The organism is Cellulomonas sp. Root485 (genome assembly GCF_001426705.1).
Lineage (GTDB): Bacteria > Actinomycetota > Actinomycetes > Actinomycetales > Cellulomonadaceae > Cellulomonas.
Genome location: NZ_LMFC01000003.1, coordinates 226,836 through 282,502 on the forward strand (window position 1 = coordinate 226,836; position 55,667 = coordinate 282,502).

Annotated in this window: 56 protein-coding genes, 1 tRNA gene and 1 other RNA gene (2 of these 58 cut by a window edge); 22 read left to right on the plus strand and 36 right to left on the minus strand. The window is 71.7% G+C overall.

From position 1 onward, the window contains the following. The 4 genes from ASD16_RS14770 to ASD16_RS14785 form a co-directional block, all read right to left on the minus strand. Positions 1–242, minus strand: partial view of an ABC transporter ATP-binding protein gene (locus tag ASD16_RS14770; protein WP_055918967.1) — the 5' portion only. 658 nt of this gene lie to the left of the window's left edge; only the first 242 of its 900 coding nucleotides appear in the window; its start codon is at positions 240–242; the stop codon falls past the left edge of the window. Positions 243–314: 72 nt separating this feature from the next. After that, positions 315–1,055: a hypothetical protein gene (locus tag ASD16_RS14775; RefSeq protein ID WP_055918969.1), complete on the minus strand. Its 741-nt coding sequence runs from the start codon at positions 1,053–1,055 to the stop codon at positions 315–317. Further along, on the minus strand, positions 1,052–1,963 hold the full coding sequence (locus tag ASD16_RS14780; RefSeq protein WP_055918972.1) for an ATP-binding cassette domain-containing protein: 912 nt from the start codon (positions 1,961–1,963) through the stop codon (positions 1,052–1,054). Before ASD16_RS14780 ends, ASD16_RS14775 begins: the two co-directional genes overlap by 4 nt. Continuing rightward, the gene (locus ASD16_RS14785; protein ID WP_055918976.1) at positions 1,960–2,322 is read right to left on the minus strand and encodes a GntR family transcriptional regulator; all 363 of its coding nucleotides are present in this window, start codon (positions 2,320–2,322) and stop codon (positions 1,960–1,962) included. The genes ASD16_RS14780 and ASD16_RS14785 overlap by 4 nt, the downstream gene beginning before the upstream one ends. A 129-nt stretch (positions 2,323–2,451) precedes the next feature. On the opposite strand from ASD16_RS14785, the gene ASD16_RS14790 reads away from it, so the two are divergent. Then, complete coding sequence (locus ASD16_RS14790; RefSeq protein WP_055918978.1) at positions 2,452–3,945, plus strand: heme peroxidase family protein; 1,494 nt, start codon at positions 2,452–2,454, stop codon at positions 3,943–3,945. 79 nt (positions 3,946–4,024) lie between these two features. Here ASD16_RS14790 and ASD16_RS14795 read toward each other — a convergent pair whose 3' ends face one another. Together ASD16_RS14795 and ASD16_RS14800 are read right to left on the minus strand one after the other, a co-directional pair. Then, positions 4,025–5,074: an aspartate-semialdehyde dehydrogenase gene (locus ASD16_RS14795; RefSeq protein ID WP_055918981.1), complete on the minus strand. Its 1,050-nt coding sequence runs from the start codon at positions 5,072–5,074 to the stop codon at positions 4,025–4,027. A 4-nt stretch (positions 5,075–5,078) separates the two neighbouring features. Continuing rightward, a complete protein-coding gene (locus ASD16_RS14800) occupies positions 5,079–6,353 on the minus strand; it encodes an aspartate kinase (RefSeq protein WP_055918982.1) in 1,275 nt (424 codons plus the stop codon). A 204-nt stretch (positions 6,354–6,557) separates the two neighbouring features. On the opposite strand from ASD16_RS14800, the gene ASD16_RS14805 reads away from it, so the two are divergent. Continuing rightward, positions 6,558–7,751, plus strand: a complete 1,194-nt coding sequence (locus ASD16_RS14805) for a cellulose-binding domain-containing protein (protein WP_055918985.1) — start codon at positions 6,558–6,560, stop codon at positions 7,749–7,751. Between the two features lie 73 nt (positions 7,752–7,824). Here the strand turns inward: ASD16_RS14805 and ASD16_RS14810 are convergent, their stop codons facing one another. From ASD16_RS14810 to ASD16_RS14840, 7 genes are all read right to left on the minus strand, one after another. Further along, complete coding sequence (locus ASD16_RS14810) at positions 7,825–8,388, minus strand: DUF5063 domain-containing protein (protein ID WP_055918988.1); 564 nt, start codon at positions 8,386–8,388, stop codon at positions 7,825–7,827. Between the two features lie 10 nt (positions 8,389–8,398). After that, positions 8,399–8,998: a recombination mediator RecR gene (gene recR / locus ASD16_RS14815; RefSeq protein WP_055918991.1), complete on the minus strand. Its 600-nt coding sequence runs from the start codon at positions 8,996–8,998 to the stop codon at positions 8,399–8,401. Between the two features lie 64 nt (positions 8,999–9,062). Next, positions 9,063–11,480 carry a DNA polymerase III subunit gamma and tau gene (locus ASD16_RS14820; protein WP_055918995.1) on the minus strand — a complete coding sequence of 806 codons (2,418 nt, stop codon included), beginning with the start codon at positions 11,478–11,480 and terminating at the stop codon, positions 9,063–9,065. Positions 11,481–11,520: 40 nt separating this feature from the next. Beyond that, complete coding sequence (locus ASD16_RS14825) at positions 11,521–12,873, minus strand: FAD-binding oxidoreductase (protein ID WP_055920544.1); 1,353 nt, start codon at positions 12,871–12,873, stop codon at positions 11,521–11,523. A gap of 115 nt (positions 12,874–12,988) precedes the next feature. After that, positions 12,989–14,347: an FtsX-like permease family protein gene (locus ASD16_RS14830; RefSeq protein WP_055918997.1), complete on the minus strand. Its 1,359-nt coding sequence runs from the start codon at positions 14,345–14,347 to the stop codon at positions 12,989–12,991. Next, positions 14,344–15,030 carry an ABC transporter ATP-binding protein gene (locus ASD16_RS14835; RefSeq protein ID WP_055919000.1) on the minus strand — a complete coding sequence of 229 codons (687 nt, stop codon included), beginning with the start codon at positions 15,028–15,030 and terminating at the stop codon, positions 14,344–14,346. Before ASD16_RS14835 ends, ASD16_RS14830 begins: the two co-directional genes overlap by 4 nt. 115 nt (positions 15,031–15,145) lie before the next feature. Then, positions 15,146–15,751: a LysE family transporter gene (locus tag ASD16_RS14840; RefSeq protein WP_055919003.1), complete on the minus strand. Its 606-nt coding sequence runs from the start codon at positions 15,749–15,751 to the stop codon at positions 15,146–15,148. Positions 15,752–15,820: 69 nt separating this feature from the next. On the opposite strand from ASD16_RS14840, the gene ASD16_RS14845 reads away from it, so the two are divergent. Then, positions 15,821–16,246, plus strand: a complete 426-nt coding sequence (locus tag ASD16_RS14845; protein ID WP_055919006.1) for an Lrp/AsnC family transcriptional regulator — start codon at positions 15,821–15,823, stop codon at positions 16,244–16,246. Here ASD16_RS14845 and ffs read toward each other — a convergent pair. Continuing rightward, an RNA gene (ffs, locus tag ASD16_RS21495) (signal recognition particle sRNA small type) lies at positions 16,245–16,341 on the minus strand. The genes ASD16_RS14845 and ffs overlap by 2 nt on opposite strands. A gap of 88 nt (positions 16,342–16,429) precedes the next feature. Here ffs and sthA point away from each other — a divergent pair. Both sthA and tsaA read left to right on the plus strand, forming a co-directional pair. Beyond that, a complete protein-coding gene (gene sthA, locus ASD16_RS14850) occupies positions 16,430–17,869 on the plus strand; it encodes a Si-specific NAD(P)(+) transhydrogenase (RefSeq protein WP_055919009.1) in 1,440 nt (479 codons plus the stop codon). A 76-nt stretch (positions 17,870–17,945) separates the two neighbouring features. Next, positions 17,946–18,341 (plus strand): tRNA (N6-threonylcarbamoyladenosine(37)-N6)-methyltransferase TrmO, encoded by a 396-nt coding sequence (tsaA, locus tag ASD16_RS14855; protein ID WP_055919012.1) that lies wholly within the window; start codon positions 17,946–17,948, stop codon positions 18,339–18,341. Between the two features lies 1 nt (position 18,342). Here tsaA and ASD16_RS14860 read toward each other — a convergent pair whose 3' ends face one another. Beyond that, the gene (locus ASD16_RS14860) at positions 18,343–18,897 is read right to left on the minus strand and encodes a DUF5134 domain-containing protein (RefSeq protein ID WP_055919015.1); all 555 of its coding nucleotides are present in this window, start codon (positions 18,895–18,897) and stop codon (positions 18,343–18,345) included. Between the two features lie 151 nt (positions 18,898–19,048). Between ASD16_RS14860 and ASD16_RS14865 the strand changes: the two genes are divergently transcribed. Together ASD16_RS14865 and ASD16_RS14870 are read left to right on the plus strand one after the other, a co-directional pair. Then, positions 19,049–19,133 (plus strand) — tRNA-Ser (locus ASD16_RS14865). Between the two features lie 170 nt (positions 19,134–19,303). After that, positions 19,304–19,723, plus strand: coding sequence for a hypothetical protein (locus ASD16_RS14870; RefSeq protein ID WP_235523329.1), 420 nt, complete (start codon positions 19,304–19,306; stop codon positions 19,721–19,723). 3 nt (positions 19,724–19,726) lie between these two features. Here ASD16_RS14870 and ASD16_RS14875 read toward each other — a convergent pair whose 3' ends face one another. Continuing rightward, positions 19,727–20,944: a TIGR03862 family flavoprotein gene (locus ASD16_RS14875; RefSeq protein WP_055919020.1), complete on the minus strand. Its 1,218-nt coding sequence runs from the start codon at positions 20,942–20,944 to the stop codon at positions 19,727–19,729. 95 nt (positions 20,945–21,039) lie between these two features. On the opposite strand from ASD16_RS14875, the gene ASD16_RS14880 reads away from it, so the two are divergent. Next, positions 21,040–21,672, plus strand: coding sequence for a hypothetical protein (locus tag ASD16_RS14880; protein ID WP_055919023.1), 633 nt, complete (start codon positions 21,040–21,042; stop codon positions 21,670–21,672). Here ASD16_RS14880 and ASD16_RS14885 read toward each other — a convergent pair. The 5 genes from ASD16_RS14885 to ASD16_RS14905 form a co-directional block, all read right to left on the minus strand. Beyond that, positions 21,653–21,967, minus strand: coding sequence for a DUF2314 domain-containing protein (locus tag ASD16_RS14885; protein ID WP_055919027.1), 315 nt, complete (start codon positions 21,965–21,967; stop codon positions 21,653–21,655). The two genes, ASD16_RS14880 and ASD16_RS14885, sit on opposite strands and share 20 nt — an antisense overlap. Next, positions 21,964–22,404, minus strand: coding sequence for a hypothetical protein (locus ASD16_RS14890; RefSeq protein WP_055919031.1), 441 nt, complete (start codon positions 22,402–22,404; stop codon positions 21,964–21,966). Before ASD16_RS14890 ends, ASD16_RS14885 begins: the two co-directional genes overlap by 4 nt. Before the next feature lie 250 nt (positions 22,405–22,654). Next, entirely contained in the window at positions 22,655–23,062 is a 408-nt protein-coding gene (locus tag ASD16_RS14895) for a hypothetical protein (protein ID WP_055919034.1), read from the minus strand. 13 nt (positions 23,063–23,075) lie between these two features. Next, positions 23,076–24,614 (minus strand): ATP-dependent DNA ligase, encoded by a 1,539-nt coding sequence (locus ASD16_RS14900; protein WP_055919038.1) that lies wholly within the window; start codon positions 24,612–24,614, stop codon positions 23,076–23,078. 43 nt (positions 24,615–24,657) lie between these two features. Further along, a complete protein-coding gene (locus ASD16_RS14905) occupies positions 24,658–25,053 on the minus strand; it encodes a YchJ family protein (RefSeq protein ID WP_055919041.1) in 396 nt (131 codons plus the stop codon). Positions 25,054–25,316: 263 nt separating this feature from the next. Here ASD16_RS14905 and ASD16_RS14910 point away from each other — a divergent pair, with 263 nt between their 5' ends. Then, a complete protein-coding gene (locus ASD16_RS14910; RefSeq protein WP_028049733.1) occupies positions 25,317–25,520 on the plus strand; it encodes a cold-shock protein in 204 nt (67 codons plus the stop codon). A 146-nt stretch (positions 25,521–25,666) separates the two neighbouring features. Further along, on the plus strand, positions 25,667–26,746 hold the full coding sequence (locus ASD16_RS14915; RefSeq protein ID WP_082570949.1) for an acyl-CoA desaturase: 1,080 nt from the start codon (positions 25,667–25,669) through the stop codon (positions 26,744–26,746). A 316-nt stretch (positions 26,747–27,062) separates the two neighbouring features. Here ASD16_RS14915 and ASD16_RS14920 read toward each other — a convergent pair whose 3' ends face one another. Beyond that, a complete protein-coding gene (locus ASD16_RS14920) occupies positions 27,063–29,654 on the minus strand; it encodes a rhamnogalacturonan lyase (protein ID WP_055919046.1) in 2,592 nt (863 codons plus the stop codon). Between the two features lie 291 nt (positions 29,655–29,945). Here ASD16_RS14920 and ASD16_RS14925 point away from each other — a divergent pair, with 291 nt between their 5' ends. The 4 genes from ASD16_RS14925 to ASD16_RS14940 all read left to right on the plus strand — a co-directional run bounded on the left by ASD16_RS14925 (position 29,946) and on the right by ASD16_RS14940 (position 32,539). Further along, positions 29,946–30,242, plus strand: a complete 297-nt coding sequence (locus ASD16_RS14925) for a type II toxin-antitoxin system VapB family antitoxin (RefSeq protein WP_055919049.1) — start codon at positions 29,946–29,948, stop codon at positions 30,240–30,242. Next, positions 30,239–30,868, plus strand: a complete 630-nt coding sequence (locus ASD16_RS14930) for a LytR C-terminal domain-containing protein (protein ID WP_055919052.1) — start codon at positions 30,239–30,241, stop codon at positions 30,866–30,868. Before ASD16_RS14925 ends, ASD16_RS14930 begins: the two co-directional genes overlap by 4 nt. Positions 30,869–30,952: 84 nt before the next feature. Continuing rightward, a complete protein-coding gene (locus tag ASD16_RS14935; RefSeq protein ID WP_157453960.1) occupies positions 30,953–31,135 on the plus strand; it encodes a hypothetical protein in 183 nt (60 codons plus the stop codon). Positions 31,136–31,288: 153 nt separating this feature from the next. Beyond that, positions 31,289–32,539: a glycosyltransferase 87 family protein gene (locus ASD16_RS14940; RefSeq protein WP_082570899.1), complete on the plus strand. Its 1,251-nt coding sequence runs from the start codon at positions 31,289–31,291 to the stop codon at positions 32,537–32,539. Here the strand turns inward: ASD16_RS14940 and ASD16_RS14945 are convergent. Genes ASD16_RS14945 through ASD16_RS14960 form a run of 4 tightly spaced genes read right to left on the minus strand, consistent with a single transcriptional unit; the run spans position 32,482 to position 36,132 of the window. Beyond that, positions 32,482–33,702, minus strand: coding sequence for a lysophospholipid acyltransferase family protein (locus tag ASD16_RS14945; protein WP_055919060.1), 1,221 nt, complete (start codon positions 33,700–33,702; stop codon positions 32,482–32,484). The genes ASD16_RS14940 and ASD16_RS14945 overlap by 58 nt on opposite strands. After that, on the minus strand, positions 33,699–34,577 hold the full coding sequence (locus ASD16_RS14950; RefSeq protein WP_055919062.1) for a phosphatidate cytidylyltransferase: 879 nt from the start codon (positions 34,575–34,577) through the stop codon (positions 33,699–33,701). Before ASD16_RS14950 ends, ASD16_RS14945 begins: the two co-directional genes overlap by 4 nt. Then, entirely contained in the window at positions 34,574–35,158 is a 585-nt protein-coding gene (locus tag ASD16_RS14955; protein ID WP_055919066.1) for a CDP-alcohol phosphatidyltransferase family protein, read from the minus strand. Before ASD16_RS14955 ends, ASD16_RS14950 begins: the two co-directional genes overlap by 4 nt. Positions 35,159–35,208: 50 nt before the next feature. Then, entirely contained in the window at positions 35,209–36,132 is a 924-nt protein-coding gene (locus tag ASD16_RS14960; protein WP_055920548.1) for an LLM class F420-dependent oxidoreductase, read from the minus strand. 56 nt (positions 36,133–36,188) lie between these two features. On the opposite strand from ASD16_RS14960, the gene ASD16_RS14965 reads away from it, so the two are divergent. Both ASD16_RS14965 and ASD16_RS14970 read left to right on the plus strand, forming a co-directional pair. After that, positions 36,189–36,833 (plus strand): DUF1684 domain-containing protein, encoded by a 645-nt coding sequence (locus tag ASD16_RS14965; protein ID WP_235523332.1) that lies wholly within the window; start codon positions 36,189–36,191, stop codon positions 36,831–36,833. Then, positions 36,830–37,648, plus strand: a complete 819-nt coding sequence (locus ASD16_RS14970; protein WP_055919069.1) for a hypothetical protein — start codon at positions 36,830–36,832, stop codon at positions 37,646–37,648. The genes ASD16_RS14965 and ASD16_RS14970 overlap by 4 nt, the downstream gene beginning before the upstream one ends. A gap of 170 nt (positions 37,649–37,818) precedes the next feature. Here ASD16_RS14970 and ASD16_RS14975 read toward each other — a convergent pair whose 3' ends face one another. From ASD16_RS14975 to ASD16_RS14995, 5 genes are all read right to left on the minus strand, one after another. Further along, positions 37,819–38,736: an Fpg/Nei family DNA glycosylase gene (locus ASD16_RS14975; RefSeq protein WP_055919071.1), complete on the minus strand. Its 918-nt coding sequence runs from the start codon at positions 38,734–38,736 to the stop codon at positions 37,819–37,821. Between the two features lie 10 nt (positions 38,737–38,746). Continuing rightward, the gene (locus ASD16_RS14980) at positions 38,747–40,639 is read right to left on the minus strand and encodes an AAA family ATPase (RefSeq protein ID WP_082570900.1); all 1,893 of its coding nucleotides are present in this window, start codon (positions 40,637–40,639) and stop codon (positions 38,747–38,749) included. A gap of 125 nt (positions 40,640–40,764) precedes the next feature. After that, the gene (locus ASD16_RS14985; RefSeq protein WP_235523333.1) at positions 40,765–41,559 is read right to left on the minus strand and encodes a tyrosine-protein phosphatase; all 795 of its coding nucleotides are present in this window, start codon (positions 41,557–41,559) and stop codon (positions 40,765–40,767) included. Positions 41,560–41,564: 5 nt separating this feature from the next. Continuing rightward, the gene (locus ASD16_RS14990; RefSeq protein WP_055919074.1) at positions 41,565–42,791 is read right to left on the minus strand and encodes an RNA polymerase sigma factor; all 1,227 of its coding nucleotides are present in this window, start codon (positions 42,789–42,791) and stop codon (positions 41,565–41,567) included. Then, complete coding sequence (locus tag ASD16_RS14995; RefSeq protein ID WP_200942989.1) at positions 42,781–43,167, minus strand: YciI family protein; 387 nt, start codon at positions 43,165–43,167, stop codon at positions 42,781–42,783. The genes ASD16_RS14990 and ASD16_RS14995 overlap by 11 nt, the downstream gene beginning before the upstream one ends. 139 nt (positions 43,168–43,306) lie before the next feature. On the opposite strand from ASD16_RS14995, the gene ASD16_RS15000 reads away from it, so the two are divergent. From ASD16_RS15000 to ASD16_RS15010, 3 genes are read left to right on the plus strand one after another with little or no spacing between them, the layout of a single operon-like run. Then, the gene (locus tag ASD16_RS15000) at positions 43,307–44,191 is read left to right on the plus strand and encodes a hypothetical protein (protein WP_055920560.1); all 885 of its coding nucleotides are present in this window, start codon (positions 43,307–43,309) and stop codon (positions 44,189–44,191) included. Between the two features lie 45 nt (positions 44,192–44,236). Next, positions 44,237–44,938 carry a phosphatase PAP2 family protein gene (locus tag ASD16_RS15005; protein WP_055919077.1) on the plus strand — a complete coding sequence of 234 codons (702 nt, stop codon included), beginning with the start codon at positions 44,237–44,239 and terminating at the stop codon, positions 44,936–44,938. Next, positions 44,913–45,644, plus strand: coding sequence for a phosphatase PAP2 family protein (locus ASD16_RS15010; RefSeq protein WP_055919081.1), 732 nt, complete (start codon positions 44,913–44,915; stop codon positions 45,642–45,644). Before ASD16_RS15005 ends, ASD16_RS15010 begins: the two co-directional genes overlap by 26 nt. On the opposite strand, the gene ASD16_RS15015 is transcribed toward ASD16_RS15010, so the two are convergent. After that, positions 45,612–46,244 carry a hypothetical protein gene (locus ASD16_RS15015; protein WP_055919083.1) on the minus strand — a complete coding sequence of 211 codons (633 nt, stop codon included), beginning with the start codon at positions 46,242–46,244 and terminating at the stop codon, positions 45,612–45,614. The genes ASD16_RS15010 and ASD16_RS15015 overlap by 33 nt on opposite strands. 83 nt (positions 46,245–46,327) lie before the next feature. On the opposite strand from ASD16_RS15015, the gene ASD16_RS15020 reads away from it, so the two are divergent. Further along, the gene (locus ASD16_RS15020; protein WP_055919086.1) at positions 46,328–46,900 is read left to right on the plus strand and encodes a hypothetical protein; all 573 of its coding nucleotides are present in this window, start codon (positions 46,328–46,330) and stop codon (positions 46,898–46,900) included. Positions 46,901–46,902: 2 nt separating this feature from the next. Here ASD16_RS15020 and ASD16_RS15025 read toward each other — a convergent pair whose 3' ends face one another. Continuing rightward, positions 46,903–47,856 carry an alpha/beta fold hydrolase gene (locus ASD16_RS15025; RefSeq protein ID WP_055919089.1) on the minus strand — a complete coding sequence of 318 codons (954 nt, stop codon included), beginning with the start codon at positions 47,854–47,856 and terminating at the stop codon, positions 46,903–46,905. 63 nt (positions 47,857–47,919) lie between these two features. Here ASD16_RS15025 and ASD16_RS15030 point away from each other — a divergent pair, with 63 nt between their 5' ends. After that, a complete protein-coding gene (locus ASD16_RS15030) occupies positions 47,920–48,867 on the plus strand; it encodes a YafY family protein (RefSeq protein WP_055919092.1) in 948 nt (315 codons plus the stop codon). Between the two features lie 6 nt (positions 48,868–48,873). On the opposite strand, the gene ASD16_RS15035 is transcribed toward ASD16_RS15030, so the two are convergent. Then, positions 48,874–49,461, minus strand: coding sequence for a hypothetical protein (locus tag ASD16_RS15035; RefSeq protein WP_055920563.1), 588 nt, complete (start codon positions 49,459–49,461; stop codon positions 48,874–48,876). An 862-nt stretch (positions 49,462–50,323) separates the two neighbouring features. Between ASD16_RS15035 and ASD16_RS15040 the strand changes: the two genes are divergently transcribed. After that, a complete protein-coding gene (locus ASD16_RS15040; protein ID WP_055919095.1) occupies positions 50,324–51,490 on the plus strand; it encodes a PIN domain-containing protein in 1,167 nt (388 codons plus the stop codon). A gap of 136 nt (positions 51,491–51,626) precedes the next feature. Here the strand turns inward: ASD16_RS15040 and ASD16_RS15045 are convergent, their stop codons facing one another. Both ASD16_RS15045 and ASD16_RS15050 read right to left on the minus strand, forming a co-directional pair. Continuing rightward, complete coding sequence (locus ASD16_RS15045; protein WP_082570901.1) at positions 51,627–52,766, minus strand: PD-(D/E)XK nuclease family protein; 1,140 nt, start codon at positions 52,764–52,766, stop codon at positions 51,627–51,629. Beyond that, a protein-coding gene (locus tag ASD16_RS15050; RefSeq protein WP_055920566.1) for a DEAD/DEAH box helicase crosses the window boundary here: on the minus strand, positions 52,763–55,667 show its 3' portion. Its footprint extends 2,378 nt past the window's final position; the window shows 2,905 of its 5,283 coding nt (coding positions 2,379–5,283); its start codon lies beyond the right edge, outside the window — the gene reads right to left on this strand; the stop codon is at positions 52,763–52,765. The genes ASD16_RS15045 and ASD16_RS15050 overlap by 4 nt, the downstream gene beginning before the upstream one ends.

Here is a 55,667-nt window from a genome sequence, read left to right on the forward strand (position 1 = left end):
TGGAGGCCGACCACCTCCCGGAGGCGGCTGCGGTCCCGGACCGGGTCGAGCCCGAGGACGCGGACGGTCCCGGAGTCGGCCTGCCGGAGACCGCCGACGATCTCCACGGTGGTGGTCTTGCCGGCCCCGTTGCGGCCCAGCACGCCGAAGATCTCGCCGCGGTGGACCTCGAGGCTGACGTCGTCGACCGCGACGGTGTCGCCGTAGCGCTTGTGCAGGTGCTCGACCTGGATGACGGGCATGGTCGCTCCTTCTCACGAGGGTGTGCGGTGCCGCGGGAGCGGCGAATGCCGGTCCCGGAGCGATGGACGGGGTCAGGACGTGCGGTTGGGCACGGACGCGCCGCGCGTGAGGCGGTCGAACGCGAAGGCCATGGCTCCCGCGATCAGCAGAGTCGCCGCGGAGGCGACGAGGAACGGCTGGTCGCCGCCGAACAGCGCGGAGGTGGAGAAGGGGCCGGCGTCCTGCGCGAACAGGGCGAAGACCAGCAGGACGGGACCGGCCGTGAGCGGCAGGGCGAGCGTCCCGAACCAGCCGCCGGCGCGCTGGTAGGTCATCCCCACCAGCAGGCCGGACACGTAGGCGACGACGAAGATCAGCGTGGTGCTGACGATCACCGGTCCGATCCCCCACGAGGTGTAGGTGATGTCGTCCAGGATCCGCCACTGCCACCCGAACGCCGAGAAGACCGCTCGTTCGAGCAGGAGGAGCCCGGCGAACGCACCCCCGTACACGAGGGCAGTCCCGGTTGCGCCGATCAGCGACCCGAACGAGAGGGAGCGACGGGTCAGGCCGGCCGCGACGTGCACCGGCAGGTACGCCGCCGTGATCGCGATGAGCACGGAGAACGGGAACCAGATCGCACCCTGCCGGGCGAACGCGACCACGCTCGTGTTGACCTCGCCCACCACGTTGATCACCACGAGAGCGGCGGTGATGACGATGGTCGCCATCAACCAGAACCATCCCGCCATGTACAGGTTCATCCAGAACACCCAGGTCGCGGTGGCGCGGACCGAGCTGCGCGTGGGGACGCGTGCCGTGTCGATGCTCATCGGGACTCCTCCGTGCTCGGCCGCGTGGGCGCGGCCCCCTTCGGGCGGTCGGTCAGGTGGACGAAGAGGTCCTGGAGGGCCACCGGTCCCAGCTCGAGACCTGCCTGCGCGGCGCGGGCTGTGTCGTCCGGCCGGGTCCCGATGAGGGTCGCCTGGGCGGTGCGGCCGAGCTGCTGGCGCGCGACGACATCCCGGTCGGCGACGAACGCACTGACCGCCTCCGCCGCCCCCGTGACCGTGACGCCGCCGCTGCGCAGCGTGTCCGCGTCGGCGGCCGTCAGCACGCTGCCGCGGTCGAGCACGACGACGTCCTCGAGCAGCCGCTCGACCTCACCGATCAGGTGGCTGGACAGGACGATCGTGCGCGGGTGCTCCAGCCAGTCGGCGAGCAGGACGTCGTAGAACGCGTACCGCGAGGGCGCGTCCATGCCGAGGTGCACCTCGTCGAGCAGGGTCAGCGGGGTGCGGCTCGCGAGCCCGACGACGACCCCGAACGCGGACCGCTTGCCACGGGACAGCTTGTTCGGCTTGGTGAGCGGGTCGAGCTCGAAGCGGTCCATCAGCGAGTCCGCCAGCTCACGGGAGAACAGCGGTCGGCGGTCGCCGAGGAACTCGAGGGTCGCCTGGAGCTTCTGGTCGACCGGGACGTCGCCGCTCTCACGCACCAGGCATGTGCCGGCCAGCACCCGCGGGTTCTCCCACGGGTCCTCCCCGTCGACGAGCACCGTGCCGGACGTCTTGCGACGGAAGGCAGCCAGCACGGACAGCGCGGTGGTCTTGCCGGAGCCGTTGCGGCCCAGCAGCCCGGTGATCACGCCCGGTCGGATGGTGAACGACACCGCGTCGAGCGCGACCGTCGTGTCGTAGCGGGCCGTGAGGTCCCGGACCTCGACGCCGAAGCCGCTCATCGCGGTCCCTCCTTCTCGCGGAGCAGGTCGACGATCTCGTCGACGCCGATGCCCAGCACGCGTGCCTGCTCGAGCATCGGCTCGACGACGTCGGCGAAGAACGACTCCCGGCGCTGGGCGAGCAGCCGCTCACGTGCGCCCTCGGCGACGAACATGCCGATGCCGCGGCGCTTGTAGAGGACGCCCTCGTCGACCAGCTCGGTGAACGCCTTGGCGGCGGTCGCGGGGTTGATCCGGAACGTCGTCGCGTACTGCGTCGTCGACATGACCTGCTCCTCCGCTCGTAGGGCTCCAGACAGCACGTCGATGCGGATCTGGTCGGCGATCTGCACGTACAGGGGGTCGCGCCCGTCGAACATCGCGCGCCTCCGTTCTGTGGTTCGTTACTTGACCAACTAACCATAGGACCCGCCCGCTGCACAAGGGGTATCTGCCACGCCGCGGGGCGCTCATCCCGGATGACCGCCAATGACGTCGCAGGGGGAGCCATGCCGCACGGAGACGCCGACCAGGGCATCCGCACACCGAAGTCCACGTTCTACGACCAGGGCCGGTTCGGCAGGCTCTTCCCGGCACTGCCGGGGTTCGCCGCCGACACGCCCACAGTCCGCGCCGCGCTCGTCCAGCTGGGCAGACCCGGGGGTCCGATGGACACCAACGAGAGCCCGACAGCCGATCCGTTCGCGCTGATCGTCGACCCGACCCTCAGCGTCGACAACCCCGACAACCCACGCCTCACCGCCGGCATGACGTTCCTCGGGCAGTTCCTCGACCACGACATGACGTTCGACCCGACCTCGAGCCTCGCCCGCACCCAGGACCCCGAGTCGCTCCGGAACTTCCGCATCCCTGCCCTGGACCTGGACAGCGTCTACGGCGGCGGACCGGGCGTCTCACCGCACCTGTACGACCAGAGCGTCGACCACGGCCGCACCACGATGCTGGTCGAGCCCAACGCCGGGTCCGAGGCGGTCTGCATCGACGGAGTCGTGCGGTACGACGTCCCGCGCAACGCCCAGGGCACCGCGCTCATCGGCGACCCGCGCAACGACGAGAACCTCATCGTCGACCAGCTGCACCTGGCGTTCCTGCGCTTCCACAACCGGGTCGTCGCCGACGTCCGGGACGACCTCGGCCCGCTCGCCACACCTGGCGAGCTGTTCGCGGAGGCCCAGCGGATCGCCCGGTGGCACTACCAGTGGATGATCCTGCACGAGTTCCTGCCGCTGACCTGCGGTGACGCCCTCGTCGCGGACATCCTGACGAACGGCCGGAAGTTCTACCGGTGGCGGAACTCCCCGTACATCCCCGTCGAGTTCTCCGTCGCCGCCTACCGGTTCGGGCACTCCCAGGTGCGGCCCAGCTACCGCGCGAACTTCGGCACGTCCGCCACCGACCGCACGCTCCAGTTCTTCGCGGTCATCTTCGACCACACCGCCACCGGCACCGACCCCGCCGACCTGCGCGGCGGCTGCCGGGCACCACGACGGTTCATCGACTGGCAGACGTTCTTCGACTTCGGCGGCGGCCAGGTGCGCCGGAACAAGCGCATCGACACCAAGCTGTCGTCGGCGCTGTTCCACCTGCTGGGCCAGCCGTCAGACGAGCCGGACTCGCTCGCCATCCGCAACCTGGTCCGCGGCCTGACGATGGAGGTGCCCTCCGGGCAGCGCGTCGCCGCCGCCATGCAGGAGACCCCGCTGCACGAGTCCGAGCTGGCCGACCTCGAGCCCTTCGGGCTGCACAAGCGGACGCCCCTGTGGTTCTACGTGCTGCGGGAGGCCGACGTCCGCGCCGGCGGCGAGCACCTGGGGCCGGTGGGCGGGCGCATCGTCGCCGAGGTGTTCCACGGGCTCATCGACGGCGACCCGTCGTCGTACCTGTCCCAGGACCCCGACTGGACCCCGACCTACGGCACCGACGACGAGTTCGGGATCACGGACCTGCTCACGGCCGCCGGCGTGGTCGGCGCCCTGGCCTGACCCGCGCAACGGGTCGGGACACAGCAACGTCCGCACTCGGGAAGGCTGGGGGGCCCTCGAGTGCGGACGTTGCGGTGTGTCAGACGGCGGTGAGGCGCTGGGCTGCGACCAGCTCGGCGATCTGGACCGCGTTCAGTGCGGCGCCCTTGCGGAGGTTGTCGTTGCTGATGAACAGCGCCAGACCACGGCCGCCCTCGACGCCCTCGTCCTGGCGCAGGCGGCCGACGAACGACGGGTCCTGACCGGCGGCCTCCAGCGGCGTCGGCACGTCGGTCAGCTGCACACCCGGGGCGTCGGCCAGCAGCTCGGCGGCGCGCTCCGGGCTCAGCGGACGGGCGAACTCGGCGTTGATCGACAGCGAGTGGCCCGTGAACACCGGGACGCGCACGCAGGTGCCCGACACCAGCAGCCCGGGGATGTCGAGGATCTTGCGCGACTCGTGCCGGAGCTTCTGCTCCTCGTCGGTCTCGTTCAGCCCGTCGTCCACGATCGACCCGGCGAGCGGGATGACGTCGAACGCGATCGGCCGGACGTACTTCACGGGAGCTGGCAGGGTCACGGCGGACCCGTCGTGCACCAGCGCGAGCGTGTCCTGCTCGACGGCTGCGCGGATCTGGCTGTCGAGCTCGTCGGCCCCGGCGAGGCCCGACCCGGAGACCGCCTGGTACGTGGACACGACGAGACGCCGGAGTCCGGCCTCGTCGTGCAGGACCTTGAGCACCGGCATCGCGGCCATGGTGGTGCAGTTCGGGTTGGCGATGATGCCCTTGACGGCAACCGCGATCGCACCCGGGTTCACCTCGGAGACGATGAGCGGGACCTCGGGGTCGCGACGCCACGCCGAGGAGTTGTCGATGACCAGCGCACCGGCCGCGGCGAACCGGGGGGCGTGCACCTTCGACGCCGCACCACCGGCGGAGAACAGGGCCACGTCGATGCCCGACAGGTCCTCGGTCTCGACGTCCTCGACCACGACGTCCGTGCCCTTCCACGGCAGCGTGGTCCCGGCCGAGCGCGACGATGCGAAGTAGCGGATCGAGGCGACGGGGAAGTCGCGCTCCTCCAGCAGCCGGCGCATGACGCTGCCGACCTGGCCGGTGGCACCGACCACCGCGATGTTCAGTCCCATGTCCCTACCGTCCCGTCCCGCCGTACACGACGGCCTCGTCTTCCGTGGAGTCCAGGTCGAACGCCGTGTGCACAGCGCGGACCGCCTCGTCGAGCGAGTCGGCGCGCGTGACCACGGAGATCCGGATCTCCGACGTCGAGATCATCTCGATGTTGACCCCCGCGTCCGACAGCGCGGCGAACAGCCGCGCCGAGACCCCGGGGTGCGACCGCATGCCCGCGCCGATGAGCGAGAGCTTGCCGATCGTGTCGTCGTACTGCAGCGACGCGAAACCGATGTCCGGCTGGTGCTCGCTGAGGGCGGCCGTGGCGGCGGCGCCGTCCGTGGCGGGCAGCGTGAAGGAGATGTCCGTCAGGCCCGTCGCGGCGACCGAGACGTTCTGCACGATCATGTCGATGTTCACGCCGGCGCTGGCGACGACCTCGAAGATCCGCGCGGCCTTGCCGGGCACGTCGGGCACGCCCACGACCGTGATCTTGGCCTCGCTGCGGTCGTGCGCGACGCCGGCGATGATCGGCTGTTCCACAATCTCTCCTTCGGCGGCGGGCTGGTCGGTGACGAACGTGCCCGTATGAGTGGTGAACGACGAGCGCACGTGGATCGGTACCCCGTACCGGCGCGCGTACTCGACGCAGCGCAGGACCAGCACCTTGGCGCCGCTGGCCGCGAGCTCGAGCATCTCGTCGTAGCTGACCCGGTCCAGCTTGCGCGCGGTCGGCACGATCCGCGGGTCCGCGGTGAACACGCCGTCCACGTCGGTGTAGATCTCGCAGACGTCCGCCTTGAGGGACGCGGCGAGCGCGACGGCCGTGGTGTCCGACCCGCCGCGACCGAGGGTGGTCACGTCGTTGGTGGACGGGTTGACGCCCTGGAACCCGGCGACGATGGCGACGGAGCCCCGCGCGACGGTGTCCCGGATCCGGCTGGGCGTGACGTCGATGATCCGCGCCTTGCCGTACGCCTCGTCGGTGATGACCCCGGCCTGCTGCCCGGTGAACGACTTCGCGTCGACGCCCAGGTTGTGGATGGCCATGGCGAGCAGCGACATCGAGATGCGCTCGCCCGCGGTCAGCAGGATGTCCATCTCACGCTGCGGCGGCAGCGGCGTGACCTGCTGGGCCAGGTCGATGAGCTCGTCCGTGGTGTCGCCCATCGCGCTGACCACCACGACGACGTCGTGACCGGCGCGCTTCGCCTCGGCCACGCGCTTGGCGACGCGCTTGATGCTGCTGGCGTCGGCGACGGAGGAACCGCCGTACTTCTGCACGATCAGGGCCACGGGGAGAGCTCTTTCGCGGGCTCGGACAGGTCCGGGCGAGTGTACGGCCGTGCCCACCAGGTGGGCACCGAGTTTCAGATGCCGGATCGTCCCCGCTCATGGTGAAGCGTTTGGGGCCCTCCCGCCGCGGCCCGCGGCACAGCACGCTGCCAGTGCGACGCCTGACCGCAGGGGGCACCGGGCGCGCGACCGAGAGGAACCGTCATGCGCGTCCGCGCTGCACTCACCGCCGTCGTCGTCGCCGTGCTGGCCGGCGTCGGCACCCTCGTCGGGCTCACCGCCCAGGCCGCCACCGGCTGTCAGGTCAGCTGGACGGCGAACTCCTGGCCCGGTGGTTTCACGGCCGACGTGCGCATCAGCCCCGGCGAGGCCGCACACGGCTGGACGCTCACCTGGGCGTTCCCCTCCGGGCAGCGCGTGACGCAGGGGTGGAACGCCAACGTGGTCCAGACCGGGTCCAGCGTGACCGCCTCGAACGCGGCGTGGAACGGCGAGATCCCCGCGGCCGGGAGCACGTCGTTCGGCTTCCAGGGCACGTTCAGCGGCACGAACGCGGCTCCGACGACGTTCGTGCTCAACGGCGTCACGTGCAACGGCGGGAACCCGACGGCCACACCGACGCCGACCCCGACCCCCACCCTGACGCCCACGCCGACACCCACCCCCACACCGACGCCCACGCCCACGCCCACGCCCACCGTCCCGCCCAACCCGGACTGCAGCACGGCACTCTTCTGCGACGGCCTCGAGTCCCAGACCGGGACGACGGTCAGCAGCCCCTGGAGCGTGAAGCACCCCGACTGCTCGGGTACCGGGACCGCCTCGATCGACAGCACGGTCGCGCACACCGGCACCCGCTCGCTCAAGATCACCGGCGCCGCCGGCTACTGCAACCACGTGTTCGCCCAGGCAGCGGCCGACCTGACCCGGCTCTCGCAGACGTACTACGTGCGGTTCTACGTCCGGCACACCACCGAGCTGCCGACCTCGCACGTCACGTTCCTCGCGATGAACGACGCGAACGACGGCAACCGTGACCTGCGGATGGGCGGCCAGAACGGGCGGCTGCAGTGGAACCGCTCGTCGGACGACGCGACCCTCCCTGAGCAGAGCCCCGCGGGCGTGGCGCTGAGCGCGTCGCTGCCGGCGTCGTACTGGGCCTGCGTGGAGATCGAGGTGGACGGCACGGGTCGCATGCTCACGCGGGTCGACGGCTACGCCATCCGGGGCCTGATCGTCGACGGCACGCCGACGCACGACATCGACGGTCAGTGGTTGGCCAAGGCGTGGTCGCCGCGCCTGACGGACCTGCGGCTCGGCTGGGAGAGCTACGGCGAGGGCAGCGACACCCTGTGGTTCGACGACATCGTCGTCGCGAACAACCGGGTCGGCTGCTGACCCTCCTCAGCAGCTGCGCACAGCACGCGGACGGATGCCCCCGTCCGCGTGCTGTGCGGAACACGGGGGAGCGTCAGGGCTGCAGGGCGTCGTACTCGGCCTCGGCGGCGACATCGTCCTCCACGTCCAGCCGCAGGTGCGCCAGCATCGTCTGCAAGGTGCGCAGGACGGACGACGCGCGCTCGCCCCAGTCCGACAGGTACGAGAACTGCCACCACCACAGGGCCTCGAGCACGCCACCGGTCTCGTAGTGCCGCAGCCCCTGGGCCAGCGCCCCGGCGATCGCGACGAGGTCCCCCGACACGCTCGCCGGCTGGACGTCGACGCCCAGGAGCGGGTCGACCACCTCGGCGTACTCGTCGATGCCCTCGAACACGTTCGCGAGGTTGGCCCGCAGCGGCTCCACGTCCGGGTCGGGGCCGACGTCCGGCTCGAACCGCTCGGAGGGCACCACGTCGGTGGTCGCCCCCAGCCGGGCGCCGGCGGCGAGCATGTCGCTCACCGCGAGCAGCAGCAAGGGCAGGGACGCGTCCGGGTTGGCCCCCGACGCGACCTCGGTGATCGTCGTCAGGTAGCTGCGGGCCTCGGTCGCCACGGACTCGGCGATGTCGCGGAGGTCGGCGTCGGCTGTGCTCATCGTGCTCCTCCTACGCGCTGATCCGTCGGCGGCCCTCGAACGCCCGGCCGAGGGTGACCTCGTCGGCGTACTCCAGGTCCCCACCCACCGGCAGGCCCGATGCCAGCCGGCTGACCGTCAGCCCCATCGGGACCAGGAGCCGCGCCAGGTAGGTGGCCGTCGCCTCGCCCTCGACGTTCGGGTCCGTGGCCAGGATGACCTCGGTGACCGTGCCGTCCGCGAGGCGCGTCATGAGACCCGCGATGCGCAGGTCGTCCGGACCGACGCCTGCGATCGGGTTGATGGCCCCGCCGAGCACGTGGTACTTGCCGCGGAACTCCCGGGTGCGCTCGATGGCGACGACGTCCTTGGACTCCTCGACCACGCAGATCGACGTCGGCGAGCGGCGCGGGTCCCGGCAGATGCGGCACTGCGCCTCCTGCGCGACGTTCCCGCAGATCTCGCAGAACCGGACCCGCAGCTTCACCTCGGTGAGCGCGTCCGACAACCGTCGGACCTCCGCCGGGTCCGCCGACAGGATGTGGAACGCGATGCGCTGGGCGCTCTTGGGACCGACCCCGGGCAGTCGCCCGAGCTCGTCGATCAGGTCCTGGACCGCGCCTTCGTACACACCGTCAGCCTACGGGGTGGTTGCCGTCCCGCCGTCGGACGCCACCCTCTGACCGACCACGCGATCAGGACGTGCCGTCGTCCAGCTGCTCGTCGATGACCGTCCCGCCGAGCATCTGCGCGACCAGGGGCGCGCCGATGAGGCTCGACGTCGTGATGTCCGGGTCGTCGGGCGACGGCTCGTCCGGCACGCCCGGGATCACGCGTGCCGCCGACTCCCGCGCAGCCGCCATGCCGCGCTCGCGGGCCGTGCCGGGCGCCGGCGGTGCGACGTCGTGCGGCGGGGCGTCCGGGACGCCCGGCTCACCGGGCTCGTCGTCGGGCGGCTCAGGCATCGGGGGTTCGTCGTCCCACGACGCCGCCGCCTCCGCAGGGGTCACCGCCCGGGGGTTGCTGCGCTCGTCGGCGGCAGGCCGAGGGGCAGCCGCGGCGGGAGCAGGGGCCGACGTCGCCTGCTCGGCGAGGATGCCCTCGACCCGTACGTCGAACCCGAGCGTCTCCCGCACGGCCCGGGCGACCACGTCCGCGTGGGCGCCGTTGCGGAACGTGGTCGCGAGCGCGGGGTTGTCGAAGGCCACCTTCAGCGTCGAGGCGTCGAGCTCCGCGACCTGGGCGTTGCGCGGGTCGATGAGCGCCCACGTGACGCGGCGCAGACCCTTGACGGTCTCGAGGACCTCCGGCCAGCGACGTCGCAGCACCTCGGTGTCGGGCCCCCCGGTCGAGCGCGCAGGGGGCGGCGTCGCGGCCGCCGGCGCGGCGGGCGGGGTGGCAGCCGGCTGGACGACGGGCGCCGACGCAGCGGGGGCTGCGTCCGCGGCTCCTGCGGGGTGCGCGGCGGGGGCTGCGTCCGCGGCTCCTGCGGGGTGCGCGGCGGGGGCGACGGCATCGGAGTCGGCGTCGGTCGTCGGCGCAGCGACATCCCACGGCGGGCTGTCGTCGCCGAGGTCCGTCGGGCCGGCCGTCGGCGGCACGTCGGCGGACGCGTCGTGCCCACCCGGCCCGGTCGTCGGTGCAGCCACCGGCACCGGACGCTGCGCAGGCGCGGCCTCACGCGCAGCAACAGCCGCAGGCGCGGCCTCACGCGCAACAGCCGCAGGCGCGGCCTCACGCGCAGCCGGCGCAGGCGCGGCCTCACGCGCAGCCGGCGCAGGCGCGGCCTCACGCGCAGCAGGCGCAGGCGCGGCCTCACGCGCAGCCGGCGCAGGCGCGGCCTCACGCGCGGCGGCCGCTGGCTCCGGTCGCGAAGGAGCAGCGACCTGCGGCGCAGCCGGCGGGCCGGCGACCGGCACCCGGACCGCCGCGGCGCCGTCGGCGGGCAGCCCACGCTCGAGCCGGTCGAGACGGGCGCCGAACCCGGAGCGGGTGTCCTCGACGGCGGGCAGCAGGAGCCGCGCCATCAGGAGCTCGAGGTGCAGCCGCGGCGACGTCGCGCCCGTCATCTCGGTGAGCGCAGCGTTGCACAGGTCCGCCGACCGCGACAGCTCGGAGGCACCCAGGTGCCGGGCCTGCAGCCGCATGCGGTCGAGCTGGTCGGTGGGGACGTCGCGCAGGGCGGCATCGGCGGCGTCGCCGGAGGCCGCGATGACGATGAGGTCGCGCAGCCGCTCGAGCAGGTCCTCGACGAAGCGCCGCGGCTCGTGGCCGGTCGAGATCACGCGCTCGACCACGCGGAACGCCGAGGCGCCGTCGCGGGCGGCGATCGCCTCGGTCAGGTCGTCCAGCAAGGAGGCCTGGGTGTACCCGAGCAGGGCGGCGGCACCCTCGTACCCGAGCTCTCCCCCGCCCGAGCCCGCGATCAGCTGGTCGAGCACGGAGAGCGTGTCCCGCACGGAGCCGCCGCCGGCGCGCACGACGAGCGGCAGCACGCCGGACGCGACCGGCACGCCCTCGCTGTCACAGAGCTGCTGCAGGTACGGCACCAGCACGTCCGGCGGGACCAGCCGGAACGGGTAGTGGTGGGTGCGCGAGCGGATGGTGCCGATGACCTTGTCGGGCTCCGTCGTCGCGAAGATGAACTTGATGTGCGGCGGCGGCTCCTCGACGATCTTGAGCAGCGCGTTGAAGCCCTGGTTCGAGACCATGTGCGCCTCGTCGAGGATGAACACCTTGTAGCGGTCCCGCGCGGGCGCGAACGTGGCGCGTTCCCGCAGCTCGCGGGCGTCGTCGACACCGCCGTGGCTCGCCGCGTCGATCTCCACGACGTCCAGGCTGCCCGGTCCCCCTCGCGCCAGCTCCACGCACGACGGGCACACGTCGCACGGGGTGTCGGTGGGGTTCTCCTCGGTGTTCTGCGCGCAGTTGAGGATGCGGGCGAGGATGCGCGCCGACGTCGTCTTGCCGCAGCCGCGCGGGCCGGAGAACAGGTAGGCGTGGTTCACCTGACCGCTGCGCAGCGCCTGCCGCAGCGGAGCCGTGACGTGGTCCTGGCCGATCACCTCGGAGAAGTTCTCGGGCCGGTAGCGGCGGTACAGGGCTGTCGTCACGCCACGGACTCTAGACGCCCGCGCCGACAGCCGTCGCCGCTCAGGTCGGCAGAGAAGCGATCGCGGTGAGCACGCCGTCGGGGTCGTAGCGACGCTTCGCGGCGAGCAGCCGGTCGGCGTTCGCGCCGAAGGCGAGCCGAGCGCGCTCGGCGTCGTCCGGACCGAGGATGTTCGGGTAGCCACCGGGCAGCGCCCCGGGCGCCAGGGCGTCCGTGACCCGCTCGACCCAGGCGCGGTGCGGCGTGGGATCACCGCCGGGCCACGCCGCGATGACCTCCGCCAGCAGGTGCTCGGAGCGCAGTGCGAAGGCGGTCGCGTCCGGGGCCACGCGGGTGGCGGCGCCGTGGAAGTGGTGCAGGGCAAGCAGGGACGACGCCGACGACCAGGTCGAGGCCGCCTCGGCGAGCACCTGGATCGCGTGGTCGGAGAGCGTCGGGAGCCAGCGGGTGCCCAGCGTGTAGTGCTGACCGGGTCGGGCGCCCTGCTCGAACATCCGGATCAGGTCTCCGTAGGGCAGCGGGCCGATGCCCCCGGCGACCACTGTGCCGAGCCGCAAGAACGGTGCGAGCACGGTGTCGCCCGCGACGGGGTCGCCGCTCCACGTCGGCGCGAGGAACACCGCCGCCTCCCCCGTCGGCCCGGCGACGAAGCCGGCCATCACCGTGAGCTCGTCGGGCGCCATGGCGATCAGGTCGCGGTAGCCGCGCAGAACCTGGACAGCCTGCTGCTGGGGGAACAGGACCATGCCGCCGAGCACCGGACCCAGCGGGTGCAGCCGGTAACGCGCTGCGGTGACGATCCCGAAGTTCGCGCCGCCGCCGCGCAGCGCCCAGAACAGCTCGGGGTCCCCGTCCGGCCCTGCGACCACCCGGGTCCCGTCGGGGAGCAGGACGTCGGCCGAGATCAGGTTGTCGAGCGCGAGCCCGAACCGGCCCGCGAGCCCGCCGTACCCACCGGCGAGCGTCATCCCCGCCATGCCGACCGTCCGCACGACGGCGGTGGCGGTGCCCAGACCGTGCGCGGCAGCCGGGTCCACGACGTCCGCGACGAGCGCGCCGCCCTGTGCCACGGCCACGCCGGCACGCGGGTCGACCTGGACGTCGCGGAGCGCGGACAGGTCGAGCACCACAGCGCCGTCGCCCAGCGCGCGGCCGGCCCAGTCGTGCCCACCGCCGCGCACCGAGAGCGGGGCGTCGCACTCGCGCGCGACCAGCAGCGCGGTCCGCACGTCCTCCGCATCGGCGCACCGGACCACGACCGCCGGTCGGCGGTCGACCGCGCCGTTCCACACGCGCCGGGCGTCGTCGTACCCGTCGTCGTCCGGCTGCCACACCCGACCCCGGACGGCCGCGCGCACGCGGGCACCCACCTCGGAGCTCGTCGTCTGCGTCATGTCGAGAGGCCCCCTGCCGTGCGACCAGACCGCGACCTCGTCCAGTGCAGCGGGGTCCACGCACGTCGTCAAGGAACCGAGGAGCACTCCGCCCGGACGGGCAACAGACGCGTGCTCAGTCCGCGCGGACCACCGTGTCCGCCAGCACCGACCGCAGCAGCGGCCGTGAGGTCTCGGTGGCGGCGAACACCAGCGCGCAGCCGCCCGCCAGGAACCCGACGAGCATCAGGGGACCCTGCGGGGAGAGCATGGACTGCACGCCGAGCAGTGGGTAGAACATGACGAGGGCCGTGACCGCCGACCCGACCGCCACGAAGAGCAGCGGGACGAGCACGGTGCGGCGGCGGACGGAGTCGTGCAGCTCGGCGGGCGTGCCGGCCAGGCTCTGGAGCGCGATCTCGCGGCGCCGGTCGAGCACGGAGGCGGCCTGCGCGATGCCCGCGGAGACGGCCGCCAGCAGGAACGCGACCACCAGCGTGACCATCGCACCGGTCACCAGGTCGTCCATGAGGATCGCGCCCTGCGGGTCCTGCGAGGTGTCGACCGCGACGATCGTCGGCAGGATCGAGAGCGCCCCGGCCACGAACCCGGCGAGCCCGAGCCCGCCCACCACGCGCCACGCTGCCTTGGGGTCGTCGAGGAGCCGGCGCGCGGCGAGCAGTCGCGCGGGCGTCGACGCACGCCGCAGCTGCGCCTTGCCGACGAGTCCGAGCACCCACGGGCCTACGGCGTTCAGGGTCATGAAGCCGACCGCCATCGCCCCGAGGAGCGCAGCACCGGCCGCGGCCCCGAGCTGACCGGCGGCGGAGCTGACGACCATGAAGGTGCCGATCCCGACGACGGCGACGACCACGCGCAGCCAGGTCATCTTCTTGGGCGTCTCCCGACGGGCCACCCCCAGCGGCGACACGGTTACGCGCCGCAGCGAGACCGCACCGGACAGGGCGGCCAGGGCCGGCACCCCGACGAGCGCGATCGCCAGGCCCTCCCACCCGACCCACAGCTCCCCGACGGTGAACGTGGTGCCCTGGAACGGCAGGAGGGCGCACAGGGGCAGCAGCACCACGTAGAGCAGGACGCCGAGGAACGCCCCGACGAGACCCTGCCAGGCGGTCTCGGTGACGGTGAGGCCGACCACCTCGCGCGGGGTGGCGCCGAGCAGTCGCAGCGTGGCGAGGCGGGCGTCCCGACGCGCGACTCCCAGGCGAGCAGCGGCACCGGCGAGGGTGATCAGCGGGACGACGAGCAGGACCACGGCGATCCACGCCAGGATCACGTAGACGCTCGCGTCGTCGCCCTGCCCCTCCGGGACCGGTACCTCCGCACGGGCGGTGAACCCCAGCAGACCGCCGACGACGCTGAGCGTGAGGCCCGTCGTCACGGCGAACGCCGTGATCGCCAGGCTCGTCGTGATGCGCGCGTCCCGGCCCCCCGCGCGCTGGAGCCGAGGGGCGAGTGCGAGGACCGTGTTCATCGGGCGGTCTCCGGGTGACGGACCAGTCCGTCACGGACCTCGATGCGGCGGTCGCACCAGCCGGCCACCTGCGCGTCGTGGGTCACGACGACGAGCGACGCCCCCGCGGCCTTCGTCGTCTCCGTGAGGATCTGCATCACGTCGTGGCCGGTGCTCTGGTCGAGGGCACCCGTCGGCTCGTCGGCGAACACGACCGCGGGACCGGTGATGAGCGCCCGCGCGACCGCGACCCGCTGCGCCTGCCCGCCCGACAGCTCACCGGGCCGTCGCCCCTCCATGCCAGCGAGACCCAGCGATGCCAGCCACCGGCCCGCCAGCTCGGTCGCATCACGACGCGGGGTGCCCAGGAGCATCGCCGGCAGGGCCACGTTCTCGATCGCGGGCAGCTCGGAGAGCAGCTGGCCGAACTGGAACACGAAGCCGTAGTGCTTGCGGCGCAGGAGCGAGCGCTCGCGGTCGGACAGCCCGCCGACCTCTCGGCCGTCGAGCGCGACCGTGCCGGAGTCGGGCAGCAGGATCCCGGCGAGGCAGTGCAGCAGCGTGGACTTGCCGGAGCCGGACGGACCCATGACGGCGAGCGACTCCCCGCCGGCGAGGTCGACGTCCACCCCGGCGAGCGCGGTCGTCGAGCCGAAGCGCTTGACCAGGCCGCGGGCGGACAGGCGTGGGGTGGCGGTGTTCATGCTGCCCAGGCTCCCCGGCGAGGGCGGGTCTCCGCGTCGGACCCCGGGATCCTTCACCCTGGCCGGGCGTGCACCCGCAGGGGGACCGGCGTCGGACCGTCGGATGACGGCATCGTCAGACGACGAGCGCGACGCCGGCGAGCACGACGACGGCCGAGCCCGCGACCGACACCCACGTTCGGGCGGCCGGTGGGAGCCGCAGCCCGAGCAGCCCGCTGCCGACGGCGAGCAGGAGCTGCCAGGCGAGCGAGGCGAGGCCGACGCCCACGACGAAGGCCGCGACGGACCCAGCGCCGTCGACCTGCACCGCGAGCCCGACCGCGATCGCGGTGAACGTGACCGCGGTGAGCGGGTTGACGGCCGTCAGCGCGACGAACCGCCCGTAGGTGCGCGTCGCCGACGTCGTCCGGTCCTGCCCGGGTTCGGGTGCTGCCCTGCGGGCGGCGGCGGCGAGCCCCACGATGCCGATCACGACGAGGACCGCGGCGCTCACCCCACGGACCAGGGCGGCGTGCTCGCCGACGACCCGGCTCACCGGGGTCCCGACGGCCACCGCCACCACCGCGTACAGGACGTCGACCGTCGCGATCCCGCACGCGGCCGCGACGGCTACACGGACGCCGTCGACCAGCCCGCTGCGCAGGAGCAGGACGCCGACGGGGCCGACGGGCATCGCGACCGACAGCCCGGCCAGCACACCGAGGGCGAACGCTGGGGACACGCTCTCCAGGGTGGCCGAATGGGCTCACCCCTGCTGCGGAAATCGCGGCCGCTCTGCGATCATCGCCGTATGGACAGCATCGACGACGCGATCCTCCGCGAGCTCACCGCAGATGCGCGGCTCTCCTACAGCGACCTCGGCGCGCGCGTCGGCCTCAGCCCGAACGCCGCGGCGAACCGCGTCCGCCGCCTGGTCGAGGACGGCACCATCCGCGGGTTCACCATCGTCACGGCGTCGTCGCCGCCCGCACGCCCCGGCACCGGGCTGGAGGTGTTCGTCGAGGTGCGCCTGGCCGACGGGACCACGAACGAGTCGTTCACCGCGGCGCTCCGGGGCTTCCCGCAGGTCCTCGACGCCGTCCACGTCACCGGCTCGTACGACTACCTGCTGCACGCGGTCGTCGCGGACCCGGCGGCCCTCGACCTGTTCGTCCGGCGGCTCAAGCGCGAGGCGGGGGCCGGGCAGACGTTCACCCGCCTGGCGCTGCGGGCATAGAAAGGACCCCCCGCACACCCGCCAGAGCTCACCTGCCCTTGCTGCCTTCCGGCCCTGGGGGAGTTCAGCGAGATGACGCCGCACGAGGGGTCGGGGAAAAGCCTAACCCAGCGCGGGCCCTCGTTCACACGCCGGTCACCCGCTCGACTCTCGCGACGCGACGTTCGCGGGCAGACTTCGAGGATGGCCAGCGACGGCACCCTCGAGACCCCCGAGCGCTACGACTACGACCTCGTCGTCGTCGGTACCGGTCCGGGCGGGCAGAAGGCTGCGATCGCCGCCGCGAAGCTGGGGCACAAGGTCGCCATCATCGAGCGCCGGCACATGATGGGCGGCGTCTCGACGAACACCGGGACCATCCCGAGCAAGACCCTGCGCGAGGCGGTCATGTACCTGACGGGCATGGCGCAGCGGGAGGTGTACGGAGCGAGCTACCGCGTGAAGTCCGACATCACGATGGAGGACCTCTTCGCGCGGACCCAGCACGTCATCGGCCGCGAGCACGAGGTCATCCGCGCCCAGCTGCTGCGCAACCACATCGACATCCTCAGCGGCACCGGCTCGTTCCTCGACGCGCACACGCTCGGCATCCTCGACGACGACGGCATCCGACGCACCCAGGTCACCGCCCGGTTCGTCATCATCGCCACCGGCTCCAAGCCGCACCGTCCGACGACCGTCCAGTTCGACGGGAGCACGGTCCTCGACTCCGACGGCGTGCTCGCGCTGGAGAAGGTGCCGAACTCGATGGTGGTCGTCGGCGCCGGGATCATCGGCATCGAGTACGCGTCGATGTTCGCCGCGCTCGGCACCCGCGTCACCGTCATCGACAAGCGCCCCGCGATGCTCGAGATGTGCGACCCCGAGGTCGCCGAGTCGCTGAAGTTCCACCTGCGCGACCTGTCGGTGTCGTTCCGGTTCGGCGAGGAGGTCTCCGGCGTCGACAGCAACACGCACGGCACGGTCACCCGGCTGGCGTCCGGCAAGCGGATCGCCGCCGACGCCGTCATGTACTCGGCGGGCCGGCAGGGGCAGACGGACGCGCTCAACCTCGCGGCGGCGGGACTGTCCGCCGACTCCCGCGGGCGCATCTCCGTCGACGAGCAGTACCGCACCGAGGTCCCCAACATCTTCGCCGTCGGCGATGTCATCGGGTTCCCCGCGCTCGCGGCGACGAGCATGGACCAGGGGCGCCTCGCGGCGTACCACGCGTTCGACGAGCCGGCCCGCGAGCTCCAGTCCGTCCAGCCCATCGGCATCTACACGATCCCGGAGATCTCCTACTGCGGCCGCACCGAGGCGGAGCTCACCACCGAGGCGGTCCCCTACGAGGTCGGCGTCGCGCGGTACCGCGAGCTCGCCCGCGGCCAGATCGTCGGCGACTCCTACGGGATGCTCAAGCTCCTCGTCCACACCGAGACGCGCGAGCTGCTGGGCGTCCACATCTTCGGGACGTCCGCCACCGACCTGGTGCACATCGGCCAGGCGATCATGGCGTGCGGCGGCACCGTCGACTACCTCGTCGACACCGTCCTGAACTACCCGACGCTGTCCGAGGCCTACAAGGTCGCCGCCCTGGACGCCACGAACAAGATCCGCCAAGTCGCCCGGTTCAGCCTCTGACTCAGCCAGCAGACTTTGTCGCGCTAGGCAGGACGAAGTCTTCCGGCTGTTCTCGGGGGCCTTCTACCATCGACAGATGGAACCCGTGGGTTGGGTGCGCAGCCCGGTCGTCGACCCGTCCGACGCCGCTCGACAAGGCGACGAGGGTGCGCCCGACGTCGTCGTCGAGCTCGACCCCTCCGTCGCCGCCGCAGCCGCCGACCTGCGCCCCGGCGACGACCTCCTGCTGCTCACCTGGTTCCACCTCGCCGACCGCACGACGCTCGCCGTCCACCCGCGCGGCGACACCACCCGGCCCGTGACGGGCGTGTTCTCGACGCGCTCGCCCGACCGACCCAACCCGATCGGACTGCACCGGGTCCGGCTCCTGCGCGTCGACGGTCTCCACCTGTACGTGTCCGGCTGCGAGGCGGTCGACGGGACCCCCGTCGTGGACATCAAGCCGGTGCTGGGCGCTGCCGACGAGCGTTGAGTCACATCGCGACCATCGCGGCCATCGTGCCGACCGCCGCGACCGACCCGCCGACCGCGGCGGGGGTGCGGTGTCCGTGGCGCGAGCCCGCCGACGCCGCGCGCGCGTGCAGCGCCACAGCAGCCGTCAACCACCCGACGAGCACCGTCAGCACGAGCGTGCGCACGTCGCCGGCGGACTCGCCATGGTGTCCGCCCGGGAGCGCGACGCTCCGACCGTGCACCGCTGGCATGACCAGGACGAGCACCACCATGAGGCCCAGCTCGACGACCTCCCGTGCCGACTCGAACGCGGACGGTCCCGGAACGTCCTCGGCCGCGCGCTCCTGCAGCGCGGCCACCGTGGTCCACAGCAGGACGCACCCGAGGACGACCGCCCACGCCGCGGGGCCGAGCGGGTCCCGGGAGGGCACGACCATGGCCACCATGGCGAACCCCATAGCGCTGTGTCCCGCCCACCGCCGGGCGGTGCGGCGGGAGCAGCCGACGACTCCCAGGGCGAACGTGATCCCCGTGGAGACGAGGAGCGCGACGGTGACGACTGAGGCGGTGGGCATGATCCGGGCTCCTTCGGAGGATCGCGTCGATGCCCTCATGACGCGCGCGACGACGGATCTCGACACCCTGGCGCCGACCAGCTCGACGGACCGCCGCTCGTCGGCGGCCGGTTCGGTCCCACGTCCTGGGTCGGGTATCCTCTGTCGGCCGGGAGGATTCGCCTAGTGGCCTATGGCGCACGCTTGGAAAGCGTGTTGGGTGAAAGCCCTCGGGGGTTCGAATCCCCCATCCTCCGCGCACCGAAGGGCCCGTCATCCGCACTGTGCGCGTGACGGGCCCTTCGTCACGCGCAGGCCCGCCCTGTGACGGTCTCGGAGAAGCGTGCAGGTGCGTTGCTGCGAAGCCAGGCCGGGAGCCGGCTCAGGCGCGCGACGTAGGCTCGGAGTCGTGGCCACCTTCTCCTCCGTGTCGAGACAGAACGTCCTGCAGGCGATCGCCGAGTACGACTCCCGCGGGGACACCGGCTTCCTCGACGTCTACGGCTTCGAGCCGTTCCCGGGTTACGCGCTCGTCCACGAGGGCCGTTCGTACGACCTGCGGGCGGTCGTCGGCGTCGCGCACCGGTTCGCGACCGGCCGCCTCGCCACCTCCGAGGAGTTCGGCAGCAGCAGGGACGGCGCCGTCGCGATCCTGCGCAAGCGGGGTTTCGACGTGACCGAGCCGGCGGTCGCGGTTCGTCCGGCGCCGGCGCGTGCCGCCCGAGCGCCGCGGGCTGCGCGGACGCCGGTGGTGCGGGCGACCGCCGTGCGCGAGGCCCCACCGGCGATGTGCCCCACGTGCTTCATGACGCTCCCGGCGACGGGCATCTGCGACGAGTGCGGCTGAGCCTCAGCGCTCCAGCCACGCCAGTGCACCGTGGGCCGCGACGACCCCGGTGCTGAACGACGCCTGCAGCAGGTAGCCCCCGGTGGGCGCCTCCCAGTCGAGCATCTCGCCGGCCACGAAGGTGCCGGGCAGCCGACGGACCATCAGCGCGTCGTCGACCTCCGACCACGCGATGCCGCCCGCGGTGGAGATCGCCTTCTCGATCGGCATCGTCGCGACCACCACGACCGGCACCTCCTTCACCAGTGCGGCCATCTCCCGCGGGTCGGTCGGCAGGGCACTGGCGCCGGACTCGCGCAGCAGCGCGATGCCGACCGGGTCCAGACCCAGGGTCCGGCGGAGCCAGTTCGACGTGGAGTCCTTCGGCCGGCGACGCTGCAGCCGCTCGGCGAGCTGGTCGACCGTGAGCGCGGGCCGCAGGTCGACCTGGAGGACGCACCGGCCGTCGGCGTCGAGGGCGTCACGCGCCGCGGCGCCGATCGCGTAGACCGGTCCGCCCTCGATCCCCGCCCGCGTGACCATCGCGTCGCCCTGAACGCCCGGACGCCCTCGCACCGTCAGCTCGACATGTTTGAGCGGCGTCCCCTCGAACCGGTCGGCGAACGTGTCCGACCAGCCGACGCGCAGCCCGACGTTCGCCGGTCGCAGCGGTGCCACGGTCACACCACGGTCGGCGAACGGGCCGACCCACCCGCCGTCGGAGCCGAGCCTCGGCCACGACGCACCGCCGAGCGCGAAGACCGTCACGTCGGACAGCACCTCGGTCTCCTGCCCGTCGACGCCGGTGAGGCTCAGCCCGTCGTCGGTCCAGCCCGTCCAGCGCGTCCGCCGCTCGATCCGCACCCCCAGGTCCGCCAACCGCGCCAACCACGCCCGGACCAGCGGCGTCGCCCGGAACGACCGCGGGAACACCCGCCCGCTCGACCCGACGAACGTCTGCTCCCCCAGGCCCGCGCACCAGTCGCGCAGGTCCGCCGGGCCGAACACGTCGAGCATCGGCGCGAGCCGCTCGGCGGAGTCGCCGTACCGGGCCAGGAAACCGTCACGATCCTCGGTGTGCGTGAGGTTCAGCCCGCCGTGACCGGCCAGCAGGAACTTGCGCGCGGGCGACGGCATCCGGTCGTACGCGGTCACGGTCACGCCCGCCCGAGCCAGCACCTCGGCGGCGATCAGCCCGGCAGGTCCGCCGCCGACGACGCTCGCAGTCCTGGGTGTCGACACGGGGCGAACGTAACGGACGGCGCACGGCCACGCGCGAATCGACTTCCGGGCCACGATCGCGAGACCTAGCGTGGGGCCACCGGAAGGAGACACCGATGTCGCTGCCCGACCCGCCCTCCCCTGCCGTTCGCGCGCAGATCCTGGCGACGGAGCACTGGAGCCTGCTGGGCACGCGCAGCACCATGTGGTCCGAGGTCATGAGCAGGATCACGATCCACCTGACCGTCGTGTCGGCGTCGCTCGTGGTCCTGGCGCTCGTCGCGCAGGCCTCCGGGTTCGGCACGCCGTTCACGGTGCTGTCGATCGGGCTGGCGTCGGCGGCGCTGATCCTCGGCACGCTCACGGGCGTGCGCGTGATGAACGCCAGTCACGACGACAGCGCCCTCATCCTCGGCATGAACCGCATCCGCGCGGCCTACGTCGCCATCGACCCCGGCGTCGCCGACTACCTGATGACCTCCTGGGAGGGCGGCCGGGCAGGTCTGATGGGCACCTACACGATGGGTCTGCAGCGCTCGACGCTCAGCCATGTCCTGGGCAGCACGTCGATGTTCGTCAACGTCGTGAACGCCCTGGTCGCCGGCACCCTCGGCGCCCTGATCTCCGAGGCGGCCGGTGCGAGCAACGCCGTCGTCGCTGTCGTCGGGGTGCTCTGCGGCCTGGCGTACCTCGGCGCGTGGCTCGAGTACGGCCGTCGCACCTTCGGGGTCAGGTCGACCGCCGGCTGATCGCGACGACGTGCCGACGCTCGAACTGCACCGCGTCCCCCGAGTGCAGCCCGCGCAGCTCGGCCGGGTCGGAAGCAAAGGTCCCCTCCAACGACTCCTCGCCGACCTCGGTCACGGTGACCCACATGCGCTCGGCGAGGCCCGTCGACGGCTCGACGATCAGCTTGACCCGGTCGCCCACCTGGACCGCAGCCAACGCGTCGTCGCTGGGGACACGGAATCTCTCGGGCGCAACGGCGTGCATCGACGCGGCGTCGGCCAGCGCCCACTCGGTCCGCCGACGGAACAGGCTCACGTCCGGGCCCCTGCTGACTCGCCGCTCGCCAGCAACGGCAGGAGGCCAGGCAGCGCACGTGCCACATACGGCAGGTCCGACCGGAGGACGACGATCCGCACGGTCGCCCCGGCGTCGTCGCAGACCACGGCGACGTTGATGCCTCCGGCGTAGGACTCGGACCGGGACACCTCCGTCAGGCCTCGCACCTCGAGCCGCTCGACCGGGACGGGGAACGACATGCCACCGACGCCGGTCAGCCAGGTCAGAGACGTCCCATCGACGCGAAGCATCCCTCCGGCCGGATGGCAGTAGGACGTTCCGCCGAGCACCGAGCCGGAGAACACGAGCGGACGCCCGGAGGCGTCGTCACGCGCCAGCCGTCGACGCCGGTGCCGGTCGTACAGACCAAGACCGAGTGCGCCGCCGACGAGGGACCCCAGAAGCTCAACGATCACGCCGGATCCTCGCTCCCTCTCGCAGCCCGCCGCCAGGGTCGGAACCGTACCCGGTCCCGTCGCGTTCACCGATCACGACCCCGCCGCTCGTCGCGCGTGCCGCCAGCGGGTGCCCGCCCGGGGAGCGCGCGGTCACGGCCCGACGCTTCTCAGCGCTGGTCAGTCGAAGTCGAAGGTGACGCCCCCGCACCCGCCCTGTCGTCGTGTGCGGTCGGTCACGGTCGACGGCGCTCCAGCAACCCGCTGCGGCTCATTCGGCAGCCAGGTCGGCGGCGAACTCGCCCGCGGCCTTGCGCGGCCGTCGACGCCACCACCAGCCGTCCTTGGTCTCGACGCGGGAGAAGCGGCCGATCGCCAGTCCGCCGTCGTCCTCGGTCGCCGCGATGAAGCGGTCGTCCAGGGCCGCCAGCTCCTCGGCTCTCGCTTCCCGGACGCGCGGACTCAACATCGGCCACGCGAGAGCAAGCCAGTCGCGGCACGCGAGGTCGTTCGTGTACTCGTCGACGATCTGGTCGTACCCCTCCTCGACCTCGCCGACGAGAGCCGCCCACGCGTCGGTCATCTCGTTCAGCGAGAATGCCTTGATCCACCCCCGACCATGCAGGTGCTGGGACGCGCGGTCGATGGACGCATAGTCCTCGGCTGTCAGCGCTTCCATCTGCCGAACCTTGTCATGAACCGGCAGACACGCCAGCAGCGAGCGCGAGCACCGTCTCGATCGTGTCCGCCTCGGCCGCAGTCTTGTCGTCCCGGTAGCGCAGCACCCGCGCGAACCGGAGGGCGACTCCGCCGGGGTACCGCGTCGAGCGCTGCAAACCGTCGAACGCGATCTCGACCACCTGCTCGGGCCGCACGTGCACCACGTACCCGTCGGTCGGGCCGTCGGCGAGCTCGGTGAACCGCTCGGTCTGCCAGCGGAGCATCTCGTCGGTCATGCCCTTGAACGTCTTGCCGAGCATCACGAACCCGTCGCCGTCGCGCGCCCCGAGATGGATGTTCGACAGGGTCCCCTGCCGCCGCCCGGAGCCACGCTCGACCGCGAGGACGACGAGATCGAGGGTGTTCCGGGGCTTGACCTTGATCCACCCCGCACCGCGCCGCCCTGCCTCGTAGGGAGCGTCGGCGGCCTTGATGACGACACCCTCCTGACCGGCGCGGACCACGTCGGCGAAGTACGAACGGGCCTCGTCGACGTCGGCGGTGACCAGGCGGTGCACCACCGACGGCCCCGCGACGGCGTCGAGCGCGTCGAGGCGGCGCAGGAGCGGGGTGTCGAGCAGGTCGACGCCGTCGACGTGCAGGGCGTCGAAGAAGAACGGGGTCAGCGTGGTCACCGCAGCGACCTCGGTGTCCTTGGTGGCCGAGCGTGCCGCCGTCTCCTGGAACGGCCGGGGGCGTCCGTCCGGTCCGACGGCCAGCGCCTCCCCGTCGAGCACGAGGTCCGACGCAGGCATCGCCCGGACCGCCGCGACGATCTCCGGCACCCGGGTGGTGATGTCGTCGAGGCTCCGCGTGAACACGCGTACCTCGTCACCCTGGCGATGGACCTGGATCCGGATGCCGTCGAGCTTCGAGTCGACGACCACGGGACCCGGTCCGAGGCTCGCCCAGGCACCGTCGACGTCGGGCGCCGACTGCGCCAGCATCGGGCGCACGGGCCGGCCGACGACGAGCGTGAAGGCGGCGAGCGCAGCGACCGGGTCGGGAGCCGTCAGTGCGGCAACCGCGACGGGCTCGGTGTCACCCGCGAGCATCGCGGCGCGGCGCACGACCTCCGGCGGGACCCCCGCAGCCTCCGCGACGGCGTCCAGGAGCAGCGCGTCGAGCGATCCCTGCCGCAGCTCCCCGGTGACCAGGCCACCCAGGAGCCGCTGCTCGTCGGCCGTCGCCGCGCCGAACAGCTCGGCGGCGAGCGCGTTCCGGGCCAGGACCGACCCGGGTCCCTCCAGCCGCGACATCTCCTCGAAGACCGCGTCGACCCCCGTCACGGTGAGCGACGGTTCGGACGCGGGCGTCGGCAGGGACGTCAGCGAGCGCCAGCCCAGCCCGGTCCGCCGTTGACGCAGCTGACCCCCGAGGTACCGCGAGACGATCCCGACGTCCTCGGACGGTGTCCGGCGCAGCAGGTCCACCAGGAGCGCCCGCTTGGCCAGCCGGGACCGCGTCGTCGCGAGGGCGGACGACGTCGTCGCCAGGTCGACCAGCAGCATCCCTGCATCCTGCCGCTCGGCACCGACATCCCGCGCGCCGGCGCTACGAGCCGATCCCGCCGTCCACGTACAGCCAGCGGCCGTCCTCGCGCACGAAGCGGCTCGTCTCGTGCAGCCGGCCGCGCCGACCGTCGGCGAGCCGGTAGTGCGCGACGAACTCGACGGTGCCGGCGTCGTCCCACGGTCCACCGGCGTCCTTGCGGACCACGTCGAGCCGGTACCAGGACATCTCGTCGTCGACGTCGAGGAGGTCCGGCCGGGTGCTCGGGTGCCACGTGACCAGCAGGTAGTGGGCGGCGCCGGTCGCGAAGCCCGTGTACCGCGAGCGCATCAGGGCCTCGGCGGTCGGCGCCCGACGGCCGTCGGCCAGGTAGCGGCCGCAGCACTCGCCGTACGTCTCGCCCGTCCCGCACGGGCAGCGGTCGTCGTCCTCGCTCATCGGCCCTCCCCACCCCGTCGTCGGGGCGAACGTAGCAAGAACTCTCCGCTGCCCAGGACGCCGAATGCGTCACTTCCGTTCCCGTCCGGCCCGTCGTGCCGTACGGTTGTCCCTGTAGTCGCAGTGAATCGCTTGTCATGACGGCCGAGGAAACTTGGCAGGACGTTCTCGAGGACCACCTCGGAGACGGACGACGAACACCGTGAATACCGGTCCCGGTCACCCGGGAGTTGTCCATACCGCACGTGAGAGAAGAGAACATCATGCCTGTTGGCACCGTGAAGTGGTTCAACGCCGAGAAGGGCTTCGGCTTCATCGCCCCCGAGGACGGCGGACCCGACGTGTTCGCGCACTACAGCGCCATCACGACGAGCGGCTACCGCACGCTCGAGGAGAACCAGAAGGTCCAGTTCGAGGTCACGCAGGGCCCCAAGGGCCCGCAGGCGTCGAACATCACGCCTCTCTGAGCTTGAACTGAGCTCATAGCTCCATCGCACGAGACCCCGGCCCCGTGGCCGGGGTCTCGTCGCATCACCACCGAGGCGCCCCCGATCTGCTCATCCCCCGACCGAACTCGCGCCGCGCTCTGCACGACCCGACAGGACGGATGTCCATGAGCTCTTCGACGCTCAGCCCCACCCCCACCCGGCCTCGCGACCGCGCGGTCAGCGACTTCACCGAGCTGACGCGCACCGTCCAGGCCGCCGGCCTGATGAAGCGCCGCCCCGCGCACTACGCCGTCCGGCTCTCCGCCGCCGTCCTGGCCGTCCTCGGGCTGGTCGCGACGATCATCCTGGTGGGCGACTCCTGGTGGCAGATCGCCGTCGCCTTCGTCGCCGCCGTGATCCTCACGCAGGTCGCGTTCCTGGGCCACGACGCCGCGCACCGCCAGATCTTCGCTGACGGGCGTGCCAACAACTGGACGTCCCTCGTCCTCGCTGACCTGTTCGTCGGCCTGAGCCACGGCTGGTGGCAGCGCAAGCACACGCGCCACCACGCCAACCCCAACAAGATCGACACGGACCCCGACATCGAGATCGAGGCGCTGGCGTTCACGCCGGCCCAGGCCGCGAAGCGGACGTCGAAGCTGTCGGTCTGGTACCTGAACCACCAGGGCTGGTTCTTCTTCCCGCTCCTGCTGCTCGAGGGCGTGGCGCTGCACGTCGCCGCCATCAAGCGGCTCTCGTCGCGCGAGAAGCTGGAGCACCGCGCAGCCGAGATCGTCATGATGACCATCCGGCTCGTCGGTGGCACCGCGCTCGTCTTCCTGACGATGTCCTGGCCGATCGCGCTGGTCTTCCTGGCCGTGCAGATGGGCGTGTTCGGGTTCTACATGGGCGCCTCGTTCGCCCCGAACCACAAGGGCATGCCCCTGATCCCCAAGGACTCGCGTCTCGACTTCCTGCGTCGCCAGGTGCTGACCAGCCGGAACATCGGCGGCGGCAAGTGGGTCGACGTGCTCATGGGCGGGCTCAACCACCAGGTCGAGCACCACCTGTTCCCGTCGATGCCCCGCCCGTCGCTGCGCCGCGCGAAGCCGATCGTCGAGGCGTACTGCCGCGAGCACAACATCCCGTACGTCCAGGTGTCGCTGCCGCGGTCGTACTCGATCATCGTGAAGTACCTGAACACCGTCGGGAAGCCCGACCGCGACCCGTTCAACTGCCCGATGACGGCGCTCTACCGCGTCTGACCTTCGGCTCCACGAAGCCCCCGTCACCCTCTGGGTGGCGGGGGCTTCGTCGTCGGCGCCGCGGGAGAGCCGGCTGTGGATGTGGTCGCGCGACGGCCTCAGCCGCGCGAGCAAGCCATGAGTGCCGCGGCGGCGCGCTGTCGCGGCACTCATGGCTTGCTCGCTGCAGGAGAGACGGACGCGGCCACACGGGGGCGGCGTTGGGTCGGGTCGGGTCCTGTCGCGACGGTCGCACGCAGAAGGGCGCCGGTCGGTAGTGACCCCGACCGGCGCCCGTGGGTCGCGCTTGCCCTCGCGACCCCTCGATCCTCGAGGGTCAGTCGAGCATCGAGATCACCTGCTGCGCCTGATACCCGAGGATCGCCCGGGCGGCAGGCGTGACGGTGGACAGTCGTGTCCGCGGCGTCAGCAGCTGCACGTACGCGGTCAGCGACTTCACCGCGATCTTCTCGTTGCCCGCGTCGGCGGCCTTGTCGGCCACCTCGACCGCGGCGAGCAACCCTGCGGCCGCGACACCCGTGATCGCACCGGCGGCGATCTGCGCCTTCGTCGCGTCGCGCAGGGCGTCGATGCTGCCCGGCGCGTAGAACGACGGCACCGGCACCTGCGTGTAGTCGGTGTCCGACGCGAGGTAGAAGCCCACGTCCGACGGCTGGTTGTAGGTCGTCTGCTGACGGGCGACCTCGACGCGGTACTGCGGGTCGTGCATGAGCGTGTACATCTTCGTGTGGCTCAGCACGGTGTTGGTGAACAGCCGGATCGCCGACGAGTCCTCGGTGCGGACCAGGAGCTCCTCGCGGGAGTCGCCCAGCACGTCCGCGACGAGCGACGGGTTGCCCTTGGTGCCGTTGTTCGAGCGGGTGCCCGTGGCGGTCAGCTGACGGCCGCGGGTCCAGTCGTCGATCGTGACGTCCTGCGCCGCTGATCCGTTGACGATCTGCGTCGTGCCGTCCGGCAGCCACTTGATGCTCATGTTGGTGCCGGGGATCGCGCCGGGCGTGAAGGTCCCCGTCGCCGAGTACAGCCCGAGCGACCCGGACCCGCCGGGCAGGCTCGCCCAGACCTCGAGGCCGCGCACGTCCGGGAGGACGTCCCCGATCATCGAGCGGCCCGTGTCGGCCCCGGAGTACTTGCCGAAGATGACCTCGCCGGTGGCGGCGTCGCGCAGGTCCATGCCGTAGGGGGCGAAGGTGGCGCCCTCGTGGCTGGTGTAGATCTCCAGGCCCGGACGGTCGGGGTCGACGTCCGTGACGTGCATGGCGTCACCGTGCCCGAGCCGCACGACCTGGCCCGGTGCCGCGCTGCCGGCCGGGAGGGTGTCGAACGACGAGTACAGGACGGAGCCGTCGTCGTCGATGGTCGCCGCGCCGTAGACGATCTCCTGCTTGCCGTCGCCGTCCACGTCGGACGCGGACAGCGAGTGGAAGCCCTGCGTGGTGATCTTCCCGTAGACGGGGTCGGTGCCGTCGCGGCCGTGCGGGCCGTCGTTGAACGGGTTGGTCATCGGGACGTGGCCCGAGTCGACGTACCAGCGCTCCTTCAGCTTCTTGCCGTCCCAGTCGTACGCGACGAGCGTGGTGCGCGTGTAGTAGCCGCGGGCGAAGACCGCCGACGGCGTCTGCCCGTCGAGGTACGCGACACCGGCCAGGAAGCGGTCGACGCGGTTGCCCGGCTCGATGCGGGCCATCGCGTAGTCGCCCCAGAGCAGGCCGTCGTCGCCGCGGCCCGGCTTGTAGTCGATGGTCTGGAGCTCCTTGCCGGTCGCCCCCGCGAACACCGTGAGGTACTCGGGACCGTCGACGATGAAGCCCTCGAAGTTGCGCAGCACGTTGCGGGCGCTGCGGCTGGGGGCGTAGACGTCGATGAAGTAGTTCGCGAGCGCCGTGGCGTCCTCGTGCGACAGCGGGTACGCGTACTGCGGCGCGATGCCGAGCGCAGCCTCGACGGTCGACGGCCAGTGGCCCGCGACGACCTCGGGGTGGCTGCTCCAGCCCTGGAGCATGGTGACCAGGTGGTCGAAGTAGCCCTGCTTGCTCAGCCGGTAGTCGACGGTGTCGGTGACGCCGGCGGCGCGATCGCGCCCCGGAAGCGAGACGTACTTCTCGGACGCGACAGTTCCGTCGGCCTTGTACTGCGTGATCTTGCTGCCGGGAGCCGTCTTCATCATCAGCTCGGCCTTGCCGTCACCGTCGTAGTCGTAGACGGGGAACTGCGTGTAGTGCGCCCCGGCGCGGATGTTCACGCCCAGGTCGATGCGCCACAGCTGCGTGCCGTCCTGCTCGTACGCGTCGACGAAGACGTTGCCGGTGTAGCCGAGCTGGCTGACGTCCTTCGAGTTCGACGGGTCCCACTTGACGATGTACTCGTACTGGCCGTCGCCGTCGACGTCGGCCACGGACATGTCGTTCGCCGAGTACGTGTACGCCTCGCCCACCGGGGTGACGCCGTCGGCCGGCTTGTGCAGCGGGATGTCGAGGCTCGCCTGCGCCCACGGGGTGGCCTCGGCGCCGTCGACCTCGGCGCCGTCCACGACCGCGGCGACCCGGTAGCGGGAGGCGGTGGTGCCGGCGGGGTCGACGAAGTTGGTGGAGTCGGTGACCGTGCCGAGCAGGGTGCCGTCGCGGTAGACGGCGAAGTCGGGACCGGTGAGCCCGGACGCCGTGGCGCCGGTGACCTCGCCGGCGAGCAGCCGCCAGGACAGGAACACGCCGTCGGACGTGGCCGCGACGACGAGCCCGCGATCGAGGCGCTCGAGGGTCAGGCCGTCGGGACCCTTGCCGGGTCCGTGCCCGATACCTGTCCCAGCGATCGGCGCGGCGGTGGCGGGGGTGGCAGCGAGCGTGCCGACGAGCAGCACGGACCCGGCGATCGCCGTGAGCGTTCGTCCTCGTCGTTGCGTCAGACTCATCCTTGAATCCTTTCAATCGGCTAGGCGTCCCCCACGGGTGAAGAGGGTCGCCCCGATGAGGAAAGCCGGGGGCGCCTTTGACCCCGACCGCCCACGACCGTATCGCCTGGTTCACCCGAGTCAACCCCTCCTGCGACATTCGCCGGAAACCGTTGACGGGAGCGCTCCCGGCAGAGGAAAACGCTATCCATCCGGGAGCTCGACCACGCCCGGATCGCCCCACGCGGCGGCTCGGGGACGTCACCCGCGCAGTCGGCACGAGGCGGGCGGCGTGTCACCTAGACTCCCTCCGTGATCTTCAAGGCGGTGGGCGAGGGCAGGCCCTACCCGGAGCACGGGCTCGAGACGGCCAAGCAGTGGGCCGAGGTCCCGCCGCGCCAGGTACGGCTCGACGAGCTGGTGACGACGAAGCGCACCCTCGACCTCGACGCGCTGCTCGCGGAGGACTCGACGTTCTACGGCGACCTGTTCGCGCACGTGGTCCAGTACCGCGGCGTCATGTACCTGGAGGACGGCCTGCACCGGGCGGTCCGGGCGGCGCTGCACCAGCGCGCACTGCTGCACGCACGGGTGCTGGTGATCAAGTGACGGAGCAGGACCGCGCCCGGCAGCTCCGACGGCGGCACATGCACGAGCGGCAGGCCGTCATCTTCGGGGTGCTCCTCGCCGCGCTCGCGCTGGCCGGGCTGGGTGCCGCGGCGATCTTCACCGGCAGCCTCAACCTGCCCGTGTTCGCGCGTGACTTCGCGACCGCCCCCAGCCCCACGGCCTCGCAGGACCCGTACCCGTGCCCGCCGGCCGGGGCGCTCCCGGTGGCCGCCAACCAGATCACCGTGAAGGTCTTCAACGCGACCACCCGCGTCGGCCTGGCCGGTGCCACGGGTGCGGCCCTGTCCGAGCGCGGCTTCGTCGTCGCGTCCGCCGAGAACGCCACGGCCACCTACGACGGCACGGCGCGCATCATCTTCGGGGTCGGCGGTGTCGCCCAGGCCTACACCCTCGCGGCACACATCGACGGCGCGGTCCTCGTGCTCGACCCCCGCGCGGACGCCAGCCTGGACCTGGCGCTCGGCGCCGAGTTCGCCGAGCTCAACCCCATCGACACGGTCGTCCTCGACCCGGCAGCCCCCCTCGTGGCGCCCGCGGGCTGCACGCCGTTCGACGAGGTGGTCGCTCCCGTGGCTCCCGCCGCGACCGAGGCCCCCGCCGGCTGACGCCCGTCGTGCACGGCGATGACGTCCGTGCGACCGTGGATCCCTGCCGTGGTCACCGACCGCGGACGACGAGGGAGGTCGACGATGACCGAGTCAGACACCACACCCGACCCCGTCCTGGAGACGGCCCCGGACGCGCCACCCGCCCCCGACGACGCGCCGCGCGACGACGAGTACGTCGACCCTGAGGGCACGGCCGTGTTCCCCGTCGCCGGGACGGCTGCGGGGACCGTGCCGCTGCCGCCGACCCCGGGCCGCGGGGTCTGATACTCACAGGCAGCGGGGCGGCGCCGAGGTCCACGAGCGGGCTAGCCTGATCTCCTGCCCGCTCGTCGGCCGCGTCCGGCCACTGCCTCGGAGGTCGCGCTGCTCCGCCGCCTGCTGCACTCCACCACCGCCGTCTGGGTCGCGTTCGTCCTCGTGCACGGCTGGCTCGCGCTCGTCGGCCTGGTCCTGATCCCGCAGCAGGCGTTCTGGGACCTCGACCTGTACCGCTACTGGATGTGGCTCGGGCTCAACGAGGGCCAGTGGCCGGTCCTCTCGGGCTCCTGGGTGTACCCCGCAGGCGCGATCGTCCCGATGCTCGCCGCCGCCGTCGGCGGAGCGGGTGGCGGCTCCCCGTACGCCGCGATCTGGGCGCTGATGATCACCGTGCTCGACGCGGTCGCGCTCGCGTTCCTGCTGCACACGCGTCGGCCGGACCGGCCGCAGGAGCCGCCGACCGCCCTCGGTGCCTGGTGGTGGCTCGCGTTCCTGGCGCTCCTCGGACCGGTGGCGATGGGTCGTCTCGACGCCGTCATCGCCCCCGTGGTCGTAGTCGCGCTGTCGATCGCGCTGAACCATCCGCGCATCACCTCCGCGCTCCTGACGGCCGCAGCCTGGGTCAAGGTCGCGCCCGGTGCCCTGCTGATCGCGCTGTTCGTGGCGGTCCGCCGCCCGTGGCGCAGCGTGGTGGTGCCGGCGGCGATCGTCAGCGTCGTGGTCGTCGGGACCGTCGCGGCGCTGGGCGGGCTGCCCCACGTGTCGTCGTTCCTGACCGAGCAGGAGGAGCGCGGGCTGCAGATCGAGTCGCCCGGGGCCACCCCGTGGCTCGTGGCCGGCCTGTTCTCCACGTCGATCACGCGGTACCTGAACCAGCCGATCGTCACCTGGGAGATCAAGGGACCGGGGACGCAGGGTGCTGCGGACGTGCTCGGGGCGCTCTTCTTCCTCGCGCTCGGTGCGGCCGCGCTGCTGCTCTGGTGGCGACGTGAGCGGCTGGGTGCGCGCATGTGGTCCGGCGGGATCGCGCGCACGGAGCTGCTGGTGCGGGGTGCGATGCTGCTGACGCTGGCGATGCTGGTGTTCAACAAGGTGGGATCACCGCAGTACATCGGCTGGCTGGCCCCTCCCGTGGCGGTCGCCCTGGCGCTGCGGCTGCCCGGCTGGCGGACGACCGCGTGGCTCGTGCTGGGCACCGCGGCGGCGACGCAGGTGGTGTTTCCCTGGTTCTACAACGAGGTCGTCTACGGCGGCCCTGCGGTGACGCTGACGCTGGCCGCCCGGAACGTCGCGCTCGTCGTGCTGCTCGTGCACACCGTCGTCGCGCTGGTCAGGCCCCTACCGCCCGACGATCACCCCGACGACTTGCGCCGCCAGGAGCGGATCACCAGCGCGAGCCCGGCCGCGTAGGTCACGCCGAGGACGCCCAGGTAGGGCACGTAGAACCGGCGCAGGACCGGGTGCCCGACCACGGCCGCTCCCCCGATCGCCGCACCCATCGCCACCGCACGCGCCCCGCGTGCGCCGGCCGTGTGCACCGCGAGCGGGATCCGGGGAATGCCTGCCTCCCCGGCCGCCGCGGCGTAGAGCTTGACCGGGACACCGTTCGCCGCCTGCTTCCACACACCGCGCGCGCCCGCCGCCATGTGCTGCGCCGCAGCGTCGCGCATCGTGGCCGTGGTCAGCGGAGCCGGTGGTCGCAGTCCGCGCCGGGTCAGCTCGGAGGTGACCAGGACACCCGCGACCGACCCGGCCGTGAGCCACGCGGCCGCCGGCAGGATCCGGCGCGGGTTGGCGACGCCGACGACCGCCAGGTACATCTCCATCGTCACCGGCCAGCTGACGGCCTCGGCGAACCCCCAGACGGCGGCACCCGCCATGCCGGCCCTGCCGTCCATCGCGCGGTGCAGGGTGCGCCACGTGCGGGACTCGGACGCGGTCGCGGGACCTTCGGCGAGCAGCGCCTCGAGCTGGTGGGCGACCGGGGACATGTCGTCGTCGACGAGGTCCTCCGGCTGGATGGGGTGGCCGAGACGGACCTCCACGGGGCCGGGGTGCAGCCCGCCGCCCTTGGGCAGCAGGTCACGTGTGCCGACGATGGCGACGGGCAGCAGCGGCACGTCGAACTCGCGGGCGATCCGGACGGCCCCGCTGCGCAGCTCCCCCAGCCGGCCGTCGGTGCTGCGGGTGCCCTCGGGGAACACGAGCAGGCTGGATCCGGCGCCGAGCACGGCCTGCGCGCCGTCCACCAGCCCCGAGTAGCCGCCGCCCTTGCGGTGCACCGGGACCGCGCCGATGGCCAGCTTGAGGCCGAGCCGCATCCACGCCTTCTCGAACCAGTAGTCCTCGGCCGCGACGACCACCGGCTTGTACGGCGCGGGGAAGGCGGCGATCAGCGCCGGGGTGTCGGCGTGCGAGCTGTGGTTGGCGACGATCACCATCGCCTCGTAGGGCGCCGAGCCACGCACCTTGTACCCGCCGACCAGGTGGAAGACGTTGCGCCAGAGCGTGTGACGGACGGCGCCGGCCAGGTTGAACCCGGGCGGGAGGCCGACGCGTCGACGCGACGTCATGCGAGCACCGCGGCGAGCGGCAGCACGAGCAGCAAGGAGTCCACACGGTCCAGCAGACCGCCGAAGCCGGGCAGCCACGCCCCGGCGTCCTTGACCCCGGCCCGGCGCTTCACCATCGACTCCAACAGGTCTCCTCCGACGCTCCCGAGCAGCACGGCGACGTACAGCCCCGGCGAGGCGGAGTCCAGCACGACCAGCACGATGGCTGCCCCGACGGCGGCTCCGACCATACCGCCGACGGTCTTGTTCGGACTGAGCCGGGAGAGTGGTCGTCGGGCCCAGGCGTACCGGCGCAGGCCCGTCCCCCCGCACCAGGCTGCGATGTCGGTGGCGGCCGCAGCGAAGCACAGGAGGTACGCATCACTGCCGACGAGGACGAGGTTGGCCAGCGACCAGCACAGCCAGATGGACCCGAAGGCCGTCAGGGTCGCGCGCTCGAGGCCGCGCTCCGAGTCCCCCGCGAGCAGGGCGGGGACCGCGCAGAGCAGCGCCACGAGAGGCACCAGAGCGAGCAGGTCGGGGGCCAGCCAGGCAGCCACCGGGTACGCGACGGCAAGCACCAGCAGGAGGATCGTCTCGGCGCGGGGCAACCGCATCATCGCGGCGAACTCGCGGACCGCCTGCAGCGCGAGCAGCGCCGCGAGCGCCGCCGTCGGCCCCGGACCGAGCCACATCGGGATGCCGATGACGGGCAGGATCAGCGCCCACGTGGTCCAGCGGCGGCGCAGCTCCGGCTTGCCGGAGAGGAACACAGGGATCGCGGCGAGCACGAGGATCGTCACGCTGACGGCCAAGAGCCAGACGGCCCGGCCGTCGAGGTCGAGGTGCCACCCGAGGAGCCGCAGGTGGATCTCGAGATCCGGCACGAGGTTCACGCGAGGACCCGGTGCAGCTCACGCAGGCGCGTCCCGACCGTCACCAGCGACAGCCCGATCATCACCGGCAGCAGGATCGGCGACAGCCCGGGGGCCGCCGCCAGGACGACCACCACGAGGCACCGCTCGGTCTTGCCGAACGGGCCCCCGTTGATCCGGGGCGCGCCCGCCCCGGCGCCAGCCAACGAGACGAACGTCGGCAGGGTCGCGACGAGCGCGGCGACGAGGACGAGCACCAGACCTGCACCGCCCTGCAACCGGCCCAGCAGCACGGCGAGGCCGACGAACATCAGCAGGTCGCCAGCCCGGTCCCCGAGCTCGTTGACCACGAACCCCCAGGGCCGGGACACGCCGCGGGCACGCGCGACGGCTCCGTCGAGGTTGGCACCCGCGAGCCGACCGGCGAGCAGCACGAGGACGAGCGGCCAGACGCCGACCGCGATCGCGACGGCGGCCAGCGCTGCGCTGACCACGCCGAGCCACGTGAACACGTCCGGTGACACGTCGCGGGCGACGGCCCACCGGACGACGCCGTCGAGCTGTCGGGTGTACCAGGGCTTGAGTGCATACAGGCCGCGCATGCCGGGACCCTAGCGAGTCCCGGCACGCGACGACGGCAGCAACCCCCAGGTCAGCCCAGCTGCGACGCGACCTCCGATGCGACGAGCTCCAGGTGGTCCAGGTCGTGCAGGTCGAGCACCTGCAGGTACACGCGCGTGATGCCGAGCTCCCGGTAGGAGCCGATCCGGTCGACGACGGCGGTCGGCGTGCCGGCGAACCCGACGGCCCGCACCTCGGCGGCGTCGCGCCCGATGGCCTCGGCGCGGCGAGCCACCTCGGCGTCGTCGCGACCTGCGCAGAGCACCTGCGCCACGGAGAACGTCAGGGTCGACGGGTCCCGGCCGGCCTCCTCGCACGCCGCCCGGACGGTGGCGACGCGACCCTCGACGTCGGCCGGTGCGGGGAACGACTGGTTGAACTCGGCGGCGTACCGGGCGGCCAGCGCGGGTGTGCGCTTCGGGCCGCTGCCGCCGACGATGATCGGCACCCGGGCCTGCACCGGCTTGGGCAGCGCGGGTGAGCGCTTGAGCTGGTAGTGCTCGCCCGCGAAGTCGTAGTGCTCCCCCACGGGCGTCCCCCACAGGCCGGTGATCAGCTCGAGCTGCTCGGTGAGCAGGCCGAACCGCTTCTCGGGGAACGGGATCCCGTACGCGGCGTGCTCCTGCGCGAACCATCCGGCCCCCAGGCCCAGCTCGACGCGGCCGCCGGACATCTGGTCGACCTGCGCCACCTGGATGGCCAGCACGCCCGGGTGCCGGAACGTCGCCGACGAGACCAGGGTGCCCAGCCGGATGCGGCTGGTCTCGCGGGCCAGCCCGGCCAGGGTCGTCCACGCGTCGGTGGGACCCGGCAGACCGTCGCCGGAGCCCATGCTCAGGTAGTGGTCGGAGCGGAAGAAGGCGTCGAAGCCGAGGTCCTCCGTGGCCTTGGCGACGGCGAGCAGGTCGTCGTACGTGGCCCCCTGCTGGGGCTCGGTGAAGATGCGCAGATCCATGCCGACCACCCTCACACAGGTCGACCCCGGGCAGCGCGCCGTGCGACGGTGTGGACGTGATCCCCGCCATCGTGACCGGACGCCATCCTGCCGACGAGCCCTTCGCGGTGGCCGACTGGCGCCGTCGCGTCGCCGGGATCTACGCCGACGTCCGCCGGATGGCTGCTGACGACCCGGCGGCCGCGCACGCCGTGTGGGTCCAGCGACGCGACGAGCTGCTCGCCGAGCACCCGGCATCACCCCTGGACGCCGTCGCGAAGGCGTCGTTCGAGGGTCTCGACATCCCGCACCACGACCCCGCCTACCGGTTCGAGTGCGAGGTCCTGCCCGCCACCGCCCAGCGGCTCGACGTCAGCACCGGTGCCGATGGCGTGGTGCCGTTCGAGCGCATCGGCACCGTCGAGCTGGGTGACCTGGGCAGGCTCGCCGTGTGGGTGATCCGCGGCTACGGGGGCGGCCTGTTCGTCCCGCTGAAGGACGCGCTCGCGGGGACACCCGGCGGCACGTACGGCGGCGGGCGGTACCTGCTGGACACCATCAAGGGGGCAGATCTCGGCATGGCACAGGACAAGCTCGTCATCGACCTGAACTTCGCGTACAACCCGTCGTGCGCCTACGACCCGGCGTGGACCTGTCCGTTGGCCACCCGCGCCAACACGCTCGCCGTCGAGGTCCCGGTGGGCGAACGGATGAGGTCGTGAGCGCGCTGACGTCGATGTGGGCCTGGGACAACCCGGTCGCCCGCACCCTCGACGCCCGCGGTCGCGACTACGCCCCCGCCGAACCCGCCGCGCTCGTCGCGTTCTGCCAGGACCGCGCGATCCAGCGGGTCTTCCTGTCGGCACCCTGGGCGGCCGACGAGGGGCCCGTCGGCGACTGGTTCGGTGCGGCGACCACGGCGTTGCAGGGCGCCGGCGTCGCGGTCGGGCCGCTGGGCGGTGACCCCGGGTGGCTCGGTGAGCCGTCACTCGCGGTCACCTGGGCGCTGACCGCCCTGCGCTCCGGCCCGAGCGACAGCGTCCAGCTCGACGTCGAGCCGTGGGCGACCCCCGGCTGGCCCGCCGACCGGGACGCTCTGTGCGCGCAATGGCTCACGCTGCTCGACGGTGTCCTCGCGGCGCTGCCGGCCGGCGTCTCGCTGGGGGTCGACACCCCGTGGTGGCTCGCGCACGAGCCGTGGGAGGGCGGCACCCTGCTCGACGCCATCCTCGCGCGGGTCGGTCGCGTCGGCGTCGTCGCGTTCAGCGACCACGCGCAGGGTCCCGACGGGATCGTCGCGCTGGCCGCCCCGGCGGTCGTGGCGGCGTCGGCGGCAGGGCTGCCGTTCACCGTGGGCGTCGAGACGGACACCGCCGAGGTCGCGGGAGGGGCGCAGTTCACGTTCATCGACGAGGGCCCGACGGTCCTGGAGCAGGAGACCGCGCTGGTCGCGGACGCGTTCGGCACCCTCCCCGGCTACGAGGGCGTCACGGTCGAGCACCACCGCGCCTGGCGAGCACTGCTGGGTCTGGACTGACGGCCGCCAGCCGACGGCCGACCGTCAGCGGTCGACGTCGACCAAGCCCTGGATGACGTACCGACACCTGCGCACGTCACCCAGGGCTTGGTCCACACCGACGCGATCGGTGACCGAGCCCTGGGTGACGGGTCGACGGCCGGTGACGGCAGCCGTGGCTTGGTCGACGGTCAGACCTGGCAGGTGGGGCACCAGTACAGCTTGCGGGTGGCCATCTCCTCGACGACCACCGGGTTGCCGCTGATCAGGCAGGGGTCGCCGGCGCGGTGATAGACCCAGTGGCGCAGGGTCGGGTCGGCCACCGCCTCCTCGCGCTGGGCGTCCGACAGGTCCTCGCGCGTGAGGATGAAGCCCCGCTCGATGCCGTCGGCCAGGAGGATCGCCCAGTCGTCCCAGAGCGCCCGGGCGACGTCGGCCGGGACGCGCCGGCCCGGGGTGTGCGGGTCGAGCCGCGCCCGGAACAGCAGCTCGGCACGGTAGATGTTGCCGATCCCCGCGACCACCGTCTGGTCCATGAGCAGCTGGCCGACAGCCACGTTCCGGGAGGTCAGCCGGCGCACCATCACGTCGCCCGCCGCGGCGAGGTCGTCGGTGGACGCGGGGTCCGGACCCAGCCGCTCGATCGCCGCTGCCGCACCCGCCGGGTCGAGGACCTCGCACGCCGACGGCCCGCGTAGGTCGGCGACGGTCGCGTCGGAGGCGAGCCGCACCCGCACCTGGCCGACGGGCTCGGGCGGGAACACCTCGCCGGCCGGGACCTCGCGTTCACCCTCGCCCATCCGCACAGCCCGGCGCAGCCGCGGAGCACCCATGCTGCCCGCCGCGAACCCCCCGGGCACCAGCGGTGTCAGCGACCCGTAGAAGTCCCATGCGCCGTACAGACCCAGGTGCACGCGCAGGACGTCACCGGACTCGAACGTGCAGAACAGCTGCTTGCCCACGGCGTCCGCCGCCACGAGGACCTGCCCGTCGACGCGCGCCGCGCCGCCCGCGAACCGGCCCTGCGGGGAGCTGACGGCGAGCCGTCGACCGACGAGGTCCTGGGAGAGCTGGCGGGCGATGCGGTGGACGGTATGACCCTCGGGCACGCCCCGAAGGCTAGGCCACGCGCAGCCGCTCCGCCGCCGCGCCCACAGCAGCCGCCGCCCCTGCGACGGTCGCGGCCGTCCGGTCGCTCTCCTCGCGCGCCAGCAGCTGCTCCTGGGCCAGGGTCGCGGCCTCGAGCACGTCGGTGATCTCCTCGCCGATGAGCTCGTGCCGTTCCAGCAGGGCGTCGCGCAGCGCCTCGACCAGGTGGCGGTGCCGGGACAGCAGCCGGCGCACGGTGGTCCGGGCGTCGTCGAGGACGGCCTCCAGCTGGGCGCGCGCCTGGGAGTCGCTGAGCACCGCGGAGACCAGGTCGTGCGGCGTGGCGGCGAACGAGATGAGCGAGCCGGTCATCCCGGCCGCGCCGACCATCTGCGCAGCGGTCCGAGTTGCCGACGCGAGGTCGCCGGCGGGACCGGTGCTGGTCTGCCCGAAGAACAGCTCCTCGGCCACCCAGCCGCCCATCGCGATCTGCACGAGGGCACGCAGGTCGTAGTGCGAGTGGGTCCAGACCTCCTCGCAGTCGCCGTGCGCGAGCAGCCCGAGCGCGTCACCGCGGCGGATGATCGTCAGCACCTCGAGGGTGCGGTTCGGTGCTGCGAGCCACGCGGTGACGGCGTGGCCGGCCTCGTGCGTGGCGATGAGCCGCTGCTCGCCGTCGGTGTAGCGGACGGGGTGACCGATGCCGACCATCTCGGTGATCCGCGCGTGCTCCACGTCTGCGTACGTCATCGCCATCGAGCCGCGGCGCAGGGCGTTGACCAGGGCCTCGTCCAGCAGGTGCTCGATCATGACCGGCGTCCACCCGTTGGTCGCGGCGGCGACGCGGTCGCGCAGGGCCGGGTCGTCCAGCTCGGAGTCGGTGGAGCGCCGGGCCAGGAAGTGGTCGACGAGCGCGCGTCGGCCCACCGCGTCCGGGGTCGCGAACGTCAGCCGCCGGTCGAAGCGGCCGGGCCGCAGCAGCGCCGGGTCCAGGGAGTCCGCGCGGTTGGTGGCGGCGATCAGCAGGATCGGCGCCTTGACCGGCTTGCGCTGCTGGAGCTGCCGGGACGCGGGCAGCAGCAGGTTGATGCGCGCGATGAACCAGTTCACGAGCTTGTCGGAGTCGGTCGGCTGGTCGAACGACTGCATCTGCACCAGGAGCTCGTTCACGACGCCGCCGGTCCCCTCGCTGATCACCGCGTTGGTGACCGTGTGCGGGATGCGGAAGGCGTCGAACGGGCTCGCCGCCACCATGCCGGACGCCATGCCGCCGCGCCGCATCGCGATGGCGTCGATCTCCTCGATGAAGCCGATCGCGCCGCCCTCGGTGCGGGCCGCCTTGCGCAAGGCCCGGAAGTACGCGCGGATCTTCTTGGCGGTGGCGCCGTAGTACATCGACTGGAACGACGTCGCCGAGACGAACAGGAACGGCACCCCGGCCTCCGCCGCCATGGCCTTGGCGGTCATCGTCTTGCCGGTGCCGGGCAGACCCTCGAACAGCAGGCCGCGGCGGGGCGTGCCACCCATCTGCTCGGCGAACTGCTTGTGCGTCTGGAACAGGTCGATGGAGCGGCGCACGTCCTCCTTGACGGGGTCGATGCCGATGACGTCGTCGAGCCGCACGTCCACCTGCTCCGGCCGGTAGACCACGTGCGGGGAGCGGGCGGAACCCATCTGCGTCCCGACCAGCAGGAGCAGCAGCGCCGCGAAGAACAGCACCGGCACCAGGATCAGCGGGTCGATCGAGGGCATCGGCGGGACGATCGCACGACCCAGGAGCGCGTTGACGATGACCCACGTCTCGATCGCGATCACGAACGCGGCGGCGCGGTACACCCGCCGGCGGCGGACCCGGTCGCGCTCGACGGCGATGTCGTGCGCGCCTCGTCGGATGGGGGACGTGATCTCGTCAGCCACAGGCATGCCTTTCCCTCGGCGCCTGGGTTCAGACGACGCTGCGTCGCGGGAGGTGCGATCTGCCCATCGTGGGTCCGGCCGGGTGAGTCGGCAATATCGGACATACCGGACCACCCGAACGGTCCAACGTGTCACCCGTCGGCGCGCAGCGTCCTGCGGAGGGCCTCGACCTCGACCGCGGACAGACCCAGACCGTCGGCCAGGTACCCGTCGAACGACCCGAACCGCTCCTCGACCGCCGCGAGCGCGGCCTCCAGGAACTCGGCCCGGACCTCGAGCACGGGCCGCAGCAGGTCGGGGTCGCCCCCGGCGCCGACGAACTGGGCGAGCAGCGGGGCGAACGTCTCGCGGACCGCCGGGTTCACCTCGAGGAACTCGTCCGTCGCCCCTGCCACGTCGACTCCGGCGCCCAGCAGCAGGATCGTCGCCGCCCAGCCCGTGCGGTCCTTGCCCGCGGTGCAGTGGAACAGCACCGGCGTCCGCTCGGGGTCGAGCACGGTTCGCACGAACGTCGCGTACGCCGCTCGGGCGGACTCGTCGAGCACGAGGTGCCGGTAGACGGAACGCATCTCCCCGAGCATGTCGACCGAGGCGAACTCGTCGACGCGGCCGGCGGCGAGCAGGGTCGGCAGCTGTGCCGCCGCACCGCCGGGCAGGTCCTCGAGCACGTCGAGCACGACGAGCTCCGCGCCGACCGGCACCTGGTCGGGGCGCGACGACCGCTCGGCGTCCGTGCGCAGGTCGACGACGGTCCGGATGCCGAGTGCGGCCAGGGTGTCGTCCGTCACGACGGAGTCGGCCGACAGCTCGGCCGACCGGTAGGCGACCCCCGTAGCGACCGTGCCACCGTCGGCCGTGGCGCGGCCACCGATGTCCCGGAGGTTGGTGACGGCGGGAGACAGCAGGATGTGCGGGTCGACGGTCACGCGGCTCAGGGTGTCAGCCCCTGTCGCAGCCGCGCCACCTGCACCCGCAGGTAGTCGCGCTCGGCGAGGCTGGTGGTCCCGTGCGACGCCAGCAGCAGCTGCTCGGCCGCCTCCTGCGGACGGCCCGCGCGCTCCAGCAGGTGACCGCGCACGGCGGCGAGCCGGTGGTGCCCGGGCAGGCGGTCGTCGAGCGTCGCCAGCAGCGCCAGGCCGGCATCGGGGCCGTCGACCATGGCGAGCGCCACGGCGCGGTTGAGCGTGACCATCGGGTTGCCGGTCATCCGCTCGAGCAGTGCGTAGAGCGCGAGCAGCTGGGGCCAGTCGGTGGCGTCGGTGCTCGGCGCCTCGTCGTGCACGGCCGCGATGGCGGCCTGCAGCTGGTACTCCCCGACCGCGCCGCGCACCAGCGCGTCCTCGACGAGCGCGACGCCCTCGTCGACCATCGCGCGGTCCCACAGCCCGCGGTCCTGGTCGGCCAGCGAGACCAGCTCGCCGAGCGGGCCGGTGCGGGCGGGACGGCGGGCGTCGGTGAGCAGGATCAGGGCGAGCAGACCGGTGACCTCCGGGTCGTCGGGCAGGCTCGCGTGCAGGGTCCGGGTCAGGCGCAGGGCCTCGACCGCCAGGTCGGCGCGGGCGACGGTCGAGCCCGTGGTGCTGGCGTAGCCCTCGTTGAACATCAGGTACAGCACGCGCAGCACGGCGCGGAGCCGCTCGGCGTACTCGTGCGGCGCCGGCATCCGGAACGGACCGTCGAGCTCGCGCAGCGTCCGGCGCGCCCGGCTGAGGCGTTGCGCCATCGTCGGCTCCGGCACCAGGAACGCCCGCGCGATCTCCGCCGTGGTCAGGCCGCCGACCGACCGCAGCGTGAGCGCGATCGCGGATGCGGGGCTGAGCGCCGGGTGGCAGCAGCCGAACAGCAGGAGGAGCGAGTCATCGGCCTGCGACGCGTCCGGCTGCTCGGCCGCCTCCATCGTGACGACGAGCACCTCACGGCGTCGTCGCGCGTCCTCGCTGCGGTACCGGTCCACCAGCTTGTGCTGCCCGACGACCACCAGCCAGCCGCGCGGGTTGTCCGGCACACCGTCCGCCGGCCACTGCGTGGTGGCCGCGAGGAGCGCGTCCTGCAGGGCGTCCTCGGCATCCGCCAGGTCCCCGGACCTACGGACGAGCACGCCGAGGACCTGCGGCGCCAGCTCGCGCAGCAGGTCCTCGATCGGCTGGTCACTCGGCAGGAGCGGGTGCCTCCATGACGGCTCGGACCTGCATCACCTGCTGGATCGGGACGCCGTCGGGCCCGGGGGCGGCGGACGCACGGGCGGCGATCGCGATCGCGCGCGCCTCGTCCTCGACGTCGACCGTCCAGTACCCGGCCAAGAACTCCTTCGACTCCGCGAACGGGCCGTCGGTGACCACCGGGGCGGACACCCCGTCGCTCCGCACGAGCTTCGCGGCATCGGGCCAGGCGAGCCCCTGCCCGTCGACGAACTCGCCGCTGGCCACCAGCTCCGCCCCGAGGTCCTGCTGGAACTGGATGTGGCGCTGTACGTCCTCGGGCGCCCACTGGTCGATCGGCGGGACGCCCTCGACGTAGTAGTTCATGAGCAGCATGTACTTCACGATGCACTCCGTCTCTGCGGGCCACGGGCGGCGCTCTCGTCCGATGGTCGGAGCCGCACGCACGTTCTCGACACGCATCCTGTCAGGTGACGTTTGGCCGGTGCGGGCACACGGGCGCACCATGGCGGGGATGACTCGGAGACGCACGACCCGCACGGTGGTCACGCTCACGCTGGTGGCCGCCCTCGCGGGAGCGTGCGCGCAGCAGCCCGTGACCCCGGCGGTCCCCGTCCCGGTGGTCGTCGCCGCACCCGTCGCCGTCGAGAAGGCGGCCGCACCGACCGTCCCCCCGCCGCCCGCGGCGGACCTGAGCACCCTGCCGGTCATCGACCTTCTCCACGTCGTCCCCGGCCTGCCCGGCATCGACGGCCTCACGCAGCGGGAGAACGCCGACCCGGCGCTCGGTCGCTGGCAGACCGTCGTCGTGGTGCGCGACACCGCGGGCCGCGTCGCACCGGCCGGCGCGGCCGTGGGCGTCGTGCCCGCGCTGACCCTCGAGGTGCGCACGACGCTCCCCGTGATCGACCAGCGCGGCCGGTGGCTGCGCGTGATGGTGGCCACCCGTGGCGCCCTGCCCAGCCAGGACGTCGCGCAGACCAACGGCCGCAGCGTCTGGATCGACTCCGCGGACACCGAGGCAGCGGGCACCGACTGGTCGATCCAGGTCGACACCGCCGCGCAGACGATCACGATCGACGACGGCACGACGACGCACGTCCTGCCCGTGACGGCCACCGGCGCACCCGGCACCCCCACGCCGCACGTCCCCGCGTTCCTGCTGGGCACGCGCTGGCTGGAGCCCGGCACGACGACCCCCCGCGTGCTCCTGCTCTCGACGCAGAGCGAGACCATCGACCACTACGACAAGCCGACCGGCACGGCCGTCACGGCGATCCACACGACCACCCTGCGCGGCGTGGGGGCGGTGTCCAACGGCTGCGTCCGGGTGGGCGACGAGGTGCTCGACCTGGTCTGGCAGGCTCCCGCCGGGACGGTCGTCACGACCGTCGGCTGACCCGTTCGACGCGCGCACCCACGCGCTCACACTTACCCTCCGGGAATGCGACCCATGCCGCTCCGCCGCCGTGCGCTCCTGCGCGCGGGAGCGTTCGGCGTCGCGTTCACCGTCCCGGTCGCCGTCCTCGCCTACCTCGTCCGCGCGCAGGTGCACGCCGTCGTCGCGTTCGACCAACGAGTGATCCAGGCGGCGACCGAGTACACCCGCGACCACCCCGCCCTCCACCAGGCCCTGCTCGTCTGGCAGGAGGTCTTCCAGGCCAAGTGGGTCAACCTCGCGGCGACGCTCGTCTGCGTCTGGGTGTGGCGGCGGCACGGGCTGACCACCCGGGCCCTCTGGGCGTTCCTGACGATCATGGCCGCGTGGATCATCCAGCTGGCCGCCAAGGGGCTGGTCCAACGGGCCCGTCCCGTGGTCGACGACGCCGTCGCGCACGCCCCCGGCTCCAGCTTCCCCTCCGGGCACGCGACGAACACCGCCGCCGTCGCGGTGACCCTGACCCTGCTCGTCTGGCCGCTGCTCGGCCGGCGCGGACGGGTGGTCGTCCCGCTCGTCGCCGCCACCTGCACCATCCTGACCGCCGTCGACCGCGTGATGCTCGGCGTGCACTACCCCTCCGACGTCGTCGCAGGGATCGCGCTCGGGACGGCCCTCGCGGGGGCGTCCTACCTGGGCTACAGCGGCTGGTCCGCGACGCCCTCCGACCAGGAGAACAGTGATGCACACCTTCCTGCACCGCTATGAGCTGGACACCTCCGCACCGACGCGCAAGGAGGCGTGGCGGGACTTCGCCCAGCGCGTGCTCCTGCCCGCCGTGGGCCTCTGGGTCGTCATCGTCGGCGTCGGGTTCCTCATCACGGGGCCGCTGAACAACCTGCCGGGCGAGGCCGCCGTCAACGAGTGGTTCGTGACGCAGCGCACCGACACGTTGAACGCGGTCACCGCGGTCCTGTCCGCCATCGGCACCACCGAGTTCATCATCGGCGCGTGCGTGCTGTTCGTCGCGCTGTTCTGGTGGCGCACCAAGCAGTGGTGGCTCGCGCTCGTGCCGCCGCAGGCGATCGCCGTGCAGGCCATCGTGTTCATGACCGCTGCCCTCGTGGTCGGCCGAGAGCGCCCCGACGTCGAGAAGCTCGACGAGTCGCCGCCCACGTCCAGCTACCCCAGCGGCCACACCGGTGCGTCGACCGCGTTCTACGTCGTCCTGGCGATGCTCGCGCAGCGCATCGAGAACCGCATCCTGCGGGTGATCGTCACCGTCGTCTGCCTGCTGGTGCCCATCGCCGTCGGCACCGCGCGGCTCTACCGCGGCATGCACAGCCTGTCCGACGTACTCATGGGCTGCCTCAACGGGCTGGTCTGCGCGTTCCTGGCGTGGAACTACCTGCGCCGCGACACGTCGTCGGCAACCTCGACGTCATCGACTGCCCACAGCGTCGTCGGCAGCTGACGGTTCTCGCAGACCCAGCGAGCGCAGCTCGAGGGCTGCGAGCGAGCGGACCACCTCGGGGTCCCGACGGCGCCACGCGTTCGCGGGGTCGTCGCTCACGCGGGCGAGCGCGCGGACGGGCTGGGTCGCGAGCGCCCGGAGCGCGAACAGGTCCAGGTCGGCCGCCGAGTCGAGGATGCGTCCGGCCGCCCGGGCGCGGCTGACGAACCGGGCGCGGACCGCCAGCCAGACCCCGGCGACGAGCAGGATCGGGATGGCGGCGACCGTGAGCCCGAGCAGGAGCGCCATCTGGTGCACCCCCTCCTGCACCTCGACGCCCGCGTCCGCGATCGAGTCCGCGGCGCCACCGGCCGCGGCGAACGGTGCACGGACGTCGTCGCCGACGAGCGGGACCCGCGCGACGGTGTCTCCGGCGGACGTCAGGCTCTCCGCGAGCGACGAGCCGGCGGCCTCGAGGGTGCGTCCGGGGGCCGCGAGCAGGCCGACGACGTCGTACACCCACTGGCCGACCCGAACCCAGAGGACGACCCAGCCGAGCACGAGGAGGTCGCCGAGGAGCTGACGGGCACGTCGCCACGGGGTCTGCGCGTAGAGGATCACGCGGACATCTTGGCGTGCGCGGACCGCCGGGGCCCGCCGCTCCTGCACAATGCAACGCATGAGCTCCGAACTCCTCCGCGACGATGGCCTCTGACCGTCCCCGCCGCCGGAAGCCGTTCGACCCGACGAAGCTCCTGACCTTCTGCGTATCGCTGGCCGGTCTCTTCGCGATCTCCTGCGCGTTCGTCTGGTTCGGCGACGCGGCTGACCACACCCTCGCGGTGCGGCTCCACACGAGCGGGGTGACGACGACGGCGCACGACGCGGAGATCTTCCACCCCTGCGACGGCAGGGGCTGCCCCACCGTGCCGTCCGTGCGGGCCGTCGTCGACCTGCCCGGCGGAGCCGAGCGGATCACGCTGCGCGGCACCGACCCGGACGTCGAGGGCCTGGAGTACGACGCCTGGTCACCCGCCCCGGACGACAACCGGTACGGCGGCCGGTTCACCGTCCTGTTCGACCCTGCACATCCCCGGCGGGTGATGGAGCAGGTCGACGCGACGCGCCATCGCCTCCACAGCGACGTCGCTGTCGACCGCACCCTCACGCTCGTCGGCACAGCCGTGGTCGCGGCGTTCGGCATCCCCCTGCTGTGGGACGTCACCCCTGCGAGCCGTCGGCGCACCCAGGAGCAACGCGCCCGCAGGCGGCACTGAGGTCAGCCGGCGCGGGACTCCAGCCACGTGAGAATCGCGCGGGTGGTCTCCTCCGGCTTCTCCTGCTGGATCCAGTGACCGCAGTCCAGGGTGACGACGTCCGCGTTGGGCACGAACTCGGTCAGGTTCTCGGACCGCGCGACCGCATCTCGGTCGCCGTAGATCATCAGGGTGGGCTGGCGGATGACCGGGTCCGCGTCCGCCAGCAGGTGCCAGTTGCGGTCCAGGTTCCGGTACCAGTTGATGCTGCCCGTGAATCCCGACGCCTCGAAGGCCGAGACGAACACGGCCAGCTCGTCGTCGCTCATGACGGGCTCCCCGCGCGGCGTCTCCGTACGGGCCAGGTTGATCATCGCCATGCCCGGCGCCGGTTCCGCGGGGGGCTCGTTCTTCCGGTACAGGTTGCGGAGGAACTGCGACGCGTTCTCGTCGAGCACGGCGTCGGCGACGCCAGGCTGCCGGTTGAAGTGGACGAAGTAGAAGTCGCCGCCGAGCACGCTCTCCATGAGCGCGATCCAGGGCACCGGCCCGCGCTCCTGGTAGGGCAGGCTCAGGTTGATGACCTTGTTCACGCGGTGGGGATGCAACAAGGTCAGCCCCCAGACGACCATGGCGCCCCAGTCGTGCCCGACGAACGTGGCGTCGTCGTACCCGTAGTGGTCGAGCAGCGCGACGAGATCGCCCGCCAGGTGCTCGATGTCGTAGTCCGTCACCTCGGTCGGCCGGGACGAGTTCCCGTACCCCCGCTGGTTGGGGACGATGACGTGGTAGCCCGCGGCGACCAGGGCGGGCACCTGGTAGCGCCACGAGAAGGCATGCTCCGGCCAGCCGTGGCAGAGCACGATCGGACGTCCGGCGTTGTGCTGGCCGGCTTCGAAGACTTCGAGCTCCACGCCGTTGACGGCAACAAGAGTGGGCTCCGGGAACTCGGTGGTCGGACTCGTCTGTGAGGTCATGCCGCCATCCTGCGGACCGAAACCGGTCACCTCATGACCTGTTTCTGTGGAAACGTTGCCGGGGTGCGAGCCGACCGGCTGATGGCCCTCCTCTTCCTGCTGCAGCAGCGCGAGCAGGTGACGGCGACGGAGGTCGCCCGAGAGCTCGAGGTCTCCGAGCGCACCGCCCGCCGCGACCTCGACGCGCTGGCCATGGCCGGCGTTCCCGTGTACTCGACGCAGGGCCGCGGCGGCGGCTGGCGCCTCGTGGGCGGCGCCCGCACCGACCTGTCCGGCCTGACCGCGAGCGAGACCCGCGCCCTGTTCCTCGTCGCCGGCCCGGCCTCGGCCGCGTCCCCCGCCGTGAAGGCAGCCCTGCGCAAGCTCGTCCGAGCCCTCCCGGAGCCCTTCCGGGTGCAGGCCGAGGCAGCCGCGTCGTCGCTGGTCCTGGACCCGCAACGATGGGGGACGAGCCAGGTCGAGCACCGACCACCCCGCTTCCTCGACGAGCTCCAGGACGCCGTGATCCGCGGCGTCCAGGTCCGGCTCGGCTACGTCGACCGCAACGGCACCGAGACCGAGAGGACCGTCCACCCGCTCGGCATCGTCGCCAAAGGTCCGGCGTGGTACCTCGTCGCCACCACCGAGGCCGGCCGGCGAACCTTCCGGATCGACCGCGTGTCGTCGGTGGACCCGACCGACGATCCCGTGCACCGCCCCGACGACTTCTCCCTCGCCGAGAGCTGGCGCGAGATCGCCGACGAGGTCGATCGCAAGCGAACACCCCTCGAGATCCGGGCCGTGTGCGTGCCCGACGGGATCGCCATCCTCCGGATCGCCTTCGCTTCTCGGCTCCAGGTGGGAGGCACCACGTCCGACGGCCGCATCGAGGTCGCGATCCGCGGCTCCGACGAGTACGTGGCCGCCGGCGAGCTCGCCGGGCTGATCGAATGGGTCGAGGTGACCGGCCCTCCGGAGGTGCGCGACCGCCTGGCCTCACTCGGACGAGCACTCGCCGAGCGATACGGCTGAGAGAGCTCAGTCGCCCGTGCTCGGCGCAACCTCACGCACCATCACGCAGTTGACCAGGCCCTTGGGCCGGTCGTAGACGAAGCCCTCCCGCTCGTACAGGGTGCGAGTGCCGTTGTAGAGGAACGACGAGTTCTTCTTCCGGACCCCGCCGGTGTCGTGCGGGTAGCCCTCGACCAGGCCGCCGCCGGCCCGCGCGATCAGCTCCAGAGCTCCCCGCAGGGCCATCGCCGCCAGCCCCTGACCGCGACGCCCACGCTCGACCTGGATGCAGGTCACCCGATAGTCGGGCAGACGCTCGGCAGTCGCGAGGTACTCCTTGCGGTGGTGGATGCTGGGCAGCTCCTCGGGTGACCCGTACTGCGCCCAGGCGACGGCCCGGTCACCGTCGTAGACCAGCGCCGCGTGCGCGAGCCCGTCAGCCACGAGACGTCGTTTGAACGCCCGGTTCCCCTCGACGCTCTGGTCCTTCTCCGCGCAGTCGGGATGGAACTTCGTGCACCAGCAGCCTGCGAACATGCCCCCGCTCCGCTCGTTGAGAGCGGCGAAGTCCTCGAACGTCTCCTCGGTGAGCGCCTTGATCACCAGGTCAGCCATGCGGGCAACGTACTCCGCGCCGGCTTCCGAGAGCACGATGAGGAGAGGAACGACGAAGGGCCCCACCTTCGCAGCATGCTGCGGGTGGGGCCCTTCGACTGGCGGTAGCGGTGGACTTGGGTCGCTTGCCTTGGACGGGGTTGGCTTGGCTCGACGATCTCGCATCTGACCTGGTCGGACGTCCCTCCGCATCGTGTAACGCGTTGTACGGTTTCGGACTCGGCTGGACACCAAAGAGGAGGGCAATCGGCGACCTCTGGAGCGGTGGGAACACTCCGAGGCGCTGAACCGATAGCGGAGCACAAGAGGCTGTCGGAGGTCCGGGTCAGGGTGGCGCCAGCCATCACGCAGTGACGCCGTAGGCGCCCTTGACGCGGAGTGGAGACGGCCGGATGCTCGGCGGTCGGTGCGGGGCCGGGCGTCAGGACGGTGCAAGGGCACGGTGAAAGCAGGGGCGGTTCCGGGAAGGCTCGGGGCCGCTTTGTCATGCCCGAGGTCGGCTGGAGGGGTGGGGTGCGCGCAGAGAGATTGCGAACGGAGCGCGGGGGCCCCGCCCCGGAGGCCGACCCGCGCGGCGGAGCCGCGCGCTTGAGTCAGTAAGGAAAGTTCTCACGGGCCACTTGCCGCGCCGGATGCCCTGGGGCGTTCGAACGGAGATCGACTTGGTGCACGCCCTAGGCGGACTGGCAGCTCCCACGACGCGCCATGGGGCAGGTTAGGCGGTCGACTTCGAGCACGATTACGGCCCGACACCCAGGTAGGTCCGAGTGCTGGGCTTGCGTCCTTGAGGCAAGTAGATCCGCATGGGAAGCGCACCGAACCGGCCAATGACTGCATGATGACGCACACCTAGACTGAGTTCGTGGACTTTAACAGCGCACGCGGAGTTTACATCATCCTGGATGCAAGCCAGATTCAGCGCGACTGGCACCTCGCTGGCCTTGAGTTCCAATTGCTGCGCTTTCTCATTCGCGAAGCCGGAATCCATGCCGTCGTTCCTGAGTCCGTCTTCGTGGAAGTGGTGGCCAACCAGGAGCGCGAATGGAATTCGGCCGTGAAACAGCCGGATAAGTTGAGCGCCGCTCTTGGCCGACTCAGCGGCCGGCGCGGTCTTCCTGCGATCGAGCTTGCCCCAGATGACTACGAGCGACGGTTGTCAGATCGACTGGAGGCGATGTCGATCAAGCGGCTGGCGTATCCCAGAGTTACGCATGAAGAGATCGTCGCGAGGGCCGCGAGTCGTCGTCCTCCATTCGACCCATCCGGGAGTGGCTATCGGGATACGCTGGTCTGGATTTCTTGCCTCCAACTCGCGCGGGACGGGGAGCGAGTCTTCTTGGTCAGCCAAGACAATGATTTTGGGAACGGCAAGGGCGCGCTTTCGACTGTTCTTACGGAGGAAGTCAAGGGAAGCTCCGGAGCCGTGACGCTTGTGCGAAACCTTGGATCCTGGCTCATGACGCTAATACCCTGGAGCGAGGTGGACGATCTTAAGGAGGCGGTCGCGAACGCGCGGGATGAAGTGCTTGCCTCGCTCTTCGCGCCGTGGGATTTTTTCGAGGCGCCAGATCTCACCGAGGACGAACTCGGCCTTCCGGAAGGAGCAGAGCTGGAGGAAGTCTCGTATTTCGGAAGCGGCGGCGCATGGCTGGAGAGGGTTGGGCACGAAAAGAATCCTGACGGATCACATAGCGTCTCGTATGAGTTTCCGATCGAGTTCCTAGTGAGGATGCGACTTGAGTCTTCGGTCGCACTTGCTTCCGGTTATGTGGGTGAGGGTGACCCGTCGAGCAGCATGGTGACCGTGGAGACGATCGTCTCGATGATTGGCGAAATGTCAGTATTGTTTCACGAGGCGCCGGAAGGTGACGAACCATCGGCGGAGGACTTTCCGTTCTTATACGAGTCCTTCCACTTCCGAAATGTGCATCCGGCTGGCTCGTACGCCGGGACTAGTCCGCGCCGGCCTGATGCAAGGTGGGAGCAGGCGACCCTCGATTTTGAGGGATTTCGTCGTCCCGGTGAATAACAGGCAACCGGCCGCAGCACGGTGAGCGTGGCACTTGAACTCCCGTGCGCGCTGCCATCGTTCTCGCCGTCGCGCGAGAGCGCATTTGCCTTTCGAGCCGGTGCTCGAGGAGGAGGCGGGCCGCCGGAGCCGAAAGTCAACCGGGCGAAGGGACAACTGCGTCGCGCGCGTCGTCCGACCAGTCCGCGTCAGCCTCGACCCACGGCGCGACGACGGTGTTCCATCGAGCCATCGCAGTGCCCCTATGGCCCTCGAAGTCGCTAAAGGCCCAGATCTCGCCGGGCTGCGCGTCGTTGGGAATCGGAAGTCCGACCAGTCGCATTCGGCCGGTCGCCCACGCAGGTAGCAGGACGTCTGCCTCCGCCAAGGGAGGCGAGGCGCCAGGGGTCGGTACCGAGACGAGGGCGCCGGCGCGCACGGCGCCGCATCGCCAGTCAGGCTGGTAAGCCTCGAGGAACGGGCCGCATGCGACTCGGAAGGGGCACGTCGCGCAAGTGTCTTCTGCCGGCCGCCCCTCGAGCGTCGCACCGTGAGCAGCAGCCTGGAGGTCGTGGAGGACCTGGAGCGCGGCGCTCTCGACCTCCAGAACCTCCTCCTCACGGACCTTGATCTCGTCTTCCTTTCCATCGGCTGTCCGCACGGATGCACGCGCAGGAAGTTCTCCGAGGGCGAGCTGTACCAACCGGCAGTAGAAGAGGAGCTGAGTTCTCTGCGCCCCGGTCATCGCCCGCTGCCAGACCCCCGTCTTGAGGTCCACGACTCGCAGATGGTCGGTGTGCTCTACGAGGTCGGGCCGCCCGGCGAGCCCCGAACCGTCGGGGTGGAGCCAACGCTCGCGCCACGGAAGAGGTGGATGCAGCCCGGCGCTCGCCTTGTGCGGCCACATCTCTTTCGAGGGGCTGGTGGGCGCAGTCGATCCGGGTTGGGTGACACCAGACGTCCAGCCCTTGGCGAGTTTGGCCTTCGTGAGGGCGGCGCCGGGCCAGTTGTTGACTGCCGGCGGCGTCGCCGGCGCCCATTCCTGCGCGAGATTCGTACGCGCCTTCGTTGTCTCCTGCCCCCAGACCTCGTTGAAGGTCGCTCCGGTCCCGGCGCGAGCTGCAACGGCGTGCGCGGCGGTGCCGAGGGCGGCGCGAAGGCCGCTGCGGCGAAGATGGCGCCACCGCGGATCCGCCCCGTACGCGGCGCGGAGGGGACATGCCCGGTAGGTAGCGAGCAGGGTCGCCGACACGTAGGGCGGCGCGGCCGGCTGTGGCTGTGGCGTTGAGATCGTCATTGCAGGTGCGGCCAGATGGAAAGCGGGTTGCGGCGGAAGTCCCGAACGTCGCGCCACATCACGGAGTCGTACTCGTCGCTCGCGAGCACGTGCGCGTCCGCCTGTTCGGTGACGAACCAGTCTTCATCGCACCGCCACAACGGGTGGGCTAAGAGGACGCAGCGGCTGCCACGGGTGATCGCGGGCACCTCTCCGATCATGCGCGCGGCGGAGCCCCCGAGCGCGGCCGCGGAAGGAGCGAGGAGCTCCGTGTCGGCCGGCAGAGATCTGTCTACGGTCAACGCCCCGCCCGCAATGAGTTCGAGAAGGTCGATGGCTAGGCGCCAGTCGAGGTGGGCGTGGCGTCGCGAGTTGTCGTATGAGCGGAGGCAGTCTGGGCACGATAGGTCGCATGTCCGGCCATGAGTGGTGTTCTGCCACCGGTCGATCGTGTCCGCGAGTGTCTTGCCCAACAGCGGTTCGAAGACTTCCGGGCGGCCGAGTTCGGCGGCGTAGCCGGCACCGTTCTCAGCAGTGTCAGCGAGGTAGATGGCTGCGGCGACCTGTGACTTGGCGTCGGGCTCCTCGGAGGCCAGCAGCGGGACACGGACCGGCACGAGCCCAACGGTGAGTTCTCCGGGATCCAGGTCGAGGACGTCCTTCGCGCCCCTGCGGAGTAGTTCGGCGAGCGAGGTGTAGGCCGCGCGCCCTGAGGGTTGGTCGTGGAGGCCAATGGCTCCGGTCGGGATAGATAGGCGCTTGGGTGTCACGAGCAGTGCATCGGTAACACGGATCTCGCCGATGGCCTGCAGTCGGAGGGCGCCGGGCTTGCCTTGGCTCGCGAGAACCGTGTTGTCGGTGTCTGGTGTGAACGTGAAGCCTTGCTTGAAGTTGTCATTGACGGTGACGAGACGGCTCTGTTCGTAAAGTTCAAGGTCGACCGCGAGGAGGGTGTGGAGCGCTGAGAATGCGCCGCCGACCGAGAGTTCGGGTGCCCCGGCCCCGGAGGGCATGTCACTGTCATCGTTGAACGGCCGGGCCTTGTACGTCGTGCGGAAGCCTCGGGGCTCGTAGACGTCGAGCATGGTGAGTGGTCCGAAGCAAGCTTCGCAGACATCGCCCGAGGGGCTCAGTTGGCTGCGCCCGCACTTGTCACACCGGCCGAAGGTCTTTGCAGAGCCAAGCGGATCGAGCGCCTGGACGCTCTTGCCGACGGGGCGGTAGCTCGCGAAGCCAGCAACGGTGTGCACCAGCCCGTCTTTGACGACCTCGGCGCCAGGTGCGAAGGCGCCGATCGCCATGTCGAGCGAACGGTCCGCGACCGCGTGGTCCGCCAACCACGCCGTACTCCGGATCGGTTGATCCCACAGGCTCCGTACGCGGGTTGGGAACCCGAACATTGGGAGGTGCCCGTAGCGCGCCAGTGCGGCGCTGAGCTCGGTGTCCGAGCTGCCAGCCTCGCTCGCGACCACGGCGTCGACGGCGCTCACGAGGTCGTTCCGCACCCAGGAGATGATGTCTTCGACGTGCCCTTCTTCGAGGGGCGTGTGCGCCACTAGGCGCTCCGCTACGGGCCGGACGCTCTTGTCTGCTGCGAGGAATGCAGCGACCGTGGCCCGGTACTGGTTCCACTCGTGCGTCTGACCGAACGTCCCGTGGTTGCTGCTTGCAGTCCACCGCGGGCCGTCCGGCAGCGTGAGGAAGGCCGCTCGGAGGCATTCCGCGGCGATCACGCGCTGCACGATGCGGCGGCGACTGAGGTCGAGGAACGGCTGCGGCGGTACGTCGCCGGTGATCCTGCCGGGGCGCTGGAAGTAGTACTCGTCGTGGCTTCGGTCCCTGCAGAGCGTCAAGGCATAGCTGAACGCCTGCCCCCCGCGTCCGGCGCGGCCCACACGCTGCTGGTAGTTGAACCGCTGGGGCGGCATGTTCGCCATCATCGTCGCGCGCAGCGATCCGATGTCGACCCCCACCTCCATCGTCGTCGTGACCGAGAGGACGTCGAGCTCGTCCGGAAGCGGGTGCTCGGTCCTCGTGAAGGCCCCCTTAAACCGGCGCTGGCGGCCGCGTTGCTCTGATAGCGGCTTGGTCTGCCCGGTGAGCTCCGCGACCGCCAGGCGGCGCGGGTCCTGGTGCGCGAGCCACGCGTAGTAGTCGTTGAGCTCTTCGTCGAGCGGCTCCTCGGCGAGCGGCCCATGGTGGCACTGCCTGTTCGCGCAGATACCGGCGCTGGGGTGCAGGTGGATGTAGTTGCACGACTGACACCGCCAGCGTGTGTCACCTGCGGGGACGACAACGAGCGACGTCGCAGCCGACGCGGTCATGAGAAGCCAGCCCGAGACAGCTGCAAGGGCGGCCGGAGTCGCGGCCAGGCGTTCGACCTGCGCGAGCACCTCTTGAGCCGGCAACTCGAGACGGCCAGCTGCGGCTTCCACGAAACGGCGGACCGGTGCGGGCATCACGGCTTCCGGTTGCACGCCGCCGGCGTTGCTCTCGTCGTGTCGCTTGAGGGTGCCGAGGATGCGGATGACGGAATCGAACACCTCGCGCTGATGGTGCGGGGATACGGGCCCGTCGACGGGCTCGAGGTCAGCGACGGTGATGCGAGCGATGCCGACGGACTCTAGGTCGCGTCGTGCGCGGTCGTACATGGCCTCGACGACGGACGCTCGCAGTTGCTTGAGGAGCTTCGCCTGGCCCTGCGCCACGATGATGCCCGACCACGCGTCTGGCGAGGGGGGCGGGAAAGCGCGGTACCACGGCGTGCTGCCCTGGAGCGTGTCCTCCAGGTAGCGGTTCCACGGGCTGGTCCCCCCGGGGTTCACGCCCAAGGCGACCAGCGAGGAGCTCACGCGCTGGAAGAGATCACCGACCGGCACGGTGACTTGTCGACCGAGCACCTCGTACGCGGCCTCAAGCGCC

Excerpts from the sequence above, each read along its gene's own strand:
- ASD16_RS14775 (WP_055918969.1), bottom strand. The coding sequence starts at position 1,055 with ATGAGCATCGACACGGCACGCGTCCCCACGCGCAGCTCGGTCCGCGCC.
- ASD16_RS14780 (WP_055918972.1), bottom strand. The coding sequence starts at position 1,963 with ATGAGCGGCTTCGGCGTCGAGGTCCGGGACCTCACGGCCCGCTACGAC.
- ASD16_RS14785 (WP_055918976.1), bottom strand. The coding sequence starts at position 2,322 with ATGTTCGACGGGCGCGACCCCCTGTACGTGCAGATCGCCGACCAGATC.
- ASD16_RS14790 (WP_055918978.1), top strand. The coding sequence starts at position 2,452 with ATGCCGCACGGAGACGCCGACCAGGGCATCCGCACACCGAAGTCCACG.
- ASD16_RS14795 (WP_055918981.1), bottom strand. The coding sequence starts at position 5,074 with ATGGGACTGAACATCGCGGTGGTCGGTGCCACCGGCCAGGTCGGCAGC.
- ASD16_RS14805 (WP_055918985.1), top strand. The coding sequence starts at position 6,558 with ATGCGCGTCCGCGCTGCACTCACCGCCGTCGTCGTCGCCGTGCTGGCC.
- ASD16_RS14810 (WP_055918988.1), bottom strand. The coding sequence starts at position 8,388 with ATGAGCACAGCCGACGCCGACCTCCGCGACATCGCCGAGTCCGTGGCG.
- ASD16_RS14825 (WP_055920544.1), bottom strand. The coding sequence starts at position 12,873 with ATGACGCAGACGACGAGCTCCGAGGTGGGTGCCCGCGTGCGCGCGGCC.
- ASD16_RS14830 (WP_055918997.1), bottom strand. The coding sequence starts at position 14,347 with ATGAACACGGTCCTCGCACTCGCCCCTCGGCTCCAGCGCGCGGGGGGC.
- ASD16_RS14835 (WP_055919000.1), bottom strand. The coding sequence starts at position 15,030 with ATGAACACCGCCACCCCACGCCTGTCCGCCCGCGGCCTGGTCAAGCGC.
- ASD16_RS14845 (WP_055919006.1), top strand. The coding sequence starts at position 15,821 with ATGGACAGCATCGACGACGCGATCCTCCGCGAGCTCACCGCAGATGCG.
- sthA (WP_055919009.1), top strand. The coding sequence starts at position 16,430 with ATGGCCAGCGACGGCACCCTCGAGACCCCCGAGCGCTACGACTACGAC.
- tsaA (WP_055919012.1), top strand. The coding sequence starts at position 17,946 with ATGGAACCCGTGGGTTGGGTGCGCAGCCCGGTCGTCGACCCGTCCGAC.
- ASD16_RS14860 (WP_055919015.1), bottom strand. The coding sequence starts at position 18,897 with ATGCCCACCGCCTCAGTCGTCACCGTCGCGCTCCTCGTCTCCACGGGG.
- ASD16_RS14880 (WP_055919023.1), top strand. The coding sequence starts at position 21,040 with ATGTCGCTGCCCGACCCGCCCTCCCCTGCCGTTCGCGCGCAGATCCTG.
- ASD16_RS14895 (WP_055919034.1), bottom strand. The coding sequence starts at position 23,062 with ATGGAAGCGCTGACAGCCGAGGACTATGCGTCCATCGACCGCGCGTCC.
- ASD16_RS14900 (WP_055919038.1), bottom strand. The coding sequence starts at position 24,614 with ATGCTGCTGGTCGACCTGGCGACGACGTCGTCCGCCCTCGCGACGACG.
- ASD16_RS14905 (WP_055919041.1), bottom strand. The coding sequence starts at position 25,053 with ATGAGCGAGGACGACGACCGCTGCCCGTGCGGGACGGGCGAGACGTAC.
- ASD16_RS14910 (WP_028049733.1), top strand. The coding sequence starts at position 25,317 with ATGCCTGTTGGCACCGTGAAGTGGTTCAACGCCGAGAAGGGCTTCGGC.
- ASD16_RS14915 (WP_082570949.1), top strand. The coding sequence starts at position 25,667 with ATGAGCTCTTCGACGCTCAGCCCCACCCCCACCCGGCCTCGCGACCGC.
- ASD16_RS14920 (WP_055919046.1), bottom strand. The coding sequence starts at position 29,654 with ATGAGTCTGACGCAACGACGAGGACGAACGCTCACGGCGATCGCCGGG.
- ASD16_RS14935 (WP_157453960.1), top strand. The coding sequence starts at position 30,953 with ATGACCGAGTCAGACACCACACCCGACCCCGTCCTGGAGACGGCCCCG.
- ASD16_RS14945 (WP_055919060.1), bottom strand. The coding sequence starts at position 33,702 with ATGACGTCGCGTCGACGCGTCGGCCTCCCGCCCGGGTTCAACCTGGCC.
- ASD16_RS14955 (WP_055919066.1), bottom strand. The coding sequence starts at position 35,158 with ATGCGCGGCCTGTATGCACTCAAGCCCTGGTACACCCGACAGCTCGAC.
- ASD16_RS14960 (WP_055920548.1), bottom strand. The coding sequence starts at position 36,132 with ATGGATCTGCGCATCTTCACCGAGCCCCAGCAGGGGGCCACGTACGAC.
- ASD16_RS14980 (WP_082570900.1), bottom strand. The coding sequence starts at position 40,639 with ATGCCTGTGGCTGACGAGATCACGTCCCCCATCCGACGAGGCGCGCAC.
- ASD16_RS14995 (WP_200942989.1), bottom strand. The coding sequence starts at position 43,167 with ATGCTGCTCATGAACTACTACGTCGAGGGCGTCCCGCCGATCGACCAG.
- ASD16_RS15000 (WP_055920560.1), top strand. The coding sequence starts at position 43,307 with ATGACTCGGAGACGCACGACCCGCACGGTGGTCACGCTCACGCTGGTG.
- ASD16_RS15005 (WP_055919077.1), top strand. The coding sequence starts at position 44,237 with ATGCGACCCATGCCGCTCCGCCGCCGTGCGCTCCTGCGCGCGGGAGCG.
- ASD16_RS15010 (WP_055919081.1), top strand. The coding sequence starts at position 44,913 with ATGCACACCTTCCTGCACCGCTATGAGCTGGACACCTCCGCACCGACG.
- ASD16_RS15020 (WP_055919086.1), top strand. The coding sequence starts at position 46,328 with ATGGCCTCTGACCGTCCCCGCCGCCGGAAGCCGTTCGACCCGACGAAG.
- ASD16_RS15025 (WP_055919089.1), bottom strand. The coding sequence starts at position 47,856 with ATGACCTCACAGACGAGTCCGACCACCGAGTTCCCGGAGCCCACTCTT.
- ASD16_RS15035 (WP_055920563.1), bottom strand. The coding sequence starts at position 49,461 with ATGGCTGACCTGGTGATCAAGGCGCTCACCGAGGAGACGTTCGAGGAC.
- ASD16_RS15045 (WP_082570901.1), bottom strand. The coding sequence starts at position 52,766 with ATGACGATCTCAACGCCACAGCCACAGCCGGCCGCGCCGCCCTACGTG.